We start from the raw sequence: 54,642 nt of genomic DNA, 5'->3' as shown, positions 1-54,642 counted from the left end.
CGGAGGCGCCCGTCGCCAGTGACGCGAAGCCGCGGTATTCGGCGGACACGATCGCGTAGGTGTAGCCGCTGGGGACGTGCACGAGAAGGGTGAGCTGACAGTTCTTCCGGAAGTCGGTCGGCGACGCCCCGGGCCCCACCTGGGCGAGGTAGTTGCTGTAGGTGACGGTGAAGACGGTGTTGTCGGGGGACACGGCGACGGCGGCCGTCCCCTCCGGGCAGCCGGTGCCGTTGACCGCCACGCTGTCGATGACGACCCGCTCCTGCGGCGGGGGTGGGGGCGGGGCCGGGCTGCCGCCGAAGGCCGACGAGCCGAACAGTGAGGTGGCGACACCAGTCGCGGCCAGCACGCGGAGCACCATGGTTTCCCTTCGACCGTCCACGGGTCCGGGGGCGGGCGTCGGTCTCCGCGCCCGCCCCCGGATCTACACGTCGGCATCGCACCACACACCGCGCACCCGAGTACAGAAGGTGACAAATCGGTCACTCAAACGGCCCGCACGGTCGGGGCGTCGTTCACCCACGTACGGGAACAGGGCGCCGCGCGGGCGGGCGGGACGTCCCCGCCCGCGCCGTCGGGTGGTGTCAGTGGACGAAGATCCGGTGCGGGGTGTCCTTGGTGGCGGGCTGGTTGCGGTCCAGGTGGACGCCCGGGTAGGTCTTTCCCGCGTTGCGTACGGCGAAGCTGATGAGCACGGCCATCAGGCCGGTCACGCCCGACAGGCCGGGGACGGCTCCGCCGCCGCCGATGAGGCAGGCGACGGCGATGAGGGCGATGCCCGCCGCGAGGAGGAGCCAGCCGGAGGTGGTGCGGGTGCGCTGCTTCTGTGCGGCGGTCGGCTCGGATTCCAGCACGACCTTGATGGGGAGGCGGCAGTCGCCGCAGTACGCGTCGAGGACGACGGACCCCGACTCCGGGCGCCGGCTCGCGCCGAGCGGGAACAGGTGCCACTGCGAGTGGTAGGTCGTGCTGCGCAGCCCCTCGGTGCGGGTCATGCTCGTCCGGTGGCCCAGACGGAACCGTGAGACTTCGGTGGGCACGCTCATGGATCTCGCTCCGTCTCCCCGTGCGCGGGCCCCCAAGTGTCCGCGCGGGCCGCGATGTTAACAAACGCCCGTGTACGCGAGGGGCCGCCGGGGTTAACAAACGCCCGTGTACGCGAGGGGCCGCCGGGCGACGCCCGGTCGGCGCGGCCGGTCCGGGAAGTTCCCGGCCGGCGGGCGATGAGTTTCGCCGCCCGGGCCGGTCTACCCCTTGAACACACCGACACGAGCAGGAGAGAACACATGTCCTTCCAGGCGTACCTCGACACCATCGAGACCAGGACCGGCCTGACGCCGCGCCAGTTCGTCGCGCTCGCCGAGCAGCGCGGCTTCGACGCCCCGGCCACGAAGGCCGGGGTGATCCTCGCCTGGCTCAAGGAGGACTACGGACTGGGCCGCGGCCACGGCATGGCCCTCGTCCACGTCCTCAAGCACGGCGCGAAGATCGACGCCCGGCACGTGGGCACCACGGGGTCGCACCGTGACGCCTCCGACACCCTGTGGCTGGACGGCAGGGCGACCAGGCCCGCGTGAACGGTCGGGCCCGGGCCGGGCCGGGGCCGGACTGCGGTCGGGCCGGGGTCGGGCCGTTTCGGGGTGTGCTACGGTCGTCGGCGCTGGCTGGAATGCGCGAAAAAATCCGCTCCTGAATGGTGTTTCTGAGCGGCGCCCCACACGGTGTTCGTTCCTCTGCGAGGAACCCGGTGCTTCCTTCGTCGTCCTGAACGAAGGCAGAGGACTGTGCTTTTTCCGTACCGTGTGATCATCATCGGGGCCGGACTGGGCGGGCTCGCGCTCGCCCACGGCCTGCGCGAGCGAGGCGTCGACGTCACCGTCCACGAGCGCGACGCCCGTCCCGGGGCCCGACCGCAGGGCTACCGCATCCAACTCGACGAACCCGGCCTCACCGCCCTACGGCAGTGCCTGCCCGCCGAGTTGTTCGGGCTCTGCCTGGCCACGGCCGGGGCACCGCCGGCCCGGGTCTCGGTCCGCAACCGTCACCTGGAGGTCCTGGCGGACCGAGCCACGGGCCGAACCGCGGACCCGACGGCGGGCTTCGAGGCGGCGGGCGTCGGCCCGCGCGCCTTCGACCGGCCGACGCTGCGTCGGATCATGCTCCTCGGACTGGGCGACCGGGTGCACCACGGCGCACAACTGGCCTCCTACCGGCACGAGGACGACGGGCGGGTCACCGCCTGCTTCGCCGACGGCCGGACCGCGACCGGCGACCTGATCGTCGGCGCCGACGGCGTCAACTCGACGGTGCGCCGGCTCCTGCTGCCCGCGGCCCGGGTCGAGGACGCCGGCCTGCGGCTGGTCTACGGCCGGATCCCGCTGGACGGGCGGGCCCGCGCAGCCCTGCCGGGCTGGGCCTTCGAGAGCATCTTCACCGTGGTCACCGACGGCCCGGGCAAGGCCCATCTGGGCCTGGGCCCGGTGGAGTTCGCCACCCGGCCCGACCTGGCCGGCCGGGCCCGGACCCCCGCCCTCGACCTGCCCCCGGCCCACGACTACCTCGCGTGCATGGTCGGCGCACCCGCCGACCACCCCGCGATGCCCGCCCCCGCGGACCTGCGCACGCTGCCGCCCGCAGCCCTGCGCGAACTCGCGCTGCGGCTGCTGGGCGACGGCTGGCACGAGGACGTCCACCGCCTGCTCGCCCGGTGGGACACCGCCTCGCTCTTCCCGCTGCGCATCTCCACCTCCGCCCCCGTGCCGCCCTGGGAGCCGGGCCCGGTGACGCTGATCGGCGACGCGATCCACGCGATGAGCCCGGTCCTGGCGATGGGCGCCAACACCGCCGTCCGCGACGCCGCCGAACTCAGCCGCGCCCTGGCCGACGCGACCGGCCCGGGCCCGGGCCTGGCCCGGGCCGTGGGCGTGTACGAGAGCCGGATGCGGGACTACGCCTTCCCGATCGTCGCCGACTCCCGCAGGACCGGACAGCAACGCGTCGGCCAGCGCTGACAGGACCCGTCGGGCGGGCGGCAGACCTGCGGGCGGGCGCGGTGTCCGTGCCCGCCCGCGGACGGCCGAGGGCGGTCGCAGGCGGTCGAGGGCAGGCTAACGCCCTTGAGCGGAGCCGGTGTTGGTGCTTCACTGTGCGGATGATCAGCGAGGCCGAGATGACTGACCTGTTCGGCGCCGTACTCAGCAGGCACCGGGTGGACACCCGGGCGCGGTGGCGCAACGCCGTGTGGGCGCTGGTGGTGGCCGTGCCCAGCGGCTGGCTCGGGCTGTGGGCGCTGGTCGCCGCGGACGACGGCCGTCCGGGCGGGGGCCGGGCGATCGGCCTGGTGATCGGCCTGTCCCTGGGCGCGCTGTACGTCGCCGTGACGCAGGCGTGGCGCGCGGTGCGGGGCGGGTCGGGAGAGTACTTCGAGGTCCGCGAGCGCGGGATCGTCCACGGCTCGCGGCGCGGTGCGGTGGGCTGGGAGTGGAGCCGGATCGTGTCGGTCACGATCCCCGGCACCCCGAGGATCCACGGCCTCGCCCGCCGGCTGGGCAACGACTACCGCTGCCGCCTCGCCCTCGACGGCGGCGCGCGCCTGTACATCGACGGGCACGCCGCCGGGGCCTTCGGCCTGGGCCGCGCGGTGCTGGAGCACAGCCCCCGGGCGCGGCGGCTGCAAGGGGACGAGTGGCAGGACCGGGCGGGCGGCTGGTTCCTGGCCGGGGCGGCGGCGTTCCTGCTGGCGGGGGTCTCGATGGTCGCCTATCTCGCGAGCCACGCGGACACCACCCGCACGGTCACCGACCCGAACGGGATGCTCCGCGAGGAGACCGTGCAGGGCGTCGGCGACGGTGTGATCATGGCGGTCGGGCTGAGCCTGCCGGTGTGCGCGATCGGCGCGATCACGTGCATCGTGCTGTACGTCCGCTACCGGCGCTACCGCCCGCGCTGACCGGGCGGTTACGCCGCGGCACTACCCTGGCCTTCCCCGGCCCCGGAGGACGCCGTGCCCCCCACGCGAAGCGCCGGCGGTGACGCCCCCGCCCCGCCGCCGCGGCCCAGCGGCCGGCGCCTGCTGCTCGGCGTCGCCTGGGACGTCGTGGTCCCGATCGCGGTGTACTACGGGCTGCGCGCCGCCGGGGTCGGCGTCTTCGGCGCGCTGCTGGCCGGCGCCGTCCTGCCCGCGCTCACCACAGCGGTGCGGTGGCTGCGCACCCGGAGCCTGGAGGGCATGGCGGGATTCATCGCCGGGACCATGCTGCTCGGCGTCGCGGCCGCGCTGGTCAGCGGCAGCCCCCGATTCCTGCTGGCCAAGGACGGGTGGCTGACCGGCGTGGCCGGGCTCTGGTTCCTGGCCTCGGTCAGGGCCAGGCGTCCGCTGCTCTTCCACGCCGGACGGCCGCTGCTGGAGGGCCGGTTCCGCTCCGACGGCACCTCCTGGGACGTGCTGTGGGAACGCGAACCGGCCTTCCGGCGGATCTGGCGGGTCTCGACCGCGATCTGGGGCGTGGCGATGCTGCTCGACGCCGCCGCGCGGGTCGTGATGGCCTACACCCTGCCGGTGGACGCGGTGCCCGGCCTCGGCGCGCTGCTGTGGCCGGTCACGCTGGTGCTCCTCCAGGTGGTCAACGGCCTCTACTACGAGCTGGCCGGGCTCTGGCGGCTTACCTCCGGCACGACCGCGCGACCGCCGCGCGGCTGAGCACCCCCGGCCGGGAGGTCGCCTGCGGTGCGGTGCCGGGCGCGGCCGTCACCGCTGGAAGGGGCTGGGGCCCCAGGCCTTCCCGCCGACCGGGTAGCTGTACAGCGGCCGGCCCTTGACCGCGCTGGTGCGGAACGGCGCGCCGCCGCCGGGGCCGACGGTCAGCGTGCCCTTACGGGTGCCGCTGGACCACTCCAGTTCCAGGTACCAGCTGACGTCGTGGGAGGTGGTCTGGGCGGTGACCTCGATGACCTGCGGGTTCCGCTCGCTCACCTCGACCGGCAGGCCGGCGCTGCCCTCGGTCACCACCGGGCGGGGGCGGCCGGCCCCGGCGCGGTCGCACCCGTGGTCGCCCCGGTGGTCGCGCCCGTGGTTGCTCCGGCGGCGGCCGCCGGGGCGGGAGCGGAGGCGGGGTCGTTCTTCGACGACTCGCTGATCGGCGACGTCGTCACGGTCGTGCACTCCAAGGAGAAGACCGTCGCCCCCGACAACGGACTCGGCGGCTGGAACCTCCTCTGGGCCAACTGGTAGCACCGGCCCGGGCGTTGGCCGGTTCCACGGCGCCTCGCCGCCGGCACCCGCCGGACGGGGTTCCACCGGGGTTCCACCGGGGGCTTGATCATGACGGGTGGTCGGGGCCAAGATCTCCCCCGGTTGGATCACAACGGGGGGAGCCGTGATGTCCGAGGACCGGTCGGTCAGTCGTGGGCTGAGACAGCGCCACATCGCCATGATCGCGCTGGGCGGTGCGATCGGAGCCGGGCTGTTCGTCGGCTCCGGCGTCGGGATCGCCGCGGCGGGGCCGGGGATCGTGGTGTCGTACGTGGTGGCCGGGGTGCTCACGGTGCTGGTCATGCGGATGCTCGGCGAGATGTCCGCCGCCCGCCCCGGCTCCGGGGCGTTCGCCGCGCACGCCACCCGCGCCTGGGGGCCGTGGGCCGGGCTGCTGGCCGGCTGGATGTACTGGGCGCTGCTGGTGGTGAGCGTGGCCGCGGAGGCGATCGGGGCGTCCCGGATCGTGGCGGGTTGGCTGCCGCAGGTGCCGGCCTGGGTGTGGGTGGCGGTGTTCATGGCGCTGTTCACCGGGACGAACCTGGCGGGTGTGCGGCACTTCGGCGAGCTGGAGTTCTGGTTCGCCGGGGTGAAGGCGGCCTCGATCTGCGCGTTCGTGCTGCTCGGCGCCGCCGCCGTGCTCACCGGCCGGACGCCGGCCGCGGAGAACCTGACCGCGCACGGCGGGCTGCTGCCGCACGGCTGGCACGGGGTCGCGGTGGGCACGATCGCCGCGGTGTTCGCGTACGGCGGGCTGGAGACGGTGACCATCGCCGCCGCCGAGTGCGCGGACCCGGTGGCCGCGGTGCGCCGGGCGGTGCGCACGGTGCTGTGGCGGGTGGCGCTGTTCTACATCGGCTCGATGGCGGTGATCGTCGCCGTGGTGCCGTGGGACGACCCGGCGGTCGCCGGCGGCCCGTACGCGGCGGCGATCGGCCGGATCGGGGTGCCGGGCGCGGCGCAGCTGATGGACGCCGTCGTGCTGGTGGCGCTGCTGTCGGCGATGAACGCCAACATCTACGGCTCCTCGCGGATGCTGCACGCCCTCGCGGCCCGCGGTGACGCGCCGCGCCTGCTGACCGGGCGTGGTGGGGTGGAGGACTCGGATGGTGCGGGCGGCGGCGCGCTGGTCGGGGCCGGGCGGGCCGTGCTCGCCTCGGCCGCGTTCGGTTTCGGGTCGGTGGTGCTCAGCCTGCTGTGGCCGCGGACCGTCTTCCCGTTCCTGCTGAACTCGATCGGGACGGCGATCCTGGTGGTCTGGATCCTGATCGCCGCCTCCTACCTGCGGCTGCACGGCCGGCGGCGGCGCACGGACGGGCCGGAGCAGGAGCAGGAGCGCGGGCGGGAGCAGGCGGCCTCGATGTGGGGCTTCCCGTACCTGGGCTACGGGGCGCTGGCGGCGATGGCCGGGGTGCTGGTGTTCATGCTGGTGGACCCGGGCAGCCGCAGCCAGGTGCTCTGCACCGGCGCGTGGACGGCGGTGCTGCTGGTGGTGGCCGGGCTGCGGCGGCACCGGCGCGGGCCGGTCGCCGGTCCGGCCGTGGCGGCGGCCCCGGGCACCGGGCCCGCCGTCGCCGCGGTCACTGCTCCCGTGCGTACCGGGCCAGGAACAGGTCGACCCCGGAGCTGATCGTGCGGTGCATCGCGGCCTCGTCCAGTTCGGCCTCCGGGCGGAACGTGCGCACCAGCTGCGGCACGCCCACCGTGCAGGCGACCAGCTGCTGCACGGCCAGCGCCGGGTCCTCCACGGCGAGCACCCCGCGGCGGTCCAGTTCGGCGAAGGCCTCGATCAGCGGGCCGTTGTTCATGTCGTAGCTGACCCGGTACCAGAGCTGGCCCAGCTGCGGGAAGCGGTCGATCTCGCCGATCACCAGCCGGCGCAGCGACATGATGTCGGGGCGCAGCAGGATGCGGGTCCAGTCGAGGGTGAGCGTGATCAGCGCGGAGCGCAGGTCGTCGGCCTCGGCGATGGTGGAGTTCCACGGCTTGAGGTCCTCGTAGGTGGTGGGCAGTATGCCGCCGATCACCGCGAGGAAGAGCCGCTCCTTGTTCCCGAAGTGCTTGTAGATGGTCGCCTTGGAGACACCGGAGCGCGCGGTGATGGCGTCCATCGAGGCGGCGGAGTAGCCCTCCTTCAGGAACTCGACCAGGGCCGCGTCGATGATGGCCTGTCGGCGGCGCTGGGCGGCGTCGACCGGGCTCGGGATGATCGGGATGCCGAACTCGTCGGTCGGCTGGGGGTCGTCGGCGGCCATCGGGTTCTCCTCGGGGTGCTCGGGGGAGACGGTACGGGCCAGTATATGAAACTGAACGGTTCGGTCGGTCCGCTCGGTCGGTGTGCTCGGCCGGCGCGTCGGCGGGGCGTCGGCGGGGCGGGTTACGGGCCCGGCACGGCGATCCGCTCGGCGAGCACCGCCAGTTGCGGGCCGAACGCCGCGCCGAGCAGGAACACCAGGTTGAACAGTCCGATCGCCTCCGGTCGCCGCTGCGGTGCCACGGCCTCGGCGGCGGCGCCGGTCAGGATGCCCTGGCCGCCCGCGTTGACGCAGGCGCTGGCCCCGGCGCCCAGCAGCACCAGCGGCGCCCAGGGGCCGAAGGCGGCGAGCGCGAGTGCGGTGAAGGAGCCGCCGAGCAGCAGGCCGGTGGTGCGGCGCAGGCCGAGTCGGGGTGCGGCGCGCACCAGCGACCAGGAGAGCAGCGCGCCGGTGAGGGTGGCGAGCGAGCCGACGGCGCCGGTCTGGACGGTGCTCCAGCCGGTGAGCGCGGCGGCCCGCCGGGGTGCGCCGTAGACCAGGCCGAAGTTGACGGTCGCCAGGATCAGCATCACCGCGGCGACGGCCCGGAAGCGCGGCACCGCCAGGGCGTCCAGGCCGAGGAACGAGCGGCGCGGCGCCTGCGCGCCCGGGCCCCGCGCGGGCTTCCGTACCGGATCCCGTGCCGGCTCCCGTGTCGGCTCGGGCTTCGGTCCGGGCTTCGGTCCGGCGCATCCGCGCAGTACGGCCGGCAGTACGGCCAGGGTCAGCACCGGCAGCACCAGGCAGGTCCGCCAGCCCAGCCCGGTCGCCACCGCCGCGCCGATGAACAGGCCGGCGGTGCCGCCCGCCGCGCTGCCGATCGCGACGACCCCTGAGGCGCGTCCGTCCGGCTGGCGCGCGGCCAGTTGGAAGGCGGCCACGTTGAACCCGGCCGCGCCGACCGCTTGCAGGGCGCGCCCGGCGACCAGCGGGCCCAGGTCCGCCCCGGCGGCGAGGGTGACCAGTACGCCGAGCAGCAGTGCCCCCGCGGAGGCGAGCAGCAGTGTCCGGGGGTCGCGCCGCCCGGCGGTGGCGGTGAGCAGCGGGGTGCCGAGCATCATGCCGAGCCCGTAGCCGCTCATCAGCCAGGCGGCGGGGCCGGGGCCGGTGTGCAGTTCCCGCGCGACGGCGGGCAGGACGAGGCTCGGGCTGGAGAGTCCGGCGGCTCCCGGGGCGGCGAGCGCGGCGAGCAGCAGGCCGGTCCGGAGCGACCCCCGTGCGCCCCGGCCGGTGCTGTCCGTCGGCGGCTGCGCGGGGCGGGCGTCCGCCCCTGCCGCCGTGTTCAGTGCTCCCGGGTTCATTCCGGGATCCGCCCGAACTTCCCGTTGGAGAAGTCGAGTTGGGCCTGCCGGAGTTCGGCCGCGGTGTTCATCACGAACGGGCCGCCGCGGGCGACCGGCTCGCCGATCGGCTCGCCGGCCAGGACCAGCACCTCGGCCGGTCCGTGCGGTGCGGCGACGGTGATCCGCTCGCCGTCGTGGGCCAGGACCGCGAGCTGGCCGTCCGTCAGCGGCGCGTCGGGCAGTTCGACGGCGCCGGAGAGCACGTAGACGGCGGCGTTGTGGCCGGTCGGCACGGTGAAGTCGGCCCGCCCGCCGGCGGGCAGCACGGCGTGCGCGAGCAGGACCGGCAGGTGGGTCTCGAAGGGTCCGGCCACGCCGTGGCTGCGGCCCGCGATCACCTTGACCCGGCTGCCGTCCTCGGTGTGCACCACCGGGATGGTGTCGGGCCCCTGGTTCTGGCTGCGGGCCGGGAGGTCCTTGAGCCGGGCGGGCAGGTTCACCCAGATCTGGAGCATGTGCTGGCGGCCGCCGTGGGCGAGCAGTTCGGCGGTGGGCTCGTTGGAGTGGACGATGCCGGCGCCGGCGGTGAGCCACTCGACCTCGCCGGCGACGCTGGTGCCGCGCCGGCCGGTCGAGTCGGCCCAGTCCATCGAGCCCTCGATGAGGTAGGAGACCGCTTCGAAGCCGCGGTGCGGGTGGGCGGGGGCGCCCTTGGCCTCGCCGGGGGCGAGCAGCAGCGGACCGGTCTGGTCGACCATCAGGAACGGGTCGAGCATCGGGAGCTCGGCCACCGGGAACGGGCGGCGGACGGGGAACCCGGCGCCCTCGAAGGTGTGCACGGGGTCGATGACGGTGGTGGTCGAGCGGACGGGGGCGGCCTGGGCCGCGGCGGACTGAGTCGTCGTCATGCCGAGGACTGAACTACACAAGCCAGTTCAGAGTCAAGACTGAACTGTCTGGTTGACGCATTGAACTGAACGGTTTAGGTTTCTCGGCGTCGGAACAACCACCGCCGCCCCGGCAGCCACACGCACACCGCAAGGAGCACCGTCATGAGCGCGTCCAAGGTCTTCGCCATCTCCGGCTCGCTTCGCGCCGACTCGCACAACACCGCGCTGCTGCGCGCCGCCCGGAAGCTCAACCCGGCCGGCATGGAGATCGAGATCTACGACGGCCTGCGCGAGATCCCGCCGTACGACTACGACCTCGACCACCCCGGCAAGCGCCCGGCCGTCGTCGACGAGCTGCGCCGCAAGGTCACCGAGGCCGACGGACTGCTCATCGCCACCCCGGAGTTCAACTACTCCGTCCCCGGCGTCCTCAAGAACGCCCTGGACTGGCTGAGCACCGACTGGAGCAAGAGCGAGGGCCTGCCGCTGCACCGCAAGCCCACCGCGATCATGGGCGCCGCCCCCACCAACTTCGGCTCCGTCCGCGCCCAGCTGGCGCTGCGCCAGGTCTTCGTCTGGACCGACAGCGACGTCGTGGTCAAGCCCGAGCTGGTCGCCTTCCGCTCGCACGAGCGCTTCGACGAGCAGGGCGAGCTGACCGACGAGGGCACCGCCGGGATCCTCAAGGACCTGCTCGCCGCCCTCCAGGGCAAGATCGACGCCCGCGCCTGACACCCCCTCCCCCGGAACCCACCGCCCCCACGCGACACGGAGCCCCGCCGAGCACCCGCCCGGCGGGGCTTCGCCGTGCCCGGGCTCCCCGGCGTCACCGGGGAGGCCGGGGACGCCGGGGACGGCAGGTCTCAGGCGGTCGGGCCGAGGAGGGCCGCCAGTGCGGTGCGCAGGTGTTCGTCCTCGCGGATCATCGCGTGGTCGGCGCCGGAGAGGACCAGGCGGCGGTCCCGGGTGGCGAGCGCGGTCAGGCGGTCGTGCTGTTCCGGGGTCAGGGCCGAGGCGCCGAGGGCCCGCAGGGCCTCCACGGCGTGCTTGAGGTCGGCGTGGGTCTCGGCGGAGTGCAGGGCCGCTTCGGCGAGGCGGGTGCGGTCGAGGACGGCCGGGTCGCCGACGACGAGCAGGGCGAGGACGGCCGAGGGTGCCAGGGTCGGGTCGTCGAGGAAGGATTCGAGGCGGGCGGTCAGTGGGCGTCCGGCCGGGCCGAGGGCGGCGATCTCGCGGGCGGCGCGGGCGGCGGTCCAGCGGAACCACTGCCGGCCCCGGCTGTTGTCGAGCACCGAGGCCAGGACCGGGACGGCTTCGGCCGCCTGCCCGGTGATCCGCCACAGGGCGAGCGCCAGGGCGAGGTCGGTGTCCACCTGCGGGGTGGTGTCGCGCTCGGCGGTGCGGGCGAGCGCCTCCCGCAGGGCCGGGACGAGGGGGGCGGCCGCCGGTCCGAGGGCGGCCGCGGCCTGGGCGCCGTCACCGGCGCCGCGTACTCCGGTGGCGAACGCCGCCTCGGCGGCGGCCAGCAACGGTCCGCTCTCGCCGGTCAGTTCGTGCAGCGCCTGGGCCACGAGGAGCTTCCCGGCCTCGGCGCGCAGACCGGTGGCGGCCTGCGCGCGCTGCTCCGCTCCGCCGTCGGCGGCGACGGCGGTGATCGCGGTGGCGGCGTACGGGAACCGGGGCAGCACGGCGCACAGTTCGGGCAGCGCCGTGACGGCCTGCGGGCCCCATCGCCGCAGCAGGTGGACCAGGCCCGCGATGTCGTTGTTGTCCTGGACCGTCGTGCAGCCGCAGTCCTGGCATTCCGAGGCGGGCCGCTCCAGGGCCTTGGCGGCCAGGCGGGCGCGAACCGCGGCGAACAGCTCCGGGTCGAACGGGAAGGGGGCGTCGGCCGGGGCGTAGGACCCGGCGGCGCTCTGCATGGCGCGCGGGCGCCGGCCGAGGGCCCGGGCCAGCAGCGGGGCGGCGGCCTCCGGCGCCACCAGGACGAGCGCGGCGAGGGCCTGGTCGGCCGCCTCGTCGTCCGGCCCGTTGTCCGCCTGGGCGTCCGGCCGCGCGGCGAGTTCGGCGAGGACGGGCGCGGCCTCGGCGGCGGCCGGGCCGAGCTTGGCCAGCAGCTGGGCGGCCGCCCGGTCGGCGGCGAGCGGGACGATCGCCGGGACCAGCCGCTGCGGGGCGCTGCGGGACAGGGCGCAGGCGCGGTCGGCCGCCCACAGGGCCTCGGCCCGCACCTCGGGGCGCTCGTCGCGCAGGGCGGCGTCGAGCAGGGCGAGGGCGCTCTCGCGGTCGGCGGCGTCGTCCCGCTCCAGCAGGTGCCCGACGATCGTGCGCAGCGGCTCCCGGTGCTCGCCCGCGTGGCCGAACCGGGCGGTCTCGCGCGCGGGCAGCAGGCCGAGGACGGCGTCGTGGTGGGCGGCGAGCCACGGTTCGTCGGCGTCCAGCGCGGCGAACACGGCGGCCAGGCGCAGCGGCGCGGGCGTGTCCGGGGTGAGCAGGGCGCGGGCCTGGTCGGCGGCGCCCTTGCGGTCCAACCGGCCGTAGGCGGTGAGGAGTTCGGCCCGGACGGCGGGTTCGGTCTCGGTGGCGAGGTGGGCCCGGACGGCGGGCAGGGCGGTGCCGGTGTCCCGGGTGTGGCCGACGGTCCAGCCGGCCGCCTGCCGCACGTCGGCGTCCTCGTCCGCCAGCAGCGGTATGAGCAGGGGCAGTTGGGCGGTGACGGCGGCCCGTACGGCGCCCGGCTCGACGCCGTGCTCGTCCTCGCTCTCGGCGAGGCAGCCGAGCAGGCGGAGCGCGTCGACGCTCTGGCTGCCGGAGGCGGCGATCCGGGCGAGGTAGGGGGCGGCGTCGACGCTGGCCGCGTACACGGTGCCCTGGTGGACGATCGAGCCGTACAGCTCGTCCAGTGCCTCCTCGGCGTCCTCGCCGCCCTCGGCGAAGGCGCGCAACAACTCGGGCAGGTCCTCGGCGGGGCCGTAGGCGTGGTCGACGGTGGCCCAGGGGTGGTCGTCGAGGCCGGCGAGGGCGGTGGGGAGCTCCATGGCCGCGATCTTCGCAGGGGCCTCCGACATCCCCTCGGACGGGGTGGCGCGGGCGGACCGGGGTGGGCGAGACGAGCCTCCGCGGTTCCGGGGCGGGCTCTATGGCGGCGGCGCGCCGGGGCATCCACCGTCGCGGCCGACGACAGCAGGACATCCACCGCTCACGGCGGCGGCGACAACACGGCCCGCGACCTGTCCCGCCTGCCCGCAGCACCGCCGGTGGCGCTCACCGGTGCGCGTCCTCGGCGAGGAGGCCGGCGCGCTGCGCCCACAGGGCGGCCTGGAGGCGGTTGGCGACCCGCAGCTTCGCCAGGAGCTCGCCGACATGGGCTTTGACGGTCCCCGGACTCAGGTGCATGGCCGCCGCGATCTCGCCGTTGGTCAGTCCCCGGGACAGTCCGGTGAGGACGCCGCGCTCGCGTTCGGTGAGCCCGGCGGTGCCGGCGGCCGCGGATCCGAGTCCGCGGTGGTGGCGCAGGTAGCCGTTGACGACGGTCGGGACGACCTTCGGGTCCAGGACGACGAGTCCCTCGGACAGGGAACGGACCATGGGGGCGAGGCCGTCGGGATCGGTGCCCTTGAGGAGGTAGCCGGAGGCACCGTCCCGCAGGGCCTGCGCGATGTGTTCGTCGGAGTCGCAGTTGGTCAGCATGGCCACGACGGGCGGTTCGGGAAGTTCCATCAGTCGCCGCAGAACGGTCAGGCCGTCGACGTCGGGCATCCGGATGTCCAGCAGGACGAGGTCCGGGGCGTACGCGGCAACGGCTTCCAGGGCCTGCCCACCGGGGACCGCGGCCACCACCTCGATGCCGGCGGCGGCGTTCAGGATCAGGCGGAGGGCCGAGCGGATCAGCGCCTCGTCGTCCACCACCGCAACCCGGATCACGCTTGGCCCCCGCCCCCGTCGTCCTGCGCCGCGGGATCCGGTCGACTGCGCGGAGCGCGCCCCGTCCCCCAGCGCCGCAAGCCCGGCAGGCGCCGCCCCGAGGATATCCAGTCGTGCCCGATCGATCGGCTGTGGCGCGGGCACGGCCAGGTGCCCAGCGACGTGCTTCCGGACGGACGGGTGGATCGATTCGCCACCTGGCCAGACCATGCCGCGGGTCGTGTCCGGAACTCGACGCCACGCCTCGACGCCCGGCGCACCGTCCCGGGGAAGAAGGCGCAGGACGAACGGCAGACCCGGGCCGCGGGGGACCGACCCGCCGGTTGGGGGGGTGCTGGCCGGAAGCCGCTCCCGTGCCTCCGCGGCGCCCCCGGACTCTCTTGATCGATCGTCAGGAGTGCGGATTAACTACGGGTCGAGCAGCGAGGCCCTGACGATCAGGACCGGATCCGCTCGCACATCCGCTCATTCGGGGGGCGGGGCCGGGCGAGCACGGGAGCCGTAAGTGTCCAAGCCGACGGCCCCACGAACAGCACCTGATCCCGCCCCCCTTTGTGCACAACGCAAAGGAAGAGTACTTGAACCGCAACACGATACGCCTCGGTGGTGTCGCGACCCTCGCCGCCGTGGCCCTCGCCTCCGGCGTTACCACCGCCCAGGCCGCGCCCGTCCGGACCCCCTCCCCGCAGCTCTCCGTGGAGTCCGTTCCCCCGACCTGGACGATCGACCGTCAGGCACCGGCCCCGGCCGTGCCCTCGGCCGCTGACGCCGGTGCCGTCACGCCGCCCCAGGGGACGACGGGCAAGGCCGAGTGGGACCCGTACATCCAGACCCGAAACGTCCGCAAGGTGCAGACGGACATCTGCGGCGGTAACCGCCTCGACGCCGTGTCCGGCAACGGCCCCATGACGCTGACGCTGTCCCAGAGCCGGGCCATCGCCAGCCAGTGGTCGGCGACCGGCGGCATCTCCGCGGGAGCCGTGTCCGTGGGCGTCGGATTCAGCGTGACCGACACCGCCACCTACACCGAGACGGGCTCTTTCGCCGTCCCCGCCGGACAGTACGGACACCTGGAGGCCTATCCGATGTTCGACCGCTTCACCTACGACGTCGTCGACACGCGCATCGGCGGCGGCGCCACGGTCGGCACCGGAGAGGCCCTGCACGGGTCGGGGTACTGCTACAAGAGCTGGACCAACTAGGAGAAATCAGCACATGCGTCGATCCGTCAGGCTCACGATCACCCTGGTCGCCCTCGCCACCGCAACGGCGTGCACCGGCAACGGGGCGCCCCGAGGGCAGGGAACACTTCCCCCCTGGCCCCTGGACGGACTGGCCGCCGCCCCCGTGGAGGCGGCCGTCCAGACCGGCGTCGACACCCTGCCGGGCAGAACTCCTGCGAAGGTCCTCGGCGTCGCCCGGATCTCGGGCACCGACGTGGTCCTCGCCGTCAGGAACGGCATCTGCCTGGCAGCGTTCCTGCCGCTCGCTCCCGAAGGGCCGACCGGCACGGCGTCGGTCTCGTTCGGAGCGCAGCGCCCAGCGGCCGGAACCGACTTCTCGGACGATCACCAGCAGTTGCCGGGGTCCGTGCTCACCGGCCCGTACACGCTGGCGATGAGCCCGGTGGCGCCCTTCACGGCCGCGACCATCGGCTGCTCCGAGAAGGGGATCGCGCTCAAGATCGAAGGGGTCGACGGATCGGCGCAGGTGCAGAAGGTGGCCGGCGATTCGCTCGGGTACCGGAAATCCGGTCGGGACGTCCTGGTGACCGTCGGAACCTCCGACGCGATCCAGCCCCTCGAACCCGGTACGTCCTCGCCTGCGACCGGCCGGTAGTCGGCGAAGGCCCGTACTGGCCCTGGTAAGGGGCGACGGCAGCGGTCTGCGGGAGCGGGTGGCGGTGGTGGAGCCACTCCTCCCGCGGACACCCTGACCGGTGGTTCGTGCGACGATCAGGGCGATCTCGTACAGGCACCGGACACGCTGGAGAGGCGTTAGGGGCCGGTCCCGCCGGACGCGCACCCGGTGGCGGAGAGCACGCGCATGGCGCAGCAGCCCCCGGGGCGAGCCGGACGGCGGGCGTCCGGGCGTCCGGCCGGGACGGCGGCCGGGGCGCGGCGGTGGGGCGGTTCGTACGGGGATGGAAAGCGGTGGCGGTGGATCGGCGGCACTCTTGGAGGAGGTCGACCAGGGAGGTAGCCATGGGCAGCCCGATCGTAGGAAGCGATCCCACGGACGAGACGGACGGGGACGCCAAGGCGTCCCCGCGACGGCTGTACACCGGAGGTGAGCGTCCTTTCGACCCGGAGGACCTCGTCATGGCCTCCGGGCACGACGTCACGCCCGAGCGGGTCGAGTGGGCCAGACAGCAGATCGAGCAGAAGGGCACCGCCGCGCTCGAACGCTACCTGCCCTGACGTAGCCGGGCCCAACAGCCAGCGGTCTGTGCGCTTGAGTACGCGTACTCGGGCTCACGGCCCGCCGGCCGGATGAGCATGGATGGATGAGCGAGGGGCGCCGGGGCGGCGTCGCCGAGGACGGCAGCGCCGCGGCGAACATCGCGGTGACGACGCGGCCCGCCGACCCGGCCGCCATGACGCACGTCGAGGGCTTCGTGGAGGCGGCCCTCTGCCGCTGAGGCCGCGGGGCTACTGGCGGCTCCAGCGGTCTCCGGCGGCCGGTCGGCACCGTGCAGTTCTCGCCATCGCGACCGGTCTTCCACCGTCAGAGTTTAACGGCACTTTTCCTGGTCAAAATTCGAACATGGGGTAATTCCTGCACGGGAAATGCCGCCTTTGAGCCATTTCACCGATTACCTCTACCGCCTCCGCCATTCGTAATCCTAGGGTGGTTTCGTCCAATCCTTTTGAATACGAAGGAGGATCATCATGCGGACTCGGAGGCGGATTGCGGCGTTCGCCCTGGCCACGGCCCTGGCCGGCGCGGGGTTCGTCGGCGTCTCGTCGGTGTCGGCCTCGGCTGCCCCGACGGCGTTGAGCTGCGGCAACAAGCAGTTCTTCACGGGGAGCGGCGGGCACGCGGGCGCGTCGATCAGGTGTACCAACGGGCCCTTCGTCGCGGATGTGACGTGCTACAAGCCGGGTTACGGCCGGTACCACCACTACGGAAACCGGGTGGAAAGCGGTGGGACCTCGACCGTGTGGTGCGATCTGAACGCCACCGCGGAGAACGTGGTGGGCCTCGCCTCCTGAATTCCCGAGGAGAGGTCGCGCGGCCCGGTGGGCGGCGTCGGACGGTGGGTGGAGGACGGTGGGTGGAGGGCCGTGTGTCCGAGCGGCCGGGCATACTGGCGCCGTGTCGAGCACCGATGATTCCCAGCAGCCCCCTTCCCGTGAGCCGGAGCCGGAGCCGATGACGCCGGATCGGGCGACGCCCGATCCGTTCGAGGGACTCGTCCTGGACGAGCGGTTCATCGGGGAGGCCACCGTCAAGGAGCCGACCGCCCGGACCAGGATGCTCGCCGCGCGGTGGCGGGAGGAGCCGCCGGTGGACCCGGGCGGCCGCCGCTGGACGCCCGGGCCGGCCCCCCGCGCGGCCCGCGGCGCGGGGCGCTCGCGGTGGCTGCGGCCCGGGCGCCGGCGCACCGTGCTGATCGCGGTCACCGCGTTCGCGGCGCTGTTGGCCGTCGCGGTCGGGACGGACCCGGCCGCTGTGCTGAACCGGGACGGCCGGTCGAGGCCCGGCCCGCGGCCGGTGCCCGGAGCGCCCCGGCCGACCGCGGACGTCGCGCTGCCCGGCGGCGGGGTCTCCGACGGCGCCAGGTGCGGCGCCCGGGGCTTCCACCACTTCGAGCCGGCGCCCGCGTCCTTCACCTTCGCCGGGCCACCGGCCGACACCCCACCGCCGGGGCCTCAACTCGTGCTCAGCTCCTACGGGTTCTCCCGGGACTCGGCGCAGGACCCGGGGCACTTCACCATCGACCTGGGTCTCGCCCCGGGCCCCGGCGGCCGAGCGCTGGACCTGTCGGCGCCGCTCGGTCCGCAGGGCGTGGCGGTGGAGATCGAGGGCCCGGACGGCCTGGTCGGCGGGGCCCACGGCCTCCCGCTGACGCACGGCGACGACGACGCCCCGGCCGGCCCGGGCGGCAGCGTCCACGTCGGGCCCGAGGGCGGCGCGTCCGCCCGGGTGACGCTCCCGCCCGAGGCCCTGTGCCCGGGCTTCGACGGCTTCGCCGTCCAGCAACGGCTGGTGGCACCGACCGACGCGCACAACACCGTCACCGGCCGGCCGCCCTACCGGCTCACCGTCTCCATCTCCGATCCGGCGATCGGCGCGCTGCGGCGCCAGGTGGGCTCGACGGTGCCGGGCGACGTGCTGGCGACCGACAACCGGGTACAGCCGTAGGGTAGTTGAGCGGCCGAGCGGCTGAGCGACTGGGCGGTCGGGCGGCTGCCGGGCGCCGTACCGGCGCGCGCTACCGCTCGTAGCGCATCTCGGGGAAGCGCGGTGACGGGCCGTCCAGGAGGTGGTCGTCGTGGCCGCGCAGCCAGCGGTCGAGGAAGGACGCCACGTAGGAGCGGGTGGCGAGGACGGCGCGGTCGGGGCGGACGTCGCCGACGGCGGCGGCCACGGCCTCCGGGGTGACGGCGCCCTGGCGGGCGAGCTGGGGCAGCAGGGGCTGGGCGTCGGTGTAGGAGCCGTGGCGGGAGCCTTCCAGGGTCACGTCGGCGTGCCAGCCGGTGCTGTGCTGCCACAGGGCGTCCCAGCCGGGCTGCTGGTGGTAGCTGCCGGAGTCGGCCTCCTGGGTGCCCATCAGCAGGAAGGGCCGGGTCAGGCCGTCCGCGGCGACGGTGGGCAGGGGCAGCTGGACGCCGCTGCCGTCCGGGCCGGGGAAGTGCAGCTGGCCGTCGAGGTCGACGCCGGCCTTGAGGCGCGGGTCGTCGTGCATGGTCTGCAGGGCCGCGGAGCCGCCCCCGGAGTGGCCGACCGCGGCGATCCGGTCGAGGTCGAGGGAGGCGGCGAGGCCGGACGGCAGCTGCTCGTCGTGGCGCAGCCCGGCGAGTCGGTCCAGGACGAAGCGGGTGTCGTCGACCCGGGTCTGCAGCATCTTGCGCAGGAGGGCGCCCAGGTCGAGGCCGGGCTGGTCCATGAGCGCGGGGAAGACGGAGGTGGCGAGGTCCCCGTCGGGGAAGGCGACCTCGGAGGCCTCGTAGGTGTGGTCGACGGTGACGACGACGTAGCCGCGGGAGGCGAGGTCCTCCACCAGGGTGGTGCCCCAGCTGCGCGGGGCGCCGAAGCCCGCCGAGTACAGCACGACGGGCCGCTTGCCGCCGGGGAGGGCGGGCGCGTCGGCGCGGGCGTGGGTTCGGATGCCCGCCCAGTCGGTGCGGCCGGGTTCGAAGCCGTTCTCGCGCTGGCCGATGCTCCCGGCGCTGTCGAAGTGGTCGGCGGCGGCGGGGAGCATGTAGGGCGCGCGGTCGTCGCCGGTGGCGGGGCTGGTGGTCGGGTACCAGAGGCTGATCATCAGCTTGCGGTGCTGTCCGGGCTTCCAGGGGTCGTCCCGGCCGTCGTCCGTGAGCTGCAGGGCGGTCGTGCCGATCGGGTACGGCCCGGTGGGCTGCGGCAGCCAGGCCCTGGCCTGCCGCTCGGTGGCCCGCTGCGGCGCCGCCGCGCCCGGCGCCCCGGCCGCCCCCACCGTGGCCGTCACCGCCAGCAGCACCGCCGCCGCGGCCGCCGCGGCCCGTCCTCGCCTGTTCATCGCCGTTCCCCCTCGTTCGTTCCCGTGGTCGCTTCGGACACGGGCGACGGTACGGGCGGGGAGGGGCGGAAACCGTCGTACCGGAGTGCCAAGTCCCGTCGTAGTACTCCGGTATGACGGTGTCCGGTGCCGCGGGTGCTTCGTGCTCCCGTCCGGGTCAGTGGCCGGGGGTGGGCTGTTCCGGGGTGAGGGAGTTGCCGGGCGGGATGTGGCCGCAGTCGGAGGGGGCGGGGCGGCCGGCGAAGCGGTCGCCCAGCCAGCCGACGGCCTGCGGGGCCCAGACGACGGGGACGCCGAAGTGGCTGAGGAGGTCGTACTGCTGGTAGGCGACCGGAGCGGTGCCGGTCGCGCAGTACTGGCGGGCGAGGGCCCGGACGTCCCCGGCGACCGCCACGCCGTCGCCCGTGCCGATGCCGGGCGGGCTGGCGAAGGTGCCCTCCAGGAAGCCGCCGTTGCCCTGGGCGATGGAGCCGGGCACGGTCGGGGTGGGGGCCGAGCCGAGGTTGTTCCGGTTGACGGCCTCGACGAAGGGCGGCGCCGAGTTCGGGTCGGCGTACTGGGGCTTGACCAGCGCCTTCCAGGTCAGCCCGGGGTAGTGGCCCAGGGCGTCGACGATCGAGCCGTGCTCCAGCTGCTGGTAGACCGAGCGGCCGTAGTCGTTCAGGTAGGGCGTCAGGTCGCTGCCGAAGGAGCGCGAGGCCCCGATCACGGACAGCGGGGTGATGCCGCTCCACACCAGCGAGCCGTCCACGTACTTGAGGTTGTGCGCCGGGTCGACCAGCAGCCCGCCCTCGGTGTAGCCGACCAGCTTGGCGTTCACCTCGGGCGCGTAGCTCGGCGCGAGCGCGGCCGCCCAGCCGGTGGCGACGGCGCCGCCGGAGTAGCCCATCAGCCCGAAGCGGGTGTCGGGGCCCATGCCGGTCTCCGGGGAGCGGGTGGCGGCCCGGATGGAGTCCAGGGTGTTGGTCGCGTACTCCGGGCCGGCCGCGAGGTCGGCGTTCTGGCCCTCGGTGTCGGGGAGCACCACGTTGTAGCCCTGGGCGAGCAGCGGCACCAGGAAGAGCGCCTCGACGTTGGGGATCAGACCGCTGATGCTGACGTCGCCGGCCACCGCGCGGGAGGGGCCGTCCTTCGGGTCGAGCGAGTCGTAGAAGGACTGGTACGAGACGGCCTTGCTGCCGTCCCCGGCCAGGCTGCGCACCACGGTGGTGACGTTGGCGCTGGGGCGGCCCTGGGCGTCGGTGCTGCGGTAGAGCAGTTGGATCGCCGTCACCGGGGTGGGCAGCCCGAGCACGTGGTACGGCAGGGTCCGCGTCTTGAGCACGGTGCCCGGTGCGAGCGAGGCCAGTGGCGTGCTGCCGTCGTAGGCGTAGAAGGGGTCGCTCGCGGTGGCGGAGCGCGCGGCCGCGGGGGCCGCGGCGGCCGGGCCTGTCGTGGCGGCAACGGCGGTGGCGGCCAGGGCGGCGGTGACGGCGGCGGCGAGCAGCCGGGACGTGCACGTGCGCATGGTTCCCCCGAGTCGTGGAATTCCTGGTGGTCCGTCAAAGAACGCGGGTTACCAACTGGTAGCCGGCGCCCCGGAGAACATCATGTCCATGACCCGTCACGCTGTCCCCGGGCCGGGTCACAAAGATTAACGACGCGGGTAGTGACCGGTCACAAGGCGGCACACCGCGCGCCCGTGCCGCCCGGGGCCGGCCGGATCAGCGGGTGGGCGGCACGGCGGGCGCGGCCCGGTCCAGGATCGCCTCGACGATGCGCAGCAGGCGTTCGCCCGGCCGGTCGACGCTGCCGTTCTGCGTGCTGACCTGCGCGCCTTCGAGGAGGAAGGTGATCTCGGCCGCGGTCTGCTCCGGGTCGGGCAGCCCGGCCCGCGCGCACAGGTCGAGCAGCCGACGGGCCTGGCGCTCCTTGTGCCGCTCGATCACCTGCCGTGCGGGGTGGGCGCGGTCGGGCAGTTCGGCGATGGAGTTGATGAAGGGGCAGCCCCGGTGCGAGACCGCCGGCAGCCCGTCGGCGATGAAGCGGGCCAGCCCGAGGATCTGCTCCCGGGGCCGGTCGGGGTGCGTAGCAGCACGTTCAGGAAGTGTGGGAGGCCCGGAAGGTGGAGCACCCTCGAGCGACCGGAGGCCCCGAACAGCCATGACAGCGACCGCCGGACGACCGAGCTGGGTGACGAAGCGGGCGCCGCACCACGGTGCCCGTCCTCGACGCGCTGTCGCGCACTATGCGCCTACTGGAGTCGCTCGGCGACCGGGCGGAGGAGGCCGGGTCGAACGCGGCGTCGGCTGGGAGGAGTTCGCCCTGGCAAACACCCGGCAGTGGACGGCGAACCTCACGGTCGTGACTCCTCCCCCACCGGAATGCAGGGGCTTTTCGCTAACCCTGGCGGGCGTTGCGACGGACCAGCCCGGCCCGTAGAACGTTGACAGCTCCCACCGTGTCAGCGTGTGCCCGGTGGCCACAGCCGACGCAGTGGAACTTCTCCTGTGTGGGCCGGTTATCCGCCGCGACGTGCCCGCATTCGGGGCAGGTTCGGGAGGTGTTGCGGGGATCCACGGCGATCACTTCCCGACCGGCGCTTTCAGCCTTGCTGGTGAGGATCGTGAGGAACACCCCCCAACCGGCTTCCGAGATCGACTTGTTGAGCCCGGCCTTGGCCGCCGCCCCGTTAGGCAGGAAGGTGCCCGGCCGGTCCGGGTCGGGTTTCGGCGCGGGCGCCTTGAGCATATTGCGGATCTTGAGGTCTTCGTGCGCGATCAGGTCGTACGCGCGGACCAGTCCGAGCGCGGTCCTGTGGGCGTGGTCGAGGCGCTGACGACGGACCTTGCGGTGCAGGTCGGCAACGCGCTGAACGGCACGCTGGTGGTTGGCGGTGCGCTTGTCACGGTGCACGCGGGGGAATCGGGACAGGGCCTGCTGCGCGGCTTCGAGCTTCGCGGTGGCCTTCCGGCCGTGGCGGGGATTGGGAACGAACCCGCCATTGGAGTCGGCGAGGAAGTTGGCGATGCCCATGTCGAAGCCGACCACACTGCCGGTCGCGGGCAGCGGCTCGGGCCGGCTCTGCTCTGCGGTGAGGATGACGTACCAGCGCTTGCCCTCGCGCTTGACGGACACGGTCTTGACCCTGCCGACCACCGGGCGGTGCTGATTGACCTTGACGTGCCCGATGCCCTGGAAGCGAACGCGGGTCACCGGATCGTGCGGGGTGGTATCCCAGCGGCAGCCGTCGCCGTTCTTCGGGAAGTCCACCGTGTCGAACCAGTTCTCCCCCCGGAACCGGGGGTAGCCGGGCGTCTTGCCGGACTTGACCCGGTGGAAGAACGCCGCGAACGCCTTGTCCAGCCGGCGAAGCGTGGCCTGCTGCGAGCTGAACGACCAGCGCCCCTGTCGGTCAGGGTCGAACGCCCGGATCTCCTTGAGCTGCGCAGACTGCTGCCCGTACTTGATGCTCGTCCTGGAGACATGCCGGTAGGCGTCACGCCGCTCCTGCAACGCGCCGTTGTAGAGCGAGCAGTGGTCACGCAGCATTTCGCCGAGCGCGATCGTCTGACCCACGGTGGGCCGCATGAGGAACTTGTACGCACGGATCATCCGACCCACCCCCTTTCGATACTGACAGTGATCATACGCTTTGGATATGTCACCACTCCGGGAGCCAGACCCCGATATCCGCACCCGGTCGACACGTCAGTTGCAAGCTGCACGCGCTCTTGGTGTTCGTCACGAAGTACGGCGAGGGCGTGTTCGATGACGCCATGCTCAAGCGGTGCGAGGAGATCATGCGGGAGGTCTGCGTCAGCTTCGGGACCGAGCCGCGCGAGTTCAACGGCGAGACCGACCACGTGTACCTGCTCACGCCCGCCATGTCGGTGCCGGTGACGGCCGACCCCGGCACCGGGCTGCCGGTCGGCATGCAGTTCGCCGCCGGGTACGGGCGCGAGGGGCTGCTCTTCCGGCTCGCCGGACAGTTGGAGGAGGCCGGCCCGTGGTCGGACCGCACTCCCCCGGTGTGGGCGGGCGAGCGCCCGGGCCGCTGAGGTCCCGCCTCGGGGGAAGCGGACGCCCCTCGCGGCCGGAACGGTCGCGAGGGGCGCGTGCCCGCCTGGGAGTTACAGGCTGTGGGTGAGGTGGTCGGTCAGGAGGCGGGTGAACCGGGCCGGGTCGGGCAGGTCGCCGCCCTCGGCGAGCAGGGCGCTGCCGTGGACGAGTTCGGCGATGTCGGTGAGGACCGGGTCGTCGGACTTCGCCCCGTGGGCCCGGTGCAGGGCGGTGATCAGGGGGTGGGTGGGGTTGAGCTCCAGGATCCGCTTCACGGTGGGGAGTTCCTGGCCCATGGCCCGGTACATCTTCTCCAGGGTGGGGGTCAGGTCGTGGGCGTCGCCGACCAGGCAGGCGGCGGAGGTGGTGAGCCGGGTGGAGAGGCGGACCTGCTTGACGTGCTCGGCCAGGGTGGCCTGCAGCCAGGTGAGGAGGGCGGCGAAGTCCTCCTCGCGCCGGGCCTTCTGCGCCTTCGCCTCGTCGTCGCCGTCGGTGTCGGCGTCGTCGCCGAGGTCGACCTGGCCCTTGGCGATGGACTGGAAGCGGTGGCCCTCGAAGGCGGGGACCTGGTCGGTCCAGACCTCGTCGACGGGGTCGGTGAGGATCAGGACCTCGTAGCCCTTGGCGGTGAAGGCCTCCATGTGCGGGGAGTTCTCCACCATCTGGCGGTTCTCGCCGGTCAGGTAGTAGATGGTGTCCTGGCCGTCCTTCATCCGCGCGACGTACTCGCGCAGCGTGGTCGCCTTCTGCGCGTCGTGGGTGGAGGCGGCCGAGACCAGGGGCAGCAGCGCGTCGGTGTTGTCGCGGTCCTCCAGCAGGCCTTCCTTGATCACCCGGCCGAACTGCTCCCACGCCGTGGCGTAGGCCTCGGGGTTGGCGGCCTGCATGTCCTTGAAGGCGGTGAGGACCTTCTTGACGAGCCGCCGGCGGACCGCGGTGATCTGGCGGTCGTGCTGCAGGATCTCGCGGGAGACGTTCAGCGACAGGTCGTGGGCGTCGACCACGCCCTTGACGAAGCGCAGGTAGTTCGGCATGAGCGCGTCGCAGTCGTCCATGATGAACACGCGCTTGACGTACAGCTGCACGCCTCGCTTGGTGTCGCGGGAGAACAGGTCGAACGGGGCGTGGGCGGGGATGAACAGCAGCGCCTCGTACTCGAAGGTGCCCTCGGCGCGCATGTGGACGGTCTCGGCCGGGGGCTGCCAGTCGTGGCTGATCTGCTGGTAGAACTCGTGGTACTCGGCCTCGGTCACCTCGCTGCGGGGGCGGGCCCACAGGGCCTTCATCGAGTTCAGCGTCTCGAACGCGTCGGCGGGTTCGGCGCCGTCCACGGTCTCGGCCTCGGTCTCGGCACCGTCCGCGGCGGCGTCCGCGGCGGCGGGTTCGGCGGCCATGCGGATGGGCCAGCGGATGAAGTCCGAGTACTGCTTGACGATCTGGCGGATCTTCCACCCCGCCAGGTAGTCGCCGAGGCCGTCCTCGCCGTCGGCCGGCTTGAGGTGCAGCGTCACCGAGGTGCCCGCCGGCAGGCCGTCGGCCGGCGCGATCGTGTAGGTGCCCTCGCCGTCGGACTCCCACGCGGTGCCCTGCTCGGTGCCGGCGCGGCGGGTGTGCAGGGTGACCTTGTCGGCGACCATGAACGCCGAGTAGAAGCCGACGCCGAACTGGCCGATCAGGTTCTGCGCCGCCTCCGCGTCCTTGGCCTCCTTGATCCTGGCCAGCAGGCCGGCGGTGCCGGACTTCGCGATGGTGCCGATCAGGTCGACGACGTCCTCGCGGGTCATGCCGATGCCGTTGTCCCGCACCGTCAGGGTCCGGGCCTGCCGGTCGACCTCCAGGGTGATGTGCAGGTCGGAGGTGTCGGCCGCGAGGTCGGTGTCGGTGAGGGATTCCAGACGGAGCTTGTCGAGGGCGTCGGAGGCGTTGGAGATCAGCTCGCGCAGGAAGATGTCCTTGTTCGAGTAGATCGAGTGGATCACCAGCTGCAGCAGCTGGCGGGTCTCCGCCTGGAACTCGAGCGTCTCGGTCGGGCTGGCCACGAGGGGTCTCTCCTTCATGTTCGTACGCGTGTGGTGACCGGCCAAGGATACGGAGGACCTCGCACGGCCCACCTGCCGTTTCCGGCACATCGACAGTCAAATGACCGATGCCACGGGTGCGCCGCTCCGAGAACAGTGGGGGCACGGCCCGAGCGGACAGCTCGGATCGCATGCTCGGAAACGCTCATCGAATGCTTGGAGCCACCCCATGAAGTCTCTGTCGGGCAAGCTGCCCAAGACGGTCGCCGTCCTCGGCCTCGCCGTGTCCGCGCTGACCGCCGTCGCGGCCACTCCGGCCTCGGCCAGCACCGCCGCCACCGCGGGCTGCACCCGGCCGCTGCGTTTCTACGACGTCGAGGTCCAGGTGGACAACTGCTCGGACGGCTGGGTCTGGATGTCCACCGGCACCCGCTTCAACGGGGCCAGCGCCTTCGTGAAGACCGCCTCCGGCGAGGTCCACGAGTTCCAGCTGGCGAAGAACCAGGCCAACGCGATCAAGTACCACACCCGTCTCACCAGCGTCTACGTCTGCGGCAACGACTCCGTCGGCTGGTTCCCCCCGGTCCCGTTCCGTCGCTGCTCGTCGCAGGTCGGCCTGTGACGACGTCGCCCGGGTGACAGCCGGCGCCCCGGTGACACCGGAGCGGTCCGCCCACGGAAGGGGCGGGCCGCTCCTCGGCCTTCCCGCGCGGCGCCGGCCCGGGTTCAGCCGCGCTGCACGGTGACGCGGTCCACGGCCGTGCCGTCCTCGGTGACGGACCGCACCTCCATCCGGGCCGGCGCGCCGCCCGCGGCGGGCGTCACGTCGACCGCCACCAGGCAGTAGCCGGTGTAACGGACCCTGGACCAGGTGACCTTGACGGTCTGCTCGTGGCCGCTCCGGTCGGAGACCACCATCGGGACCGGGGCGTCGTTCCTGGTCTCGTGCCCGAGGTAGGTGTCGGAGGCCGGGAACTTGTAGAGCCCGCCGCCACCGCCGCCCGCGACGACGTAGGTGGTGCCGTCCTTCACCGGGTTGACGGTGTCACCGGAGGCGGCCTTGCGGGTGGCCTTGCCGGCGCGGATCGGGTCGGTCCGCTCGTAGACGTGGTTGTGGCCGCTGAGCACCAGGTCCACCTGGTACTTGTCGAACAGCGGGGCCCAGTCCTGCTGCGCGCCGAGTTCGGCCCCGTTGTCGTGGCAGGTGGAGTACGTGCACTGGTGCAGGTAGACGACGATGAAGTCGATGCCGGGGTCGGCGCGCAGGGCGGCGAGCCGGGCCTCCAGCCACTTCTTCTGCCGGCCCTTGGTGCGGTCGAGGTTGGCGGGGGTGTTGAAGCAGACGTCGTTGCCGTCGAGGCTGATCAGGCCGACGTTCTGGTAGCGCCAGGAGTAGATGCCCGTCGACTGGTCCCAGGCGTTGTCGGGCATCGTGAACCGGGCGCGGACGCCGCCGTAGCCGTCGCCGCCGTACCAGGGCTCCATCTCGTGGTTGCCGACCGCCACCATCCACGGGGTGCGGGCGGCGACGGGGTCGTTCTGCACGAAGAAGGAGTCCCACAGGCGGGCGTCGTACGCGTCGTCGGTCTTGCCGCTGCCGCCGCTGTTGGCGTACGAGAGGTCGCCCATGTGGAGGTGGAAGGCGGGGTCGAGGCCGGCGATCAGGTGGGCGGTGGCGGCGGCGTTGTAGCCGATGCCCTGGTCGCCGAAGGCCGTGAAGGTGAAGCCGGCGCCGCGTCCGGGGGCGGGTGCGGTGCGGAAGCTCGCCACGTCGCCGAGCCGGCCGGCCGGGTCGTGGCCCTGGTGGCCGACGGCGTAGTAGTAGGTGGTGTCCGGGACCAGCTGGTCCACCCGCGCGTGCAGGTAGTACTGGGTGACGGTGGTGGGTTTGACCAGCGGCTGGTCCTCGACCGGGTGCTGCCAGGCGAGTTTGCTGACCAGGGTGCGGACCTCGGCGGGGACCGGCGCGCCGAGGTCGCCGGGCTGCAGGCCGATCCGGACGAAGGGGGCGGTCACCGCGTCCGGCACCTGCCAGGAGACGACGACCTGGCGGGACGGGTCGGCCCCGTAGGCGAGGTGCCGGCCGAAGGGCCGCAGCGCCGACCCGGCGGTGCGCTCGCCGCGGGGCGACGGCAGGATGGGGCTGCCGGGGGTGGGGGTGTCGAGGACGGGGGTGTCGAGGACGGTGGGGTGCGGGGCGGCGGCCCGGGCGGCGCCGGGCAGCAGGAGGCCGCCGGCGAAGGCCGCTCCGCCCGCCGCGCCGACGCGCAGGAGGGAGCGCCGGGAGTACCGGGGGTGCCGTGGTGTCTCGGACATGACATCAAGTTAGGAAACTTCCCTAACATCTGACAAGAGGACGGACGACACCGGAGTCGGGCTCAGGGCGGGCGCGGGCCCAGGGCGCGGGCTCAGGACGCGGCGCTGTCGTTCAGGTGGTCGAGGGCGTGGGCGATGAGGGGCTCGTGCCGGTGGACGGTGAGCTTGTCGCGGTAGCCACGGGCCAGGCCCGGCGCAAGCACGCCGGTGAGGTCGAGGGCGCGGTGCGCCAGTGCGGCGGCGACGTCGAGTTCCCCGAGGGCCAGGTGGGTGTCGACCGCGTACAGCAGGAACAGCGCGGTGTGCGGGTGGTGGGCGGTGCCCTGCGGCAGGAGCAGGGTGTCGGCGAAGGCCCGGAAGTACGGTGCGGCCCCGCGGGGTCTGCCCAGGTACCACAGCACGCCGCCCCGGGTGATCGACAGGCGCTGGTGGATGCCGGGGTCGAGCGAGGGGTCGGCGGGCGCGTCCGCCATGCACTGCCCGGCGTGGTCCAGTGCGGCCTCGGCCGCGCTCGCGTGGCCGAGTCGGGCCGTCGCGGTGGCGTCGAAGCAGTGCAGCGTCGCCTCCGCCGCCGGGCTGCGGGGGCCGGCGGCGCGGGCGGCGCGGATGAGGGTGACGGCGCCCTCCGCCGCACCGGCGACCAGCTGGTGGAGGGTCAGCTGCGACATGGCCCGCGCGGCGAGCGCCGGCTCACCGGCCGCGGCGGCGGCCCGGACCGCGGCGAGGCCGTGCCGCTCGGCCCGCGCGTCCTCGCCGAGGGCGAGGCTGAACCACCCGCAGAGCAGGGACGTGCGGGCGGCCAGCGCGAACAGGCGCCGCACCGACGGGTGTGCCGACGACAGGTGTGCCGACGACGGGTCCGACGCCGGTGCGCCGGGGTGCCCGGCGCGGGTGAGCAGGGAGACGACCAGGCGGTGCTCGGCGTGCGCCGCCGCGTACAGGACGGCGGGCGACAGCCCGGTGGCGTTCTCGTGGCCCTCCAGGGCGCCGGTGCGCGCCTCGATCCCCGCGACGCGGCCGGTCAGCGCCCCGAGGTCCGCCCCCGGCGCGGGCGCCGCCACCGCCCGGTTCAGGCGCAGGCGCTCCAGCGCACCGCGCAGCTGGCCCGTCAGTGCCGCGCCGCTCAGGACCGGTGCCGGCGCCCGGGCCGGGGTCTCCTCGGGCGGCAGCGCCGTACCGGCCAGGACGGTCACGGCGCCCTCGTCGGTGTGGGGCTGTTCCAGCAGGGCCGCGTCCCGGGTGGCGAGGTGCGCCCAGAACGGCCAGCCCAGACGGCGGACCTCCCTGGCCGCCACGCCGTGCAGGTGCGCCATCGCCAGCTGCGCGGTGAACTCGGGGGCGATCCGCCCCGACTCCCAGCGGGACACCTTCTCCCGGCGGGCGGCCATCCGCCCCAGGCCGAGCTCGTCGTGGGTGCGGGCGACGAGGCGGGCGTACTCGGGCTGCGACAGGCCCAGCGCCGCCCGCAGCGAGGTGAGGGGATGCGTCATGGGATGTCCTGGTCCTGCCGTGCTCGGGGGGAAGGGCCAGATCGTACGAACGCCCCGCGGCACGGGCCAAGCGAGGAGGCACACCGGGGCACACCGGGACCGCCGGACCGCTGGGACCGGCGGTCCCGGCCGGGATCAGCGCGCTTCCGGGCGGGGGGTGCGGAAGACGCGGGCCAGGTGGGCGGCCAGGCCCTCTGCCGTGGGCGGGTACAGGCGGGTGCCCAGGTAGCCGTCCGGGCGGACGACGAACGCCGTCGGGCCCGCCTGGGTGGCGTAGGCGCGGGCGAACTCGCCGCGGGTGTCGCGGTACACCGGGAGCCGCGTCCCGCCGGCGGGCGGCCGTGCGCCGTCGGCGAGGATCACGTAGGAGGTGAGCTGATGACCGGTCAGTTCGCTCGCGAGGGAGGCGAGTTCGTCGAATCCCCCGGTCGACTCCCGGTCGGCGCCGTACAGCAGCAGCACGTGTTCGCCGCCCCGCAGCACGTCGTACAGGCGCTGCGGGTAGGTGGCGATCTCGCCGGTCAGGCCGGTGCAGTCGGGGGCCCGGTCGCCGGGGCGGGGGGCGGGCCCGGCGCCGCTGTCGCCGTCGGCGCCGTCGGCGTCCGGGGGGCCGACGATCGGGCTGTCTCGGTAGCCGACGAGCAGTTGGGCCTCGCGCAGCAGCAGGGTCGCCGGGTCCTCCGGGTCGGCCTGGACGCCTTCGGCGGCGTGCCGGACGGTGCGGCCGACCACCTCCTCGCCGACCGGGCGGCGCTCGGCGTCGTAGCTCGCGAGGAGGCCCGGCCGGGCGGTGCCGCCGATCGCGAGGGCGAGCTTCCAGGCGAGGTTGTAGGCGTCCTGGATGCCGGTGTTCATGCCCTGCGCGCCGGTGGGCGGGTGGATGTGCGCGGCGTCCCCGGCGACCAGGACCCGGCCGTCCCCGTACCGGTCCACCAGCCGGTGGCTGATCCGGAAGACCGAGGACCAGCGCAGGGCCGAGGCGGTGGCCGGCCGCGGCGAGAGCCGGTCCAGGACCGTCTGGACGTCGGACAGCGCCGGGCCCCGGCCGCCCTCCAGGCCGTGCGCGACGCCGGAAGCGGCAGGCGCGGCTGATTCGGCCGGGACGGCAGGCGCGGCCGATTCGGCAGGTGCGGCAGGTGCGGCCGGTGCGGCCGACAGCTCGGGTGGCACCAGCATCGACATCCGGTAGCGGCCCCGGCCCGGCAGCGGGATGCAGACCAGCAGGTCGTCGACGCGGCCGTCCTCGCCCCGGTGCAGGGCGCGCACGCCGTAGCCGGGCGGCAGGTCCCAGTCGACCTCGACGTCGGCGAGCATGTACTCCTCCGGGAACGCCCCGCCCCGGAAGCCGAGCCCGAGCCCCTTGCGGACGGTGCTGTGCGCACCGTCGCAGCCGATCAGGTACCGGGAGCGGACCTCCTCCTCCCCCGCCGCGGTGACCAGGCGGCTGGTGACGCCGTCGTCGTCCTGGGTGAACGACACCAGTTCGCTGCGGCGCTCGATCCGGCCGCCGAGGCGGATCAGGTGCTCCTCCAGGATCCGCTCGGTCTCGTACTGGGGCAGCGCCGCGAAGCCGTACGGCACCTCGGGCGGCAGCGCCAGGTCGGTCCGGGGCTGCTCGGTGCCGTTCACGTAGCGCAGTTGCCCGCGCATCGGGACGGCGGCGTCGAGCGCGGCGCGCACCAGTCCCATCCGGTCCCAGATCTCCAGCGTGCGCGGCTGGACACCGACCGCCTTCGCGAACGGCAGCCGCTGCGGCAGCCGTTCGACGAGCCGGCAGCCGATCCCCCGCCTGCGCAGTTCCACGGCGGCGGTCAGGCCGACCGGTCCGGCGCCCACGACGAGTACGTCCACTGGAAACCTCCCGGCTGCGTCCCCGGTGCGTCCCCCTGGTCCACCTCCCAGGGTGGCGGGCCGGGCGGGTGACGGCGACCGCGCCGCGGCCCCGGCACCGGTCTCAGCACCTGGTCTCGGCCCCGGCCCGCCGGCCCTGGGCGCTCAGCCAGCGGCGGACGGCGAAGCGCAGCCGGCCGGGGGTGGGGCGGCCGGCGACGACCGCTTCGAAACGGCGGTGGTCACGGGCCGCCCGGAGCACCGCGAGGTCGTGGGTGCCGGGGGCGGGCGGGGCCGGTTCGGCGTGCTGGGCGGCTCGGTAGCTGTCCAGGAGGTGCTGGTGCAGTGCGTTCATGCGCCCACCGTGCACCCCGGCCGCCCCGCCGGTCCCGCCGATTGACGACCCCCGTCAAATGACGTGGTCAGCGGGCCGGGCACCATGGTGGGGTGAGCGTGACCATCGACATCACCGGACTGCCGCACGAGCGGATCGCCTTCCACCCCTCGCCGCTGGCCGAGCTCGGCAACGCGCTGCACGCGCTCGCCGAGCCCGCCCACCACCCCCGGCTGCACGCGTGGACGACGGCGACCTCCGGCACGCTCGAACCGGAACTGGCCGGCCGGATGCTGGAGGCCGACTTCATGTGGCGCTCCACGCGCTCCGACTTCCTGATCCCCGCCTGCCCCCGGCAGACCCTCGCCGAGGAGCTGGACGACCTCGACCGGATGCCGGACGAGAGGTTCGTCGGGGCGGCCCTGGAGATCTCCTGCAGCACCAACCACTACCCCAAGGGGCTGCCCTCGCCCCTGACCGACGCGTGGTCGCGGCGCCGCTCGCTCGACCTGGCGGCGGCCCGCGGCCCGCACCAGGCGGCGTTCGTCGAACGGATGCTCAACGACCCCACCGGGACCCGGGCGTGGATCCGGCGCCTCCTGGAGGACTGCGACCGGGCGTTCTTCGCCGACACCTGGCGCCGGGTCCGCGTCCAGCTCACCGCCGACGCCCAGCAGAAGACCGACCTGCTGCGCCGCAAGGGCCTGGCGGAGGCCCTCACGGCGGCGTCGCCGGCGCTGAGCCTGGAGGAGGACGAGCACGGCAGCCGCATCGTCGTCGACAAACTCGTGCACGGGCGCACCGACGCCCGCGACACCGCCGTCACCCTGCTGCCCAGCGTCTTCGGCTGGCCGCACCTGTTCACCCTGTACGGGCCGGGCTGGCAGCCGGTGATCCAGTACCCGGCCGCGGCCCACGAGATCGGCGGCGCCGAGCCCGTGGAGACGGTCAAGCTGCGCCTGGACGCGCTGACCCACCCGATGCGGATGAACCTGTGCCGCAACCTGGCGCGCGCCGCGTACTCGACGAACGAGCTGGCCGACGCGTACGGGCTCACCGCCCCCGAGATCTCCCGCCACCTCGCCGTCCTGCGGAAGGCCGGGCTCCTCGTCACCCGGCGCCGGGGCCGTTACGTCCTGCACCAGCTCGACATCTCCGTCGTGGCCCGGATCGGCAGCGACTTCCTGGAGTCGGTGCTGCGCTGAGGCCCGCCCGGCGAACTGCTCGGCCCGCTCTCCGACTCTCCGGGTACTGCGCTGCCGGACGAGGATCTCGTCCGGCCCGCGGCGCGGTGGCCGCGCGAACGGTTCGTCGGCCCGTCGGTCCGTCAGCCCGTGGCCGCGCGGGCCCGGAGGGCGTCGACGGCGAGGCGGGCGGTGGTGCCGATGGCGGCGTCGGCGGCGGGCAGGGTGATGGTGGTGGCTGCGGCGCGGGTGAAGACGGCAAGGGCGTAGCGGCCGCCGTCGGGGTACTCGACGACGCCGACCTCGTGGCGCAGCGTGGGGAGGGTGCCGGTCTTGCCGTGGACGCGGACGTCGTCGTAGGGGAAGCCGGAGGCCAGGCGGTGCGGCCAGACCTGGAGGCCGAGGAGGCGGCGCAGGGCGGCGCCGTGGTCGCCGGGGCAGGCGTCGCCGTGCCAGAGGGCGGCGAGCAGGGTGGTCATGTCGCGGGGGGTGCTGTGGTTGGTGAAGGCGGGGTCGAGGACTCTGAGGCGGGCGACGACGGCGGGGTCGACCGGGGAGTCCGGGCCGGTGTCCTCGGCGAGGGCGGCGCTGAGGTCGCGGAGTGTGTGGACGGCGACGGTGCGGGTGAGGCCGAGGTCGGCCATGGTGCGGTTGACGGCGTCGAGGCCGATCTCGTCCCACAGGGTGTCGGCGGCGGTGTTGTCGCTGACGGCGACGGTGAGGTAGGCGAGGTCGCGCAGGGAGAGGCGGGCGGGGTCGAGCATGGCGGCGAGGCCGGTGCCGCCGGGGGTGCGGCCGGTGGCGGGGATCTCGACCTGTCGGGTGAGGTCGATCCGTCCGGCGGCGGCCTCGCGGTAGAGCGTCACGAGGAGGCAGAGCTTGTGGACGCTGGAGGTGCTGACGGCGGTGTCGGCGCCGAGGCCGATCTCGGCGCCGGTGTCGAGGTCGCGTGCGTGCAGCCAGCCGGTGACGCCGGCGTCGGCGAAGGCGGCGGTGATGCGGGTGCGCGCGGCACGGCCGTGCGGGGTCCGGTCGGCTGCCGGGCGGCCGGTGACCGTACGGTCGGCGGTCGGGCGGTCGGCGGCTGATCCGACGGCGGCCGTACGGTCGGCTCCGGTGCGGTCGGCTCCGGTGCGGTCGCTGGTCACAGCGGGAACTCCATTGCGGGCCGGGGGTAGAGCGGGCGGTGGGGCGGTGGGGGCAGCAGGCCGCCCGGTCCGGTCAGCGCCTCGTGGGCGGTGTGGGCGAACAGGCGGACGGCGGGCCCGCCCCGCCCGGCCGGCCAGGCCGTGGAGGTCCGCCAGGCCAGCGGGGTACCGGTGAGCGGACGCCAGACTGTACCCGGTGGCGGCGCGGTGCGCGGCACCAGGGCGATGGCGCTGCCGGTGAGCACGAGCGCGCCCGCGACGTCGGGTCCCGGCGGGTCGACGACGGCCTCGGGGGTGCAGCCGTGCCTGGTCAGGGTGGTGAGCACCTCGTCGTACAGGGCCGGGGCGGTGGCGCGCGGGAAGAGCACCAGGCGCAGGCCGGTGAGGTCGGCCACCGCGAGCTCCGGGCGGTCGGCGTACGGGCTGCGGTCGGCGAGCAGGACGCCGAGCGGCTGGTGCAGGACGGGGCCGAAGGCCAGTCCGTCGGCCGGGCAGGGGTGGCGCACGACGGCGACGTCGACGGTGTGCTGGGCGAGTTCGCGCACCACGGCCGTGACGGGCACCTCGCGCAGTTCGAGCCGGGTGCCCGGGGAGGCGGCCTCGAAGCCGGTGAGCAGCGCGGCGAGGGTGGCCGGCCCGAGGTCGGGCGGGACGGCCGCGCGCAGGGTGCCGGCCCGTCCGCTGCGCAGGTCGGCGGCGGTGGCCAGGAGGCGGGCGGCGCTGTCCAGGGTCTCCTCGGCCTCGGCGAGCAGCAGCCGGCCCGCCGGGGTGAGGTCGACGCCGCGCGGGCCGCGGTCGAAGAGGGTGACGCCGAGTTCGCGTTCGAGGCGCTGGATCCGCTGGGAGAGCGAGGGCTGGGCGATCCGCAGGCGCTCGGCGGCGCGGCCGAAGTGCCGTTCCTCGGCGACGGCGCGGAAGTGGCGGAGGTGCCCCAGCAGGTCCATGGCCAGCCATCATAGGTGTTTTCTTATCGTCCTCTTCATGATTGCGGTCTTGGACTGGAGGGTCGGCGGCCTGGTTGGCTGAGCGCGACGGCGCGACCGCATCGGCGCGACCGTGACGGTACGAACCACCTGGGAGAGCACTGATGACGTCCGACCTCCACCGCCCCCGCCGCCCCCGTCCCCGCGTCGCGCTGCCCGCCGCGGCCCTGCTGGTGGCCGCGCTGGTCGGCGGGTGCGGCGGGGCGGGCGGCGCCTCGACGGCCTCCGGTACGGCGGCCTCCGCCGTGACGGCGGTACCGGCGGCCGGGGCGGCCCCGGCCGATGCGGCGGAGGCCTCCTTCGCGGCGCTGGAGCAGCGCTTCGGCGCCCGGCTCGGCGTGTTCGCGGTGGACACCGGCAGCGGCCGGGAGGTCGCCCACCGGGCCGACGAGCGGTTCGCGTACGCGTCCACGATCAAGTCGCTGGCCGCCGGGGCGCTGCTGCGGACGGCGTCCGACGCGGACCTGGACAAGGTCGTGTCCTACCGTCAGGAGGACGTGCTGGAGTGGGCGCCGGTCGCCTCGCAGCACGTGGCCACCGGCATGAAGCTGCGGGACCTGGCCTCCGCCTCCATCCAGTACAGCGACAACACGGCGGCCAACCTGGTCGTCGCCGAACTCGGCGGCCCGGCGGCCGTCCAGAAGTCCCTGCGGGACCTGGGCGACTCGACCACCAGCGTCGACCGCACCGAGCCCACCCTGAACGAGGCCACCCCGGGCGACACCCGCGACACCAGCACGCCGCGGGTGTTCGCCGGCGACCTGCGCCGCTACGTGCTCGGCGACCTCCTCCCGCAGGACCGGCGCGCTCTGCTGACGGACTGGCTGGTCGGCAACACGACCGGCGGCCCGTACGTCCGCGCGGGGGTGCCCGCCGACTGGCGGATCGGCGACAAGACCGGCAACGCGGGCTACGGCACCCGCAACGACGCCGCGGTGGCGTGGCCGTCGGGCGGGCGCGCCCCGATCGTGATCGTCGTCCTGTCCGACCGCGGCAAGGCGGGCGCCAAGTCCGACGACGCCCTGCTCGCCGAGGCGACGAAGACCGTCGTCAACACCCTCGGCTGACGTGCGCAGGAACGTCCCTTCCCGACCGACCAGGAGCCCGACCGCGATGATCCGCCCCACCCGCCGCGCCGCGACGGAGGCCGACTACACCCGGCGCCGGCTCGCCCAGCTCGCCGTCCTCGGTATCGCCGCCGGGGCCGCGCCGGCCGCCCTGCCGGGCCCGGCCTCGGCCGCCACCGGAACGTCGGCGAAGGCACCGTCCGGCCCGCGCCCTGCGGCGAAGGCGCCGTCCGCCGCCTGCGCGCACGACGAGCGGGCGCGCCGCCTGGCCGGTGACGACCCCGTGCTGCGGGCCCTGGTGACGGCGCTGACACCCGGCTCCGCCCTCCCCCAGCTGCCCCCGCCCCCGCCCGTCAGACTGTTCGACAACCTCGTGCTGCTGAGCGCGGGCTGGGTCTCGGCGATGGCGGTGCTGACGGACGACGGCATCGTGCTGATCGACGCGCTCACCTCGCCCGCCGACGCCGAGGATCTCATCGTCCCCGGGCTGCGGGCCGTCGGCGCCGACCCGACGGCGATCCGGCACATCGTCGTGACCCACGGCCACCCGGACCACTTCGGCGGCGCGCAGACCCTCGCCGACCGCTACGGCGCCCGGGTGCACATGTCCGCGGCCGACTGGGACCTCCTGGCCCGCACCCGCCCTGCCGACGCCCCCGCCCGCGACCTCGACATCGCGGACGGCGCGCAGCTCACCCTCGGCGGCACGACGATCGAACTGCACCACACCCCGGGCCACACCCCCGGCACCGTCTCCCCGGTCATCCCGGTCCGGGCGGGGCGCCGGCACCACAGCGCGATGCTGTGGGGCGGTCTCAAGCCGCCCTCGACGGTCGCCGAGCTGCGCACCTTCCTCGCCTCCGTCCACTCCTTCCGGGCCGTCATGCGCCGGGCGAACGTGGAGGTCGAGCTCTCCAACCACCCGAACGACCACGGCCTGGAACGGGCCGAGCAGCTGCGGCACCAGCCGCCCGGGGCCGCCAACCCCTTCCTGCTCGGCGGCCCCCGCACCCAGCGGTACATGGCGGTCATGGACGCGATGCTGCGCGGCCGCATCGCCGAGAAGGAGGAGGCCGTCGGGGCGGCGGAGGCGGCCGGGACGGCGGAGGGGGTCGTCGGGGCGGCGGTGGCCCACGGCTGTTGCTAGCCGGCTAGCCGCCGCTGTCGGCCGCCCGCGCCGCGCTCCCGGGAGCGGGCCGCACGCCGGGCCGGGCGGCGAAGACGCCGAGGGCGTTGGGGATCCTGCGTTCCAGGCCGTGGTCGAGGTGGTTGCGCACGGTGGGCCCGCCGGTGGCGGGGTCGCGGGTGACGAGGGTGGCGGAGGCGCCGCCGTCCAGGTAGGCGCCGTCCGGGCAGCCGAGCCCGCGCAGCACCCGGGCGAGCTCGGTGAGCGTCAGGCCGGTGGAGGTGCCCTCGCGCCCGTCCGTGGACAGCAGCGTCAGCACCCGCCCGCCGTCCGCGAGGCCGACCGCGCTGCGCGGCTCGGCGGTCGTGGCGTCCAGGCCCGCCGGCTCCCGCCCGCCGCGCAGCAGCCGGTAGGCGCCCAGCGCGAAGCGGAAGGGCACCGGAGCGTCCGGGACGAGGCGGTGGTCCACCGCGACCGGGGTGCCGACGGGCAGGCCCGCCAGCACCCGGGCACCGGCCTCGCGGCCCAGCAGCACGGTGCTGCCCGCCGGGATCGGGCCCGCGCCCGGGGTCGGGGAGGTCGCGGCCACCCGGCCCCGGCGGATCGTCACCTCCCAGGTGTCCGCCGTGCAGGGGGCCGCGCGCGACTCGTCGTTCCCGCACGCCGCGCGGGCCCGGGAGACCTCGCCCCACTCCGGCGTGAACACCCCGATCGAACCGACCGGCAGGGCGTACTGGTTCAGCCCGCCCACCGGCCACACCCCGCCCGCGGCCCACACCCCGCCCGCGGCCCGCACACCGCCCCGCAGCACCAGGCGCCCCAGCCGGGCCACCCCGTCCGCCCCGACCCCGAGCACGTCCCGGACGGTGTCCCCCGGCGGCGGCCGCCACCCGAACCGCTGCGCCGACGGCACCGCCGCCTTCAACGCCCGCCCCCGGTACACCTCCGGCCCGGACGGCGCCCCGGTGGCCGGCACCCCCGGGTGCTGCTCCTCGCTGATGTCGAAGAAGTCCCCGTTGACCGCCGCCACCGCACCGCTCGCACCGACCAGCGCGGTCAGCGGCGCCCGGGCCGCCACCGCGCCGGGGAACAGCAGGTCCGCCCGCACACCGGGCGCGCGCAGGTCGGCCCGCACGGCGTACACCCGCGCCCGGCCGTGCGGGGTGGGCACCGTCAGCTCCCGGTAGCCGACGCCGGGCGCGAGCACCGCCCAGTCCGCGGCGGCCTCGGCCCGGGAGGGCGAGGCGGCCGGGCCGCCCCGCGAGGGCGAGGCGGCCGGGCCGATCGGACCCGCGGCCAGCAGGAGGGCAGCCGCGCAGCGCAGAACGGTCTTCATGCCGGCCATGCTGACGCCCACCGCCGGGCCGCCCCCGCACCGCCTGCGGCGCGCCGCCCGGCCGTCCCTCCCCCGCAGGAAAGCGGGCGGGCGGGCACCCGTCAGGTACCGCCGCCGGGCGCTCGGTCGGGGAGGGCGTCCAGGAGGGCGGTCTGCCGGTCGGTCAGTGTGCCGGCAGTGCGGGCCGCCGCCTGCTTGCGCAGCCAGCTGCCGGGGCGGAAGGCGGGGTCGTCGCCCAGGCCGGTGCGGTTGGCGGGGCCGGTGAGGGTGCCGCCGGCGGCGAGGTAGGCGAGCAGGCGGCGGTAGGAGCGGTTCCAGTCCGGTTCCAGGCGCCACAGTCCGTCGAGCGCGTCGAGTGCGGCGGTCCGGTCCGGGGTGAGGCCTTCGGCCTTGCGCTGGCGGCGCATCCAGGCGCCCACCGCGTAGTCGTCGAGTCTGGCGGTGGCGGGGATCGCGAGGTGGCCGTGGACGCGGTGGAAGGCGACGGCGTGGGCGTGGCCGCGTTCCCAGGCGTTGGCGTGCTTGGACCAGATCATGCCGAGCGCCTCCAGCTCAGCGGCCCGGGCCGCGTCGAGCAGGCTCTGACCGGCCAGGTGGCGCTGGCGGGCGAGCCAGGAGATCAGCTCCGGGTGCTTCTCGCGGTCGGTGGGGTCGAGGTGGCCGTGGACGCGGTGGAAGGCGGCGGCGACGGCGTGCATGCGCTGCCACTCGGTGGCGCGCGGGTTGAACGCCCGCAGTTTCACCGTCCGCAGGATCCGCTCCGCGTGGCGCCGGGCGTCGATCCGCAGCCAGCCCGCCGTCGGCTCCCCCAGCACCGGCCGCTCGGCCTCCCCGGCCCCGGCGGCCCCGGCACCTTCCCCGCCGGCCGGCGTCGTGGTGGTGTGCCAGGGCTGGGCGCGGTGGGCGCGCAGCTCGGTGATGCGGCCCACCACCCGGGCGTCGTGCGCGGCCAGGGCGCGCAGGACCCGCCAGATGGTGCGGAAGGAGGAGGCCTCGATCTCGGCCTCGGCCTCGGTGCCGGCCTCGGTGTCGGCCGGGTCGGCGGCCGCCGGATCGGCGTCGGTGGCGGGGGTCGGCAGGTAGACCGGGATGACGACCCAGCTGACCTTGCCCTGCCGGTAGGACTGGCGCAGGGCCCGGCCGACGGCCTGGACGATGTCGATGACCGAGCTCTTGGGGTCGGCGAAGCAGACGGCGTCGACGGCGGCCACGTCGATGCCCTCGGTCAGCAGACGGGAGTTGCAGAGGATGCCGCACTCCTCACCGTCCTCGCCGGTGGAGGCCCTGAACTCGGCGAACGCGGCACGGCGCTCGCGCAGGCGGTCGGTACCGGCCACGGCCCGTACCCGGATCCGCTCCGGCCGGTCCGCGTCGGGCAGCAGCCGGGCGGCCGCGGGCAGGGTGTCCGCGAACTCCCGTGCCCCGCTGACCCGGGAGTGGAAGGTGATGACGCGGCGCAGCTCCAGGTCGGCGACCGCGCGCAGCAGGGCGATCTGCAACGCGAGGCGCAGGAGTTCCTCGTTGCTGCGCTGGGAGCGCAGGTCGGCGACGGCGGGGAGGTTGAGGAGGTCGCGCAGGTCCTCGTCGGTGACGACGGGGACCAGGACGCGGTAGTCGGCCAGGTAGCCGTGCTCGATGCCCTGGGCGAGGGTCCAGGTGTGGACGGTGGGGCCGAAGACGCGCTCGTCGTCCATGGAGCAGAGTGCGGGCAGCCTCCCGGCGGCGGCGCCATCGCCGTCGGCATCAGCATCGGCATCGGCATCGGCATCGACGGTGAGGTCGGCCAGGCCGTCCTCGGCCCGGCGGTCGTCGGCGATCCTGGGGGTGGCGGTGAAGTAGAGCCGGCGGGCGGCGGGGACGCGGTCGTCGTCGTGGACGGCGGCCCACGCCTTGCCCTCGGAGCCGGCGGTGCGGTGGGCCTCGTCGATGACGACGAGGTCCCAGGCCGGGAGCCGGTGCAGTTGGTGGGCCTGGACGATGCGCTCCAGCGAGGCGTACGTCGCGTAGACGGTGACCGGCTCGCCGGTGCGGGCGGCGGTGACCAGGTCGGTGATCCGGGCCGCCTGGGTGGTCACCTCGGCGTGGACGCGGCCGCCGGCCTCCGCGCTCTCCAGCGCCTCCTCCCGCGAGCACGCCGCCACCGCCAGGCCCCGGCGCGCGCCCCGCAACGACCAGGCCTGCGCCGTCTGCTCCAGCAGTTCGATCGTCGGCACCAGAACCAGGACCGAGCCGCGTGCTGCCAGGCGTCGGGCGCAGCCGGCCGCGATCAGGGTCTTGCCGGAGCCGGTCGCCGCGACCACCGTCGCCCGTCCGCCGGTCCGCACGGCCTTGACCGCGGCCGCCACCGCGTCCTTCTGGAACCGGTGCAGCGGCAGCGGGTTCAGCACGGCGCCGCCTCTTCTTCGCGTCCGGTGCTCATCGGCGCTCTTCGGGGACCCAGGCGCGGACTTCGAGGTAGGCGATGTCGGCGTCCTCGACGGCGCGGCCGGTCTCCACCAGCCAGGCCTTCATGGCCTCGGTGACGTCGCCGTGGTGGTCGGCGACCCGCCGGGACCACTCGGCGGCGTCGAAGCCGCCGGTGGAGGAGCTGCCGTAGGTGCGCTCCTCGGTGCCGTCCGAGCGCGGGACGAAGCCACGCCGGATACCGCCGGAGTCCTGCTCCGAGCCCGCGGAGTACACGAACTGGTCGGCCTTCATCCGGACCGTGAAGGCGAGGCGGCCGCCGGCCTGCCCGGTCTCGTGCACCACGGGCGCGAGGTGGGAGGCGCCGGACCTGATGGCCTGCCTCCCCGCCCGGCCGGCCATCGACCCGCCGGCCTCGCCGACGGTGTCCTTGCCCCGCACCCGGGCCTTCTGCCCGGCCTTCGTGCGGCGGCGGGCGGTGTTCGCCTCCGCGATCCCGGCCAACGCCTCGATGTCACGCTCGCCGCCGCGCACCGCGCGCACCAGCTGGCGCAGCGCGCCGACCATGCTCGCGCCCTTGCCCTTCGTGAAGAACTGGCTGACCAGGCTGGCGTCGCGGCCCAGCAGCTTCGCGACCTGACGCCTGGTGAAGCCCTGATCGACCAACTCCTGCGTCAACCGGGCGGCCTCGTTCGGCCGGGACGGGTCGGCCGGACTCACTGGTCGGTTCCCTTCTCGGTGGCGGCGAGTTCGGCGCGGCCCCGGGCGCGCAGGTCCAGGTACTGCTCCTGGCTGGTGGGGTGCTGGATGGGGCCGGTGAGGTGGCCCTTGAGGAGGTAGTCGCCGGGCTCGCCACGGTAGGGCCAGGGCTGGCGCCCGGTCAGGGCGATGCCGTCGGTGCCGAAGTACACGACGGTGCCGGGTTCGGCGTGCAGGGCACCGGCGTGGCCGACGACCTCCTTGCCCTGGCGGTACTTCATGTCCAGCAGCGCCGCCCGCGCGCCCGACCACACGTACGCGGCCCACTCGGGGTGCGCGTAGGGGTCGCGGGAGAAACCGGCCTGGCGCTGCCAGGTCACGACCTCACCGTCCTGGCCGAGGATCTCCACCCCGGCCGGGAGCGCCTCCCCGACGGGCGTGGTGCCGGAGACCAGGCGCGGGCGCTGGGCGAAGCCGCCGAGGCCGAACAGCAGCACGCTGCGGACGGCGCGGGAGGCGAGGTAGGCGGCCTGGCGCTGCCGCTCGTCGCCGTGGACGCGGGAGAGGTTGGTCAGGTCCGCCCAGGCCGCCTTCAATCGCTTGCCCCACTCGTCCAGCGGCTTGCCGTCCTCGAAGAGCAGGCCACCCAGGACCTCGATCCGCCACGGGGCGAGGTGGTTGGACAGCGCCAGGTGGACCTCCGCGCCGCCCGCCCACGTGGTGAAGGTCGCGCCGGGCTCGGCGGGGTAGACCCAGGCACGGTCCCCGGTGACGGGGGCGGGCAGCAGGCCGACGTGGTTCCACCCGGCCGGCACGGTGACGCGCACGTTCCAGTGCGAGCAGGACATCAGGGCCTTGGCCTGCTCCTGCTCGGTCATCGCGGCGAACGCGGCGGCGGTGATCCGGCGCGGCGTGCCGACCGGGGACTTCCACAGGTGCTTGGCGTAGGCGAAGGTGCGGTCGTACTCGACGAGAGCGGGCAGCTGCTCCGGCACGCGCGGGGGCAGGATCAGCTCGGTGCGGCCCTGGCCGCCGGTCGCGTGCAGCAGACCCCGCAGCTCCTCGGACAGCACCGGGTAGCCGCCCGCCCACTTGCCGGTCGTCGGGACGGTGCGCGACCACAGGTCCCGGCCGGTCTGGCTCGGCGAGCCCATCAGGACCGCGTCGTCCCAGTGGCGGCGCAGCGCCTGCCACAGCAGCGTGAACGCCTGGCGGCAGGTGACGACGTCGGCGCCGTCCGGGTCGAACCACTCCCCCATGGAGCGGATCTCGGTGCTCCCGCTGTCCGGGGCACCCGCGGGGGCGTAGCGCCCGACCGGCTGGCGCTGGTGGACGAAGTGCCCGGCGAGCTTGTCGCGACCGGCGCCGACGGCGGTGGCCCACCGCTCGGACGGGGTGTTGAGCCAGGCGGCGACCGCGTCCTTGAGGGTGGAGTGGCGCTCGGCGCCGTCGTGCCAGGGGGCGCCGGCGGTGATGTAGATCCGCTCGGTGCCGGGCGCGGTCGCCAGGACGGCGTCCAGGACCTCGCCCGGGGTGCGGGCGCCGAGGTCGAGCCGCACGGTCCGGTCGCGTACGGCGAGCATCCCGGTCGACGCGTCCAGGAACACCGTGGAGCGGGCCTGCTGGGTGAAGTTGGGGCGCTTGGAGGCCAGGCCGGTGGTGACGGCCTCGAACCGGGCGCCCGCCGGGCCCTCGGGGAGGGTGGGCAGCTCACGCGGACCGGCCTCGGCCGACGGTCGCGGCGCGGGGGCGGGGACGGGCGGTTCGGCGACGGCGGGAGCCGGGGCGGGCTCGGCGACCGGCGCGGGCTTCGGCGCCTCGACGGGCGCGGGCGCAGCAGCGGCGACAGCGACGACGGCGGCGGCCCGGTCGTCGGCCTTGGCGGTGCGGACGGCAGCCGGGGTCGGGTCCAGCAGCGGGGCGATCCGCACGACGTCGCCGACCGACAGGCCCGAGGCCTTCGCGATCGGCGCGGCCTGGGCGCCCTCGTACCCCGCGAGCCCGGCCACCTGTCGCGCACGCTGGGCGGCGAGCCTGTCCAGCTCCTTCTGCGCGGCCGCGACCTGCTTCTCGGCGGCCGTGATCCGGGTGCGCAGCTCACGCAGGCCGGCCAGCTCGGTGGTGTAGGTCTTGCGGTCCATCAGGCCTGCTCCCCCTCGCGGCCCGTCCCGCGCACGCCGGTGGCCACCGGCTTCCCGACCGTCGTCACGAACACACCCACAACCCCGCCGTACCTCTTCAAGTAGTCCAGAACGCCAGAAGGACTCTATGGGGTGCCACCGACGGCTTCCACGCAGGTCGGGCCGGTCGCCGGGCATCAGCTGCGGTGACGGCCCCGGGGGTGTCTCACTCCGGCGGGGCGGAGGGGGTGCGGGGGTGCGGCAGGTTCACCACCACCAGGGCCAGTCCGGCCAGGGTGACGTTGCGGATCGCCGCGTCCAGGCCGTTCCAGGCCTTCGACTGCCACATGGCGAACCACTCGCCGCCGATCCCGATGAATCCGGCCCCGAAGAGGAGCAGCATCAGCAGCAGGCCGAGGGTGCTGAGGCGGCGCGCCGCCTCCGGCCGCAGCCACCAGGCGAGCGTTCCCGCCGTCAGCGCCAGGGCGCTCAGTGCCTCCCAGGCGATGATCGCCACGTAGGCGGCGTTCTGCAGGCCGGGCGAGGTGATGGAGCGCCACATCAGGTCCCGGTCCCGGAAGGTGGTGTCCATCGCCAGCACGTGCTGGACGAAGTGCTGGTTGGTGGCGAAGTCGGTGACGTTCCCGAAGACCACGAGGAGCAGGTAGAGGGCGTTCACGCCGGTGAGCACGGCCGCCGCCGCGGGCAGCGAGCCGAACGCGAGCAGGCGGTCGCGGAGGGTGGGGCCCGGGTTGGCGGGGCGGCTGGTCGGCATGCGGAACAGGCTAGCCGCCGGGGGGGGGGAGTTGGCCCGGCCGCGGTCGGGGTGGCGGGGTCGTTGCACAGCGGGCCGACGGTTCGTCATGCTCTTGTGCCGTGGCGGAACTTGAGGATGGTCCGGTGCGGGGCGGGACGGGCCGTGCGGACACCGTGCTGGTGGTGGTGCGCGGTCCGAGCGGGGCCGGGAAGTCGAGCATCGCGGCGCGGCTGCGCGCCGCCTACGGCCGGGGCGTCGCGGTGGTGGGCCAGGACGTGCTGCGGCGCACCGTGCTGGGTGAGCGGGACGTCGCCGGCGGGGCGAACATCGGCCTGGTCGACCTGGTGGCGCGGCACGCCCTCGACCACGGGTTCCACGTCGTGGTCGAGGGCATCCTCGCCGCCGACCGCTACGGCGCGATGCTGACCCGGCTCGCCGCGGAGCACCGCGGTCGCAGCTTCCTCTACTACCTGGACGTCGACTTCGACGAGACCGTGCGACGGCACGCCACCCGCCCGATGGCCGCGGAGTTCTCCCCCGAGCAGATGGCCGGCTGGTACCGGGCCCGCGACTTCCTGCCCGGCGGGCTGGAGCGGGTCATCGGGCAGGGCAGCACCCTCGACGGGACGGTCGAACGGATCCTCGCCGACACCGCCCTCACGCCGCCCGGCTGGACGCCGAGGCCCTGAGCCCGCGCCCAGGTGGCCGGGGTCGTCCGGTGGCCGGGGTCGTCCGGACGCCCGGGCACCGAGTGGCCGCTCGGTTTCGACACCCCCCTCCCGCGTGGCCGCTCACGCGCCCCGCGGGTCCGTTGCCTGCGGCTTCGACGGCCCCGGCCCGTACTCCGCGCGCGGCCGGGACTTCGCGAACGCTCCGCCGGGTGGACGGAGGAGACCTCCCGTCGGGGACGCGCGGCGCCGCCGCACCGCCCCTTCGACCCGCCGGAGCAGCCCTGCCCGCGGGACCGGCGGCCCCGGCCGGGGTTCGGAAAGAGAGGCCTCTGATGGACCAGCGCAAACGACTCCCCGTCCCGACCGGTGCCACCGGTGGCGCCGGTGCGATCCCCGCGGTCCTCCTGCTCGGCGGGCACGCCCCGTGGTGGGCCGTCGCGCTCCTCGCCGTACCGGCCGCCGTCCGGGCCCTCCTCGACGCCGTCCTCCCGCAGTCCTCGGCCGACCGGCTGGAGTGGTGGCGCGACCGCCGCCGTCACCAGCGCCTGCGGCGCGGCCCCGGGCGGCAGGCGGGCAGTGGGCGGCGGTAGGGCGGTAGGGCGGCGGAAACCGGGTTGCCCGGGTGGTGGTCGGTCGAGGATCATCCTGGGGTCCTGCACGCCCTCTGACCTCCGGAGACCCATGACCAGCGAACTGTCCGAAGCCCGGGAGCTCTTCGAGTCCGGCGACCCGCAGGGGTCGATGCGGGTGCTGCGCTCCGCTGCGGACCGGCTCCCGCCCGCCGAGGTCGCGCCGCTGCTGGCCGGGCTGGCCCGGGGCGCCGGTTTCGAGGACCTGGCGCAGGCTTCGACGGCGCTGGCGGCCCGGCCCGGGGACGCCGAGCGGCTCTACGACTACGGCTACGCCTGTGTCGAGCGCGGCATCGACGCGGTGGCCGTCCCCGCGCTGCGGGAGGCGCTGCGGCTGGTCCAGGCGCCGCCGGCCGCCGCGGTGCGCACCGGCCTGTTCCGCCGCAGGGCCAAGTCGCAGGCCGCCCCGCAGCTCGGGCTGCGCAAGGTGCTGCTGGAGCTGGTGTCGGCGCTGGAGGGCTGCGAGCGGCACGGCGAGGCACTGGCCGTGCTGCGTGAGCACGACGAGCGGCTCGGCGACTGGCCGGACCGGTACCTGACGGTCTACAACGCCCTGATGGACGGACGGATACCGCTGGCCCGTGAGGTGTTCGGGGCGATGTCGGCCCCCGAGGGGATCTGGGTGGGGCCGGGGCAGCGGGTCGGGCGGATGCTGGAGCGGGCCGCGGAGCTGCCGCCGGTGGACGGGCGGGACCTGCGGGGCTGGCACTACGTGCTCACCGGCGGCCTGCTCACCACCCTCTCGCCGCACGGCTTCGAGCAGGGCATGACCGGCCGCTGGGCCTACCTCCAGGACGACTTCGGGCACTGCCACCACGGTCTGGAGCGGCTGCGCGCCGTCCTGGCCGCCACCGGTCGCACGCCCGACTCGGTCGCGCTGCTGGCCGACCGGGGCAGCCGGGCGCTCGGGCTGGCCGCGGCGCGGCTGCTCGGGGTGCCGGCGGCGCCGTTCCAGCCCGGTACGCCGGGTGCGCTGGTGGTCGCGTACGACCTGAACGAGTGCGATCCCGCCGTGGTGGCGCAGCTGAACGAGCGCGCGGAGGGCCAGTTGCTCTTCGAGCACGCCACCTGCTGGACGGACCCGCCCGCCGTGACGGCCGATGTCTCCACCCTGCTGGGGCAGATCGTGAACGCCCCGTGGGAGCCGGGCCTGCAGTTCGGCGAGGACGGCGAACCGGCGGAGGCCGGTCCCGACCGGCGCTCGGCCGAGGAGCTCGCCGAGGCGATCCTGGCCGCCGCCCCGGAGGCGCCGGAGGGCGACGGCGGGACCCCGGCCGACCCGGACGCGGTCCTCACGGCCTTCGCCGCCCGCGCGGTCGGCTGGCCCGCCGCCGGTCCGCGCGACCGGGTGGCTTCCGCCGGGCCGGTGCGCAGCTCCCGCTTCGCGTGACGGCCCGTCCCCACCCGCGGGACGAAACCCTCCGGAACGAACAACCCCCCTGGTCACGGGCCTGCCGGGGTCACCTGGGAGGATCTGCGCCATGACGACCGACATCCGCCGCGCGGCGGGCACCAGAACCTTCTCCGACGTCCTGCTGTCGATGGTCGGCCTGCGCCGGGCGAGCACGGAGAAGGACCTGGCCGACCTCCGGGCGGGCACCACCTTGCAGGTGGCCTGTTCGAGCTCGACGCTGGGCACGGTCAGGATGCTGCCGATCGGCAAGGGGCGCACCGTTGCGCACACGGCCTCCGGCTACCTGCACCTCACGGCCGGCTCGGTGGCCTGGCGCAACCGGCGCACCGGCGAGGACGTCGCCCTCCGGGGGCCGTTCGGCCTGTCGGCGTCGGGGCAGAAGGCCCCGCACCCGAAGATGGCGCGCTTCGACCTGGTGGCGGACGGGGCGCAGCACGTGATCCTGATCCCCAAGGCCGATGTCTCCCTGGTGACGCAGGTGCTGGAGGCGGCCGGCCGGTTCTAGGCTCGCCTGCATGGGTCGTGACGGGCAGGGAAGTGACGGTGTGGTTCAGGTGCCGGCGACGGCGCAGGTGACGGTGCCGGTGCCGCCGTTGGGCGGCTACGAGGCCGGGCGGCTGTTCCACCGGCTGTTGCAGTTGCTCCTGCGGGACTCGAAGGAGGCGGGGCAGCCGGTCGGCCTGCACCAGTACCTGCTGGGTGGCGTGGTGCAGTCGCACGAGCCCGCCCGGGCGCAGGGGGGTGACGCCGGGTCTCAGCAGCCGCGCTGTGCGTGCTGCGGTACGCCGTACCCGTGCCGCACGGTGCTCGGTGTGGCGGTGAGCGCGGGGTTGCCGATCCCCTGGGACTCCCCCGCCGCCGTGGTGCCCGCGCTGCGGGACGCGGGGCTGGAGCCCCGGCCGGGCGGTGAGGTCACGGCGGAGCGGGTGCAGTGGGTGCGCGGCTGGGACGCGCGGCGGACGGCGCAGGGGGCCTGGGAGATCGGCATCGCGCTCGACCGGGGCGAGGTGGAGACCCTGGCGGTGGGGGACGACGCGGCGATGGCCCGCTACCTGGCCGTGGCGGCGGTGGCCCTGGGCAGCCCGTACCCGTACGGCTGGGTCGAGGACGCGGCCGAGGCGGCGGCGGTGCGGCCGGCCGCGCACGCGCAGGTGGCCGAGTGGCGGGAGCGGGTGCGGCTGCCCTACCTGGACGTGCACCGGCAGTACGGGGCGGCCGGGGAGCCCGGGGGCGGGGAGAACTGACGCCCCGGTGCCCGGCCCCGCCCCCGCCCCGCTGTCCTGCCGGGGCGGGGGCGGGGCCAGGCCGCGCGGACCGGTCAGGGGCGGCCGTCCGGGCGGTGGACGCTGAGGCTGCCGTACGCCGACAGGGTGCCGGCCAGGTCGCCGGGCGCGTGGCGCAGGGTGGTGTCCAGGAAGGCCAGGGTGGTCGCGGCGACGAGGTGCGGGCTCGCGGTGCGGCCCAGGGAGCCGACGATCTGGGGCACCGGTGGCAGGTACAGCGGGCCGTCCATGAAGGTGAGGTGGGCGGCGCCGGGGACGGTGAGGCGGTAGCCGGTCGCGGTGTCGAGGGCGAGGGCCTCGGTGAGGCGGGGCAGGTAGCGCGGGTCGGTGCCGGGGGTGACGGCCTGGGTGAGCGCGAGCACCGGCTGGTGGAGGGCGGGGGTGGTGGGGCCGTGGGGGAAGCCGTCCAGGTCGATGACGGCGTCGATCCGGGGGTCCTGGCGGGCCGCCTGGAGGGCGGCGGCACCGCCCATGGAGTGGCCGGTGGCGGCGACCTTGCCGGTGTCCAGGCGTCCGGCCAGCGGGTCGCTGCTCCCGCTCCGGTCCAGGTTCTCCAGCTGGGTGAGGGCGAAGCCGAGGTCGGCGGCGCGGACGGCCGTCCAGCCGGCGGCGAGTTGCTCGTCGGTGTCGCGGTCGCCGGAGGAGGTGGTCGCGGTGCGGATCGTGCGGCCGTCGTCGAGGACGACGGCGGCGGAGTCGTACGGGTGGTCGAGGCCGGCCACCACGTAGCCGTGGCTGGCCAGTTCCTCCGCCCAGGCGGTGTTCTGGGTGCGCACCCCGCCCGCCCCGGGGGAGAACAGGACGACCGGGAACCGCTCGTCCCCGCCGGACACGGGGGCGTTGAAGACCGCGTGGGTGCGGGCCCGCGGGACGCCGTCGACCAGGAAGCCGGGCAGGCCGACGCCGTGGGCGAGGGCGTCGGAGACGGTGCGCGCCTCCTGCTCGGTGCGCCCGAGGTACTGGGCCCGCGGCGCGTCCGCGGGGCTCTTCCGTGCGGGGTACCAGAGTTGGACGACGACGGTGCGCCGGTCGTCGGGGTCGGCGGTGAAGGTCTCGGGGCGCTGGGGGTCGGTCCACTGCACCACCCGGGTGCCGACCGCGAAGGGGCCCGACGGCTCGGGGAACACGGGCACCGGGAAGGCCCAGGCGGCCACCGGCCCCGCCGCGATCAGGCCCACGCAGGCCGCCGAGCCCGGCAGCGCCAGCCACCACCGGGCCCGCCACCCGGGCCGGCCGGGGGTGGCGGGGCCGGTGGTGGGGTCGCCGGGTTCGGCGGCGGGGTCGGCGGCAGAGCGGTGGAGGCGGCGGCGGAGCCGTCGCAGCAGGGGGGCGAGGGCGAAGGGCAGCGCGAGGGCGGCCCCGGCCAGCACCGGCAGCAGTTGCCAGCGGATCCCCACCACGCCCAGCACCGCCGTGGCCAGGACGAGGACCGCCACCGCCGCGACGGTGACGCGCGGTCGGGCGGCGGGGGGAAGCCAGCGCGCCACCACCAGCGCGAGGGCGCCCAGCACGGCGAGGAACTCGGGAGGGGACATGGGCAGTCCCGTGATGATCTCGGTCACGCCGCCATCGTCGGGGCGGGGCACCGGGCGCCGCATCGACCTCCGGTCGCCCCCCGGTCGCCCTCGCCTGCCACCGCGGTCGCAACCGGGCACGCCGCACGGGCGGGTGCACTGCGACCGCAGGAGGTACCGCACTCCTCCTGTGGTCGTACAGGGCCGGTGGTGCCGTCAGACGGCGGACTCATGTGCGCCACCGCCCCCGCGGCCTACCGTGGCGTGGCGCGCTCAGCACGCACGGCGGGTTGAGCAGGAACGGCGCGTTCAGCAGGACCGACACGATCGACAGGGACGTCAGGGACGTGGGGATGACCGAGGCGGCCGCGCAGTCCGGCCCGGGCCGGGTGGTGCGAGCGGTGGGGAGCACGCGGCTGAGCGGCCTCCGACCGCCGCCCGCCGTACGGGAGTCGCTGCCGCTCGCGCTGCTGCTGCTCCATGTCGCGGCCACCCGCGCGCCGCGGGAGTTCCCGGTGGCCGCAGCCCTCACGGTGGCCCTCGCGCTGCCCCTGGTGTGGCGGCGCCGGGCCCCGCGTGCGGTGTTCGGCGCGGTGGCCGGCGCGGCCTTCGTCCAGTGGCTGGCGGGCGTCCAACTCCCCGCCGATGTCTGCCTGTTGGTGGCCCTGCACGCGGTGGCCGCGCACGCGGGCCGGCGCGACGCGCTCCTCGCCGGCGCCGTGGTGGAGGGCGGGGCGCTGCTGGCGTGCCTGCGCTGGGCGACGGAAGGCGCGTTCCTGGCGCCCTTCGTCGCGCTGAGCGCGGCGGTCGTCGCCGCCGCGGCGCTGGGCGCGAACGCGCGCACCACCCGCGCCTACCTCGCGGCGCTGGAGGAACGGGCCACGCACCTGGAACGCCAGCAGGACCAGCAGGCGCGACTGGCCGTCGCCGAGGAGCGCACCCGCATCGCCCGGGAGGTGCACGACATCGTCACCCATAACCTGTCCGTCATGGTCGCGCTCACCGACGCCGCCGTCCACGCCCAGCACCGCTCGCCCGAGCGGGCCACCGCCGCGATGGTCCAGGCCTCCGAGACCGGCCGTCAGGCCCTGACCGACATGCGGCGCTCGCTGGGCATCCTGCGCACCGACGAACCGGACGCGCAGCGCCACCCGCTGCCCGGCCTCGCCCAGCTGGAGGCCCTGGCCGAGCGGATGCGCGCCGCCGGGCTGGCGACCCGGGTCGAACTGCGGGGTGGCCACGCCCACGTGCCCGCCACCGCCCAACTGACCGTCTACCGCCTGGTGCAGGAAGCCTTGACCAACACCTTCAAACACTCCCCCGCCGGCACCCGCGCCGAGGTCCGGGTCCGGTGCTCGGCCGCGACCGTGACCGTGGACGTCACCGACAGCGGCCCCGGAACCGCCTCCCGCCCCGACCCCGGGACCGGGACCGCCTCCGGGGGCAGGACCGGGGCGGGGGCCGCTGCGCCCGGCCACGGCATCCCCGGCATGCGCGAGCGCTGCGCCGCCTACGGGGGGACGCTGCGGGCCGGACCGCTCCCGGGCGGCGGCTGGGGCGTGCACACCCGCCTCCTCCTCGACGGCGACGGAGCCGTGCCCGCATGACGATCCGCATCCTGATCGCCGACGACGAGGCGCTGCTCCGGATGGCCTTCGCCACGATCCTGGAGGCCCAGCCCGACATGGCACCGGTGGGCGAGGCCGCGGACGGCGCCCAGGCCGTACGCCTCGCCCGGGAGCTGCGGCCCGACGTCGTCCTCATGGACGTCCGGATGCCCGGGACCGACGGGATCGAGGCGACCCGGCAGATCACCCTGGCCTCCCCGCGGAGCAGGGTGCTGATCCTCACCACCTTCGACCTGGACGAGTACGCCTTCGCCGGCCTCGGCGCCGGGGCCTCGGGCTTCCTGCTGAAGAACACCAGGCCCGAGGAGCTCCTCACCGCGATACGCAACGTGGCCGCGGGTGACGCGGCGCTCTCCCCCCGGATCACCCGCCGCCTGCTGGAGGACTTCCGCCCGCACCTGCCCGACGGCACCCGCACCGGCCCCGGCAACGGCAACGGCAACGGCCGGGACGAGCGGCTGGGCCGGCTCAGCGCCCGCGAGCGCGACGTGCTCCTCCAGGTGGGCCGCGGCCTGTCCAACGCCGAGATCGCGGCCGCCCTGTACCTCGCGGAGGCGACCGTGAAGTCCCACCTGGGGCGGATCCTGCACAAGCTCGAACTCCGCGACCGGATCCAGGCCGTGGTCTTCGCCTACGAGAACCGCCTCGTCCCCCCGGCCTGACACCGCCCGCCCACGGGCCGGTGCGGCCCGGCAGGGCGGGGCGGGGCCGCTACCTGCGCCCCTCCTCGTCCTCCTCGCCGTCCGGCGGCAGGCCGACCTCCTCGCGGTCCTCCTCGGTGCGCTCCTCCAGCTCGGCCTCGTCGGGGCGCCGGGGCAGGCCGCGGCCGTGGCCGGTGTCGGGATCACCCTCGACGTCCTTGTTCGACTTGTGGTGCGACATGGGGATCCTCCTCGGCCGGACGGCCCCTGGTCGGGTACGGGCTCGGTACGGGTTCGGTACGCGCCCCCTCCCATCACCTCTCCGGGCCCGGCGGCCCGCAAGTCGGGCGGGCGGCCGCGGGCGGCCGCGGGCCGGCCGGTCCGCTTGGGCGTTGGCCGTACGGCGGGCGGGTGGCGACGGTACCGTGCTGGGCATGCGAATGACCGAACGCCTGTGGGCGGCAACGGTGTTGGCGATCACCTGTGCGGGGCTGGGCGGGTGTTCGGGGGCGGGCGCCCCGGCGGCGGACACGGCCGCGAGCACCCCTGCGGGCGCGGGTACCGGAGCCGGTACCGGAGCGGGCGGCGGGGCCGAGGAGGTCGAGGGGACCGAGCTCGGCTCCGGCCACCTGCGGCAGATCGTCGAGTCGGTGTACCTGTCCGGCACGGCGGGGCTGCGCGGCGGCAAGGTGCTGCGGCCCGGGCCGGGCAAGCCGCTGGCGCTCTCGCCCTGCCGGCTGGAGGCGCCGCGGGCCGGTGTGCGGATCGACGACAAGGTCCGCACCGGGGCTCCGACGGTGCCCGTGCCGGCCCTGTACGAGCTGCGGGTGCCCGCCGCGGCGGACGGGATGTGGGCGAGCGTGTACGTGCTCGCGCGCGGCACGGACACCACGAAGCTGCTCGCCGACGTGGTGACGGCCGCCCGGGCGTGCGAGCCGCGCACGGTCGCGCCCGACGACCCCCGCTCGCGGTCCACCGTGCCGGTGGCGACCACCGTGGGGATCACCACCGGGACGGAGGGCCCGGGCGTGGCCGTGCTCACCCGGTCGGTGTCCGCCGCCCCGGGCGCCACCACCCCGCCCGCGGGCCCCGGCTGGACCGTCGGCCCGGACGGGAAGCTGGCGCCCGACGGCGACCTGCGGGCCTCCCCCGCGTCGGGCCCGGTGGACGTGGACTACGGCGAGGCGGTGTTCTACGGCACCAACGGCCGGGTCCTGGTCGAAATGGTCAGGGTCGGCGGGAACCGCACCCCGACGAACGCCTCCCCCGGTGCCCCGGCCGCCGAGGAGGCCTACCCGGCCGCACAGCGGGCCCTGAGAGAACTGCTCGCCGGCTTCAAGGGCCTGCCGGACTGACCCCGCCGCCGGGCGCCGGGAACACCCGGCGGGAGGAGCGGCCCGCACCGACCGCACCGACCCGCGGGCGCGGGCGCCTCACTCGGTGTCGGCCACCGGGACCTCGTCCTCGCGGATGATGATGTGGTCCTCGCCCTCGATCTTGATCTCGGTGCCCGCGTAGCCCTTGGCCGGGGCCTTGTCCTTGGCGGACGTCGTCGCCTCGTTGTCCTCGCTCATGTCTCCTCCTTCTCCTTCCGGTCGACGCCGTGTCGACCCGCACCGATCCTGTCATGACGGACCGTCACCAGAAGGTCACTCGCACGGATCGGAGGAACCCTCCCCCACCGAGCGGTCCTTCCCGGCGGGGCGGGGTTCAGGGGGCGGTGAACAGGGTGGGGAAGGCCGGGGCCAGCCAGGGGCGGCGGCCCCAGGCGAGGACCTTGCCGCGCAGCAGCGCGTCGGTGGCGCCGAGGCGGCCCAGGGCCATGAGGAAGAACGCCACCGGCTCGGTGAGGATCGTGCAGTCCGGGCGGCGCGGCGGCTGCGGGCTCACCGTGGCGGCGCCGTCCGCGAAGGTCACCGCGAAGCTTTCCAGGCCGCGGATCCGCAGGCGGTAGCAGGCGTTGTGGCCGGCCGCGGCGCGGGGGTCGACCACCCACGGCATGGCGGTGCGCAGGAAGGGCAGCGTCAGCGCGACGCGCCGGCGGTCCAGCGGGTGCGGGCGGCCGAGGGCGCGGGCGATGTCGTAGAGGTGGGCCAGCATGTGGGTCAGCAGGTAGGCGGTGAGGGTGTCCAGGTCCATCGCACCGAGCGGGGTCGTCACCGGGGCGGTGCCGGGGCGCGGGGTGGCCGCCGCGGTGAACTCCCGTGCCCGCTCGGCGATCTGCGCGGCGAGGACGGCCGGGTCGCGTTCGGGCCGGGCGGCCAGGGCGGCCGCGTTCGCGGCGGCCAGCGAGCCGGGGGTGCCGTCGCCGTAGGGCCGTTGCCCGCCGGCGGCCAGGGCGGCCATCAGCTCGTTGGCCATCGCGAGGTGGGCGGCGGCTTCGGCGACCGTCCAGGTGGATCCGGGGACGGGGGTTCCCCCGTCGCAGCCGGCCAGCAGGGCGGGGGCCTCGTCGCCGACCTCGGTCACCGCCCGCAGGAGCGCGGTGCGGGCGGCACCGGGGCCGGCGGCGCCGGGGTGGTGCGGGGGCTGCGGGGCGTTCATGGGGGTGAAGCGTGGCCCACTCCCCCGCCGCTGTCCAGGGGTACGGCGCGGTCGGCACGGTCGGTGCGGTCGGTGCGGTCGGCACGGGGACGGGACCGGGCC

The 54,642-nt window shown here is 75.0% G+C and carries 52 protein-coding genes and 3 pseudogenes (1 of these 55 only partly in view); 27 read left to right on the top strand and 28 right to left on the bottom strand.

Annotation, left to right across the window (positions count from 1 at the left end):
* Both ACFC1T_RS33440 and ACFC1T_RS33435 read right to left on the bottom strand, forming a co-directional pair.
* A protein-coding gene (locus ACFC1T_RS33440) for a DUF4360 domain-containing protein (protein ID WP_375895093.1) crosses the window boundary here: on the bottom strand, positions 1-361 show its 5' portion. The gene continues 284 nt to the left of window position 1, outside the view; 361 of the gene's 645 nt are visible here — the first part of the coding sequence; its start codon is at positions 359-361; its stop codon lies off the left edge, out of view.
* Positions 362-584: 223 nt separating this feature from the next.
* Positions 585-995, bottom strand: coding sequence for a hypothetical protein (locus ACFC1T_RS33435; RefSeq protein ID WP_375895091.1), 411 nt, complete (start codon positions 993-995; stop codon positions 585-587).
* Between the two features lie 291 nt (positions 996-1,286).
* Here ACFC1T_RS33435 and ACFC1T_RS33430 point away from each other — a divergent pair, with 291 nt between their 5' ends.
* The 4 genes from ACFC1T_RS33430 (at position 1,287) to ACFC1T_RS33415 (ending at position 4,699) form a co-directional block, all read left to right on the top strand.
* Positions 1,287-1,577 (top strand): DUF4287 domain-containing protein, encoded by a 291-nt coding sequence (locus ACFC1T_RS33430; protein ID WP_375895089.1) that lies wholly within the window; start codon positions 1,287-1,289, stop codon positions 1,575-1,577.
* A gap of 225 nt (positions 1,578-1,802) precedes the next feature.
* Complete coding sequence (locus tag ACFC1T_RS33425) at positions 1,803-3,011, top strand: FAD-dependent oxidoreductase (protein ID WP_375895086.1); 1,209 nt, start codon at positions 1,803-1,805, stop codon at positions 3,009-3,011.
* A gap of 140 nt (positions 3,012-3,151) precedes the next feature.
* Positions 3,152-3,949, top strand: a complete 798-nt coding sequence (locus ACFC1T_RS33420) for a hypothetical protein (RefSeq protein WP_375895085.1) — start codon at positions 3,152-3,154, stop codon at positions 3,947-3,949.
* 54 nt (positions 3,950-4,003) lie between these two features.
* Positions 4,004-4,699, top strand: coding sequence for a VC0807 family protein (locus tag ACFC1T_RS33415; protein ID WP_375895083.1), 696 nt, complete (start codon positions 4,004-4,006; stop codon positions 4,697-4,699).
* Between the two features lie 48 nt (positions 4,700-4,747).
* Here the strand turns inward: ACFC1T_RS33415 and ACFC1T_RS33410 are convergent, their stop codons facing one another.
* Complete coding sequence (locus tag ACFC1T_RS33410; RefSeq protein WP_375895080.1) at positions 4,748-5,005, bottom strand: hypothetical protein; 258 nt, start codon at positions 5,003-5,005, stop codon at positions 4,748-4,750.
* A gap of 63 nt (positions 5,006-5,068) precedes the next feature.
* Here ACFC1T_RS33410 and ACFC1T_RS33405 point away from each other — a divergent pair, with 63 nt between their 5' ends.
* A complete protein-coding gene (locus tag ACFC1T_RS33405) occupies positions 5,069-5,230 on the top strand; it encodes a hypothetical protein (protein WP_375895108.1) in 162 nt (53 codons plus the stop codon).
* Between the two features lie 148 nt (positions 5,231-5,378).
* Positions 5,379-6,881, top strand: a complete 1,503-nt coding sequence (locus ACFC1T_RS33400) for an amino acid permease (RefSeq protein WP_375895078.1) — start codon at positions 5,379-5,381, stop codon at positions 6,879-6,881.
* Here the strand turns inward: ACFC1T_RS33400 and ACFC1T_RS33395 are convergent.
* From ACFC1T_RS33395 to ACFC1T_RS33385, 3 genes are all read right to left on the bottom strand, one after another.
* Positions 6,832-7,506, bottom strand: a complete 675-nt coding sequence (locus ACFC1T_RS33395) for a TetR/AcrR family transcriptional regulator (RefSeq protein WP_375895075.1) — start codon at positions 7,504-7,506, stop codon at positions 6,832-6,834. The two genes, ACFC1T_RS33400 and ACFC1T_RS33395, sit on opposite strands and share 50 nt — an antisense overlap.
* 122 nt (positions 7,507-7,628) lie before the next feature.
* A complete protein-coding gene (locus tag ACFC1T_RS33390) occupies positions 7,629-8,846 on the bottom strand; it encodes an MFS transporter (RefSeq protein ID WP_375895072.1) in 1,218 nt (405 codons plus the stop codon).
* Positions 8,843-9,736: a pirin family protein gene (locus ACFC1T_RS33385; protein ID WP_375895070.1), complete on the bottom strand. Its 894-nt coding sequence runs from the start codon at positions 9,734-9,736 to the stop codon at positions 8,843-8,845. The genes ACFC1T_RS33390 and ACFC1T_RS33385 overlap by 4 nt, the downstream gene beginning before the upstream one ends.
* A 144-nt stretch (positions 9,737-9,880) precedes the next feature.
* On the opposite strand from ACFC1T_RS33385, the gene ACFC1T_RS33380 reads away from it, so the two are divergent.
* The gene (locus ACFC1T_RS33380; RefSeq protein ID WP_375895067.1) at positions 9,881-10,450 is read left to right on the top strand and encodes an NADPH-dependent FMN reductase; all 570 of its coding nucleotides are present in this window, start codon (positions 9,881-9,883) and stop codon (positions 10,448-10,450) included.
* Between the two features lie 131 nt (positions 10,451-10,581).
* On the opposite strand, the gene ACFC1T_RS33375 is transcribed toward ACFC1T_RS33380, so the two are convergent.
* Both ACFC1T_RS33375 and ACFC1T_RS33370 read right to left on the bottom strand, forming a co-directional pair.
* A complete protein-coding gene (locus ACFC1T_RS33375; RefSeq protein WP_375895065.1) occupies positions 10,582-12,756 on the bottom strand; it encodes a HEAT repeat domain-containing protein in 2,175 nt (724 codons plus the stop codon).
* Positions 12,757-12,982: 226 nt separating this feature from the next.
* Entirely contained in the window at positions 12,983-13,642 is a 660-nt protein-coding gene (locus ACFC1T_RS33370) for a response regulator (protein ID WP_375895063.1), read from the bottom strand.
* A 578-nt stretch (positions 13,643-14,220) separates the two neighbouring features.
* Here ACFC1T_RS33370 and ACFC1T_RS33365 point away from each other — a divergent pair.
* The 6 genes from ACFC1T_RS33365 to ACFC1T_RS33340 all read left to right on the top strand — a co-directional run bounded on the left by ACFC1T_RS33365 (position 14,221) and on the right by ACFC1T_RS33340 (position 18,010).
* Positions 14,221-14,844 (top strand): hypothetical protein, encoded by a 624-nt coding sequence (locus ACFC1T_RS33365; protein WP_375895060.1) that lies wholly within the window; start codon positions 14,221-14,223, stop codon positions 14,842-14,844.
* Between the two features lie 13 nt (positions 14,845-14,857).
* Complete coding sequence (locus ACFC1T_RS33360) at positions 14,858-15,481, top strand: hypothetical protein (RefSeq protein WP_375895058.1); 624 nt, start codon at positions 14,858-14,860, stop codon at positions 15,479-15,481.
* Positions 15,482-15,846: 365 nt separating this feature from the next.
* Complete coding sequence (locus ACFC1T_RS33355) at positions 15,847-16,062, top strand: hypothetical protein (protein ID WP_375895055.1); 216 nt, start codon at positions 15,847-15,849, stop codon at positions 16,060-16,062.
* Between the two features lie 86 nt (positions 16,063-16,148).
* Positions 16,149-16,283 (top strand): hypothetical protein, encoded by a 135-nt coding sequence (locus ACFC1T_RS33350; protein WP_375895052.1) that lies wholly within the window; start codon positions 16,149-16,151, stop codon positions 16,281-16,283.
* Positions 16,284-16,533: 250 nt separating this feature from the next.
* Positions 16,534-16,857, top strand: a complete 324-nt coding sequence (locus ACFC1T_RS33345) for a hypothetical protein (RefSeq protein ID WP_375895050.1) — start codon at positions 16,534-16,536, stop codon at positions 16,855-16,857.
* A 160-nt stretch (positions 16,858-17,017) separates the two neighbouring features.
* Positions 17,018-18,010: a hypothetical protein gene (locus ACFC1T_RS33340; RefSeq protein ID WP_375895047.1), complete on the top strand. Its 993-nt coding sequence runs from the start codon at positions 17,018-17,020 to the stop codon at positions 18,008-18,010.
* Positions 18,011-18,080: 70 nt separating this feature from the next.
* Here the strand turns inward: ACFC1T_RS33340 and ACFC1T_RS33335 are convergent, their stop codons facing one another.
* The 4 genes and pseudogenes from ACFC1T_RS33335 to ACFC1T_RS33320 form a co-directional block, all read right to left on the bottom strand.
* On the bottom strand, positions 18,081-19,364 hold the full coding sequence (locus tag ACFC1T_RS33335) for an alpha/beta hydrolase family protein (protein ID WP_375895044.1): 1,284 nt from the start codon (positions 19,362-19,364) through the stop codon (positions 18,081-18,083).
* Positions 19,365-19,521: 157 nt separating this feature from the next.
* Positions 19,522-20,871, bottom strand: coding sequence for a lipase family protein (locus ACFC1T_RS33330; RefSeq protein WP_375895041.1), 1,350 nt, complete (start codon positions 20,869-20,871; stop codon positions 19,522-19,524).
* A gap of 196 nt (positions 20,872-21,067) precedes the next feature.
* Positions 21,068-21,436: pseudogene (locus ACFC1T_RS33325) on the bottom strand (TetR family transcriptional regulator); the annotation flags it as partial.
* Positions 21,437-21,743: 307 nt separating this feature from the next.
* Positions 21,744-22,958: an RNA-guided endonuclease InsQ/TnpB family protein gene (locus ACFC1T_RS33320; protein WP_375895039.1), complete on the bottom strand. Its 1,215-nt coding sequence runs from the start codon at positions 22,956-22,958 to the stop codon at positions 21,744-21,746.
* A gap of 74 nt (positions 22,959-23,032) precedes the next feature.
* On the opposite strand from ACFC1T_RS33320, the pseudogene ACFC1T_RS33315 reads away from it, so the two are divergent.
* Both ACFC1T_RS33315 and ACFC1T_RS33310 read left to right on the top strand, forming a co-directional pair.
* Positions 23,033-23,221, top strand: a pseudogene (locus ACFC1T_RS33315) (transposase); the annotation flags it as partial.
* Positions 23,222-23,404, top strand: a pseudogene (locus tag ACFC1T_RS33310) (amidase); the annotation flags it as partial. It abuts the pseudogene before it with no gap.
* Between the two features lie 72 nt (positions 23,405-23,476).
* Here ACFC1T_RS33310 and htpG read toward each other — a convergent pair.
* The gene (gene htpG, locus ACFC1T_RS33305; RefSeq protein ID WP_375895036.1) at positions 23,477-25,444 is read right to left on the bottom strand and encodes a molecular chaperone HtpG; all 1,968 of its coding nucleotides are present in this window, start codon (positions 25,442-25,444) and stop codon (positions 23,477-23,479) included.
* Positions 25,445-25,652: 208 nt separating this feature from the next.
* Between htpG and ACFC1T_RS33300 the strand changes: the two genes are divergently transcribed.
* Positions 25,653-26,045, top strand: coding sequence for a hypothetical protein (locus tag ACFC1T_RS33300; protein WP_375895033.1), 393 nt, complete (start codon positions 25,653-25,655; stop codon positions 26,043-26,045).
* 104 nt (positions 26,046-26,149) lie between these two features.
* Here ACFC1T_RS33300 and ACFC1T_RS33295 read toward each other — a convergent pair whose 3' ends face one another.
* From ACFC1T_RS33295 to ACFC1T_RS33280, 4 genes are all read right to left on the bottom strand, one after another.
* A complete protein-coding gene (locus tag ACFC1T_RS33295; protein WP_375895030.1) occupies positions 26,150-27,739 on the bottom strand; it encodes a purple acid phosphatase family protein in 1,590 nt (529 codons plus the stop codon).
* A 92-nt stretch (positions 27,740-27,831) separates the two neighbouring features.
* Complete coding sequence (locus ACFC1T_RS33290) at positions 27,832-29,229, bottom strand: hypothetical protein (protein WP_375895027.1); 1,398 nt, start codon at positions 29,227-29,229, stop codon at positions 27,832-27,834.
* 135 nt (positions 29,230-29,364) lie between these two features.
* The gene (locus ACFC1T_RS33285; RefSeq protein WP_375895024.1) at positions 29,365-31,080 is read right to left on the bottom strand and encodes an FAD-dependent monooxygenase; all 1,716 of its coding nucleotides are present in this window, start codon (positions 31,078-31,080) and stop codon (positions 29,365-29,367) included.
* A gap of 103 nt (positions 31,081-31,183) precedes the next feature.
* The gene (locus ACFC1T_RS33280; RefSeq protein WP_375895023.1) at positions 31,184-31,414 is read right to left on the bottom strand and encodes a hypothetical protein; all 231 of its coding nucleotides are present in this window, start codon (positions 31,412-31,414) and stop codon (positions 31,184-31,186) included.
* A gap of 92 nt (positions 31,415-31,506) precedes the next feature.
* Here ACFC1T_RS33280 and ACFC1T_RS33275 point away from each other — a divergent pair, with 92 nt between their 5' ends.
* A complete protein-coding gene (locus ACFC1T_RS33275) occupies positions 31,507-32,598 on the top strand; it encodes a DUF5937 family protein (protein ID WP_375895020.1) in 1,092 nt (363 codons plus the stop codon).
* Positions 32,599-32,720: 122 nt separating this feature from the next.
* Here the strand turns inward: ACFC1T_RS33275 and ACFC1T_RS33270 are convergent, their stop codons facing one another.
* Both ACFC1T_RS33270 and ACFC1T_RS33265 read right to left on the bottom strand, forming a co-directional pair.
* A complete protein-coding gene (locus tag ACFC1T_RS33270) occupies positions 32,721-33,575 on the bottom strand; it encodes a serine hydrolase (protein WP_375895105.1) in 855 nt (284 codons plus the stop codon).
* A 146-nt stretch (positions 33,576-33,721) separates the two neighbouring features.
* A complete protein-coding gene (locus ACFC1T_RS33265; RefSeq protein ID WP_375895017.1) occupies positions 33,722-34,669 on the bottom strand; it encodes a LysR family transcriptional regulator in 948 nt (315 codons plus the stop codon).
* A gap of 143 nt (positions 34,670-34,812) precedes the next feature.
* Here ACFC1T_RS33265 and bla point away from each other — a divergent pair, with 143 nt between their 5' ends.
* Complete coding sequence (bla, locus tag ACFC1T_RS33260; protein WP_375895014.1) at positions 34,813-35,775, top strand: class A beta-lactamase; 963 nt, start codon at positions 34,813-34,815, stop codon at positions 35,773-35,775.
* Between the two features lie 46 nt (positions 35,776-35,821).
* Positions 35,822-36,922 carry an MBL fold metallo-hydrolase gene (locus tag ACFC1T_RS33255; RefSeq protein ID WP_375895011.1) on the top strand — a complete coding sequence of 367 codons (1,101 nt, stop codon included), beginning with the start codon at positions 35,822-35,824 and terminating at the stop codon, positions 36,920-36,922.
* A gap of 4 nt (positions 36,923-36,926) precedes the next feature.
* Here the strand turns inward: ACFC1T_RS33255 and ACFC1T_RS33250 are convergent, their stop codons facing one another.
* The 5 genes from ACFC1T_RS33250 to ACFC1T_RS33230 form a co-directional block, all read right to left on the bottom strand.
* Complete coding sequence (locus ACFC1T_RS33250) at positions 36,927-38,237, bottom strand: phosphodiester glycosidase family protein (RefSeq protein ID WP_375895010.1); 1,311 nt, start codon at positions 38,235-38,237, stop codon at positions 36,927-36,929.
* 101 nt (positions 38,238-38,338) lie between these two features.
* A complete protein-coding gene (locus ACFC1T_RS33245; protein ID WP_375895007.1) occupies positions 38,339-40,624 on the bottom strand; it encodes a Helicase associated domain protein in 2,286 nt (761 codons plus the stop codon).
* 28 nt (positions 40,625-40,652) lie between these two features.
* A complete protein-coding gene (locus ACFC1T_RS33240; RefSeq protein WP_375895004.1) occupies positions 40,653-41,360 on the bottom strand; it encodes a helix-turn-helix domain containing protein in 708 nt (235 codons plus the stop codon).
* Positions 41,357-43,480, bottom strand: coding sequence for a hypothetical protein (locus tag ACFC1T_RS33235; RefSeq protein ID WP_375895002.1), 2,124 nt, complete (start codon positions 43,478-43,480; stop codon positions 41,357-41,359). Before ACFC1T_RS33235 ends, ACFC1T_RS33240 begins: the two co-directional genes overlap by 4 nt.
* Before the next feature lie 205 nt (positions 43,481-43,685).
* A complete protein-coding gene (locus ACFC1T_RS33230; protein WP_375894999.1) occupies positions 43,686-44,234 on the bottom strand; it encodes a DUF2165 domain-containing protein in 549 nt (182 codons plus the stop codon).
* A 101-nt stretch (positions 44,235-44,335) separates the two neighbouring features.
* Between ACFC1T_RS33230 and ACFC1T_RS33225 the strand changes: the two genes are divergently transcribed.
* The 5 genes from ACFC1T_RS33225 (at position 44,336) to ACFC1T_RS33205 (ending at position 48,174) form a co-directional block, all read left to right on the top strand.
* On the top strand, positions 44,336-44,905 hold the full coding sequence (locus ACFC1T_RS33225) for an AAA family ATPase (RefSeq protein ID WP_375894996.1): 570 nt from the start codon (positions 44,336-44,338) through the stop codon (positions 44,903-44,905).
* 314 nt (positions 44,906-45,219) lie between these two features.
* The gene (locus tag ACFC1T_RS33220; protein WP_375894994.1) at positions 45,220-45,477 is read left to right on the top strand and encodes a hypothetical protein; all 258 of its coding nucleotides are present in this window, start codon (positions 45,220-45,222) and stop codon (positions 45,475-45,477) included.
* Between the two features lie 91 nt (positions 45,478-45,568).
* A complete protein-coding gene (locus ACFC1T_RS33215; protein ID WP_375894991.1) occupies positions 45,569-46,906 on the top strand; it encodes a tetratricopeptide repeat protein in 1,338 nt (445 codons plus the stop codon).
* Positions 46,907-46,997: 91 nt separating this feature from the next.
* Positions 46,998-47,435 carry a hypothetical protein gene (locus tag ACFC1T_RS33210; RefSeq protein WP_375894988.1) on the top strand — a complete coding sequence of 146 codons (438 nt, stop codon included), beginning with the start codon at positions 46,998-47,000 and terminating at the stop codon, positions 47,433-47,435.
* 40 nt (positions 47,436-47,475) lie between these two features.
* Positions 47,476-48,174, top strand: a complete 699-nt coding sequence (locus tag ACFC1T_RS33205) for a hypothetical protein (RefSeq protein ID WP_375894985.1) — start codon at positions 47,476-47,478, stop codon at positions 48,172-48,174.
* Positions 48,175-48,248: 74 nt separating this feature from the next.
* Here the strand turns inward: ACFC1T_RS33205 and ACFC1T_RS33200 are convergent, their stop codons facing one another.
* Positions 48,249-49,811: an alpha/beta hydrolase family protein gene (locus ACFC1T_RS33200; protein ID WP_375894983.1), complete on the bottom strand. Its 1,563-nt coding sequence runs from the start codon at positions 49,809-49,811 to the stop codon at positions 48,249-48,251.
* Positions 49,812-50,080: 269 nt separating this feature from the next.
* On the opposite strand from ACFC1T_RS33200, the gene ACFC1T_RS33195 reads away from it, so the two are divergent.
* Positions 50,081-51,334, top strand: a complete 1,254-nt coding sequence (locus ACFC1T_RS33195; protein WP_375894980.1) for a sensor histidine kinase — start codon at positions 50,081-50,083, stop codon at positions 51,332-51,334.
* Positions 51,331-52,017: a response regulator gene (locus ACFC1T_RS33190; RefSeq protein WP_375894977.1), complete on the top strand. Its 687-nt coding sequence runs from the start codon at positions 51,331-51,333 to the stop codon at positions 52,015-52,017. Before ACFC1T_RS33195 ends, ACFC1T_RS33190 begins: the two co-directional genes overlap by 4 nt.
* 49 nt (positions 52,018-52,066) lie before the next feature.
* Here the strand turns inward: ACFC1T_RS33190 and ACFC1T_RS33185 are convergent, their stop codons facing one another.
* Positions 52,067-52,237 carry a hypothetical protein gene (locus tag ACFC1T_RS33185; protein ID WP_375894974.1) on the bottom strand — a complete coding sequence of 57 codons (171 nt, stop codon included), beginning with the start codon at positions 52,235-52,237 and terminating at the stop codon, positions 52,067-52,069.
* Between the two features lie 193 nt (positions 52,238-52,430).
* On the opposite strand from ACFC1T_RS33185, the gene ACFC1T_RS33180 reads away from it, so the two are divergent.
* Positions 52,431-53,351 carry a hypothetical protein gene (locus ACFC1T_RS33180; RefSeq protein WP_375894971.1) on the top strand — a complete coding sequence of 307 codons (921 nt, stop codon included), beginning with the start codon at positions 52,431-52,433 and terminating at the stop codon, positions 53,349-53,351.
* Positions 53,352-53,429: 78 nt separating this feature from the next.
* On the opposite strand, the gene ACFC1T_RS33175 is transcribed toward ACFC1T_RS33180, so the two are convergent.
* Together ACFC1T_RS33175 and ACFC1T_RS33170 are read right to left on the bottom strand one after the other, a co-directional pair.
* Positions 53,430-53,570 (bottom strand): hypothetical protein, encoded by a 141-nt coding sequence (locus ACFC1T_RS33175; RefSeq protein WP_375894969.1) that lies wholly within the window; start codon positions 53,568-53,570, stop codon positions 53,430-53,432.
* Between the two features lie 136 nt (positions 53,571-53,706).
* Positions 53,707-54,540, bottom strand: a complete 834-nt coding sequence (locus ACFC1T_RS33170; RefSeq protein WP_375894967.1) for a maleylpyruvate isomerase family mycothiol-dependent enzyme — start codon at positions 54,538-54,540, stop codon at positions 53,707-53,709.
* Positions 54,541-54,642: the final 102 nt, after the last annotated feature.

Origin of the sequence: Kitasatospora sp. NPDC056076, assembly GCF_042266305.1 — a bacterium.
Classification (GTDB): Bacteria; Actinomycetota; Actinomycetes; order Streptomycetales; family Streptomycetaceae; genus Kitasatospora.
The sequence above is the reverse complement of the archived record's forward strand: the minus strand, read 5'-3'. Positions and strand labels throughout refer to the sequence as shown.

What these genes read in the sequence shown, in the direction of transcription:
- ACFC1T_RS33435 (WP_375895091.1), bottom strand. Translation starts at nt 995, where the DNA reads ATGACCCGCACCGAGGGGCTGCGCAGCACGACCTACCACTCGCAGTGG.
- ACFC1T_RS33430 (WP_375895089.1), top strand. Translation starts at nt 1,287, where the DNA reads ATGTCCTTCCAGGCGTACCTCGACACCATCGAGACCAGGACCGGCCTG.
- ACFC1T_RS33420 (WP_375895085.1), top strand. Translation starts at nt 3,152, where the DNA reads ATGATCAGCGAGGCCGAGATGACTGACCTGTTCGGCGCCGTACTCAGC.
- ACFC1T_RS33400 (WP_375895078.1), top strand. Translation starts at nt 5,379, where the DNA reads ATGTCCGAGGACCGGTCGGTCAGTCGTGGGCTGAGACAGCGCCACATC.
- ACFC1T_RS33395 (WP_375895075.1), bottom strand. Translation starts at nt 7,506, where the DNA reads ATGGCCGCCGACGACCCCCAGCCGACCGACGAGTTCGGCATCCCGATC.
- ACFC1T_RS33390 (WP_375895072.1), bottom strand. Translation starts at nt 8,846, where the DNA reads ATGAACCCGGGAGCACTGAACACGGCGGCAGGGGCGGACGCCCGCCCC.
- ACFC1T_RS33385 (WP_375895070.1), bottom strand. Translation starts at nt 9,736, where the DNA reads ATGACGACGACTCAGTCCGCCGCGGCCCAGGCCGCCCCCGTCCGCTCG.
- ACFC1T_RS33380 (WP_375895067.1), top strand. Translation starts at nt 9,881, where the DNA reads ATGAGCGCGTCCAAGGTCTTCGCCATCTCCGGCTCGCTTCGCGCCGAC.
- ACFC1T_RS33375 (WP_375895065.1), bottom strand. Translation starts at nt 12,756, where the DNA reads ATGGAGCTCCCCACCGCCCTCGCCGGCCTCGACGACCACCCCTGGGCC.
- ACFC1T_RS33360 (WP_375895058.1), top strand. Translation starts at nt 14,858, where the DNA reads ATGCGTCGATCCGTCAGGCTCACGATCACCCTGGTCGCCCTCGCCACC.
- ACFC1T_RS33355 (WP_375895055.1), top strand. Translation starts at nt 15,847, where the DNA reads ATGGGCAGCCCGATCGTAGGAAGCGATCCCACGGACGAGACGGACGGG.
- ACFC1T_RS33350 (WP_375895052.1), top strand. Translation starts at nt 16,149, where the DNA reads ATGAGCGAGGGGCGCCGGGGCGGCGTCGCCGAGGACGGCAGCGCCGCG.
- ACFC1T_RS33345 (WP_375895050.1), top strand. Translation starts at nt 16,534, where the DNA reads ATGCGGACTCGGAGGCGGATTGCGGCGTTCGCCCTGGCCACGGCCCTG.
- ACFC1T_RS33340 (WP_375895047.1), top strand. Translation starts at nt 17,018, where the DNA reads ATGACGCCGGATCGGGCGACGCCCGATCCGTTCGAGGGACTCGTCCTG.
- ACFC1T_RS33335 (WP_375895044.1), bottom strand. Translation starts at nt 19,364, where the DNA reads ATGAACAGGCGAGGACGGGCCGCGGCGGCCGCGGCGGCGGTGCTGCTG.
- ACFC1T_RS33330 (WP_375895041.1), bottom strand. Translation starts at nt 20,871, where the DNA reads ATGCGCACGTGCACGTCCCGGCTGCTCGCCGCCGCCGTCACCGCCGCC.
- ACFC1T_RS33320 (WP_375895039.1), bottom strand. Translation starts at nt 22,958, where the DNA reads ATGATCCGTGCGTACAAGTTCCTCATGCGGCCCACCGTGGGTCAGACG.
- ACFC1T_RS33300 (WP_375895033.1), top strand. Translation starts at nt 25,653, where the DNA reads ATGAAGTCTCTGTCGGGCAAGCTGCCCAAGACGGTCGCCGTCCTCGGC.
- ACFC1T_RS33295 (WP_375895030.1), bottom strand. Translation starts at nt 27,739, where the DNA reads ATGTCCGAGACACCACGGCACCCCCGGTACTCCCGGCGCTCCCTCCTG.
- ACFC1T_RS33290 (WP_375895027.1), bottom strand. Translation starts at nt 29,229, where the DNA reads ATGACGCATCCCCTCACCTCGCTGCGGGCGGCGCTGGGCCTGTCGCAG.
- ACFC1T_RS33280 (WP_375895023.1), bottom strand. Translation starts at nt 31,414, where the DNA reads ATGAACGCACTGCACCAGCACCTCCTGGACAGCTACCGAGCCGCCCAG.
- ACFC1T_RS33265 (WP_375895017.1), bottom strand. Translation starts at nt 34,669, where the DNA reads ATGGACCTGCTGGGGCACCTCCGCCACTTCCGCGCCGTCGCCGAGGAA.
- bla (WP_375895014.1), top strand. Translation starts at nt 34,813, where the DNA reads ATGACGTCCGACCTCCACCGCCCCCGCCGCCCCCGTCCCCGCGTCGCG.
- ACFC1T_RS33255 (WP_375895011.1), top strand. Translation starts at nt 35,822, where the DNA reads ATGATCCGCCCCACCCGCCGCGCCGCGACGGAGGCCGACTACACCCGG.
- ACFC1T_RS33250 (WP_375895010.1), bottom strand. Translation starts at nt 38,237, where the DNA reads ATGAAGACCGTTCTGCGCTGCGCGGCTGCCCTCCTGCTGGCCGCGGGT.
- ACFC1T_RS33235 (WP_375895002.1), bottom strand. Translation starts at nt 43,480, where the DNA reads ATGGACCGCAAGACCTACACCACCGAGCTGGCCGGCCTGCGTGAGCTG.
- ACFC1T_RS33230 (WP_375894999.1), bottom strand. Translation starts at nt 44,234, where the DNA reads ATGCCGACCAGCCGCCCCGCCAACCCGGGCCCCACCCTCCGCGACCGC.
- ACFC1T_RS33220 (WP_375894994.1), top strand. Translation starts at nt 45,220, where the DNA reads ATGGACCAGCGCAAACGACTCCCCGTCCCGACCGGTGCCACCGGTGGC.
- ACFC1T_RS33215 (WP_375894991.1), top strand. Translation starts at nt 45,569, where the DNA reads ATGACCAGCGAACTGTCCGAAGCCCGGGAGCTCTTCGAGTCCGGCGAC.
- ACFC1T_RS33210 (WP_375894988.1), top strand. Translation starts at nt 46,998, where the DNA reads ATGACGACCGACATCCGCCGCGCGGCGGGCACCAGAACCTTCTCCGAC.
- ACFC1T_RS33200 (WP_375894983.1), bottom strand. Translation starts at nt 49,811, where the DNA reads ATGCGGCGCCCGGTGCCCCGCCCCGACGATGGCGGCGTGACCGAGATC.
- ACFC1T_RS33195 (WP_375894980.1), top strand. Translation starts at nt 50,081, where the DNA reads ATGACCGAGGCGGCCGCGCAGTCCGGCCCGGGCCGGGTGGTGCGAGCG.
- ACFC1T_RS33190 (WP_375894977.1), top strand. Translation starts at nt 51,331, where the DNA reads ATGACGATCCGCATCCTGATCGCCGACGACGAGGCGCTGCTCCGGATG.
- ACFC1T_RS33185 (WP_375894974.1), bottom strand. Translation starts at nt 52,237, where the DNA reads ATGTCGCACCACAAGTCGAACAAGGACGTCGAGGGTGATCCCGACACC.
- ACFC1T_RS33180 (WP_375894971.1), top strand. Translation starts at nt 52,431, where the DNA reads ATGCGAATGACCGAACGCCTGTGGGCGGCAACGGTGTTGGCGATCACC.
- ACFC1T_RS33175 (WP_375894969.1), bottom strand. Translation starts at nt 53,570, where the DNA reads ATGAGCGAGGACAACGAGGCGACGACGTCCGCCAAGGACAAGGCCCCG.
- ACFC1T_RS33170 (WP_375894967.1), bottom strand. Translation starts at nt 54,540, where the DNA reads ATGAACGCCCCGCAGCCCCCGCACCACCCCGGCGCCGCCGGCCCCGGT.